Source organism: Nocardiopsis deserti (assembly GCF_008638355.1).
Classification (GTDB): Bacteria; Actinomycetota; Actinomycetes; order Streptosporangiales; family Streptosporangiaceae; genus Nocardiopsis; species Nocardiopsis alborubida.
The window spans coordinates 1-55202 of sequence record NZ_VWVS01000026.1; the positions used below are offsets into that span (position 1 = coordinate 1).

Genomic DNA, 55202 nt, shown 5'->3' on the forward strand with positions numbered 1-55202 from the left:
CCTGGACCTGCTGCCCGGGTGGCTGGGCCTGGACACCGGCGGCCTGGACGCCTCCCCCTGGCTCATCGCGCTCAACGTGGTGATCTTCCTCGGCGTCCCGCTGGTGGCGGGGTTCCTCACCCGCCGGATCGGTGAGCGGCGGATGGGCCGCGAGCGCTACGAGGCGAACTTCCTGCCCCGGATCGGCCCGTGGGCGCTCTACGGCCTGCTGTTCACCATCGTGCTGCTGTTCGCCCTCCAGGGGGACCGGATCACCAGCCAACCGCTGGACGTGGTGCGCATCGCGGTGCCGCTGCTGGCCTACTTCGCCATCATGTGGTTCGGCACCTTCGCCTTCGGCAAGGCGATCGGGATGGACTACGACCGCACCGCGACGCTGGCCTTCACGGCGGCGGGCAACAACTTCGAGCTGGCCATCGCGGTGGCCGTCGCCACGTTCGGGGTGGCCTCGGGTCAGGCCCTGGCCGGGGTCGTGGGCCCGCTGATCGAGGTGCCGGTGCTGGTGGGCCTGGTGTACGTGTCCCTGGCCTGGCGCAGGCGGTTCGCGCCGGCGCGGCGGTAGGGGCCGCCGGAGCGCGCGGGCCCGCCACTGACCGCGGGCCCGCACGGGCTCCGACCCTGTCCCGTCCGGTCGGGGCCGGACCCGTCACGGGTCACCTCGACCGGCCGGGCGGTCGCCGCACGACGTGATGCGCGTCCCGGCCGACTCCGCGCAGGGCGGCCGGGGAGAAGCGGGCGGGGGAGGGGGTCCGCCCGTCCCTGACGCGGGTGGCCAGGGCGGTCAGCGCGCCGAGCGCCGCCAGGGCTCCCAGTGCCGCGAACGCCGCCGGATAGCCGCCCAAGGGTCCGGCCAGGGCGGCGCCCGCCCAGGGCGCGACCGCGATGGCCAGCATGAGCGGGGTGTGCATGAGGCCGTTGAGGGTGGCGTAGTGCTCCGTTCCCCACCGGTCGGACACCGCGGTGGCCTGGAGGAGGGTGAGGATGCCGCGTGCCATGCCCGCCAGCACCGCGATGGCCATGACCAGGCCCAAGGGGCCCGGTACCAGTGCCAGGAGAAGGGTGGTCACCGCGCAGGCACCCAGCACGGCCACGGCGCGCGGTACCGGGCCGGTCCACCGTTCCAGGGGCGCGTAGACCAGGCGGCCGAGTACCTGCCCCACACCGCCCGCCCCCAGGGCCCAGGCCGCTTCCGTCGTGCCGAAGCCCTGTTCCTCCAGCAGGGGAACGGTGTTGACCACGACCGCGTAGACGGTGAAGGACCCCAGGGCCAGAGCCGTCGTCAGTGCCCAGAACGCCCGACCGAGCACGACGGCACGCGCGCTCTGCCCTCGGTCGCCCCGGTGTCCGACACCTCCTGGGCTCCGGTCTCGTGGCAGGACGAAGGCGTGCAGGGGCACCACCACGACCAGGAGCACGGCCGCGAGCACCAGGTAGGCGCCCCGCCATCCCCAGGCTCCTTCCAGGAGCGCGGTCATGGGAGCGAAGACGGTGCTGGCCAGCCCGGCGGCCAGGGTCAGCGCGGTCAGGGCCCGCACTTTCGCCTTCCCGTACCAGTGGGTCAGGGCGGCGAAGGCCGGAGGGTAGAACAGTCCGGCCATCGCGGCTCCGGCCACCAGCCAGGCGGCGGCGAAGACCCACGGGTTCGGGGCCAGGGCGATGGCCGCCACGGCGGGGGCCGCGAGCAGGGCCGCCGCCGTCATCGCCGGGCGCGGGCCCCGGGCCTGGAACCAGCGCCCCGCCGGGATGCCCGCCAGTCCCGCGACGACCTGGGAGGCGGAGAACAGTGCGGTCACCGTGGTCGGGGACCACCCGGTGTCGACGGTGATGCTCGGAGCCAGGACGGGGAAGGCGTAGAACAGCACCCCGTAGCTGGTGGTGACGGTGACGCACAGGGCTGCCAGGCCCCGGCGCGCACCGACCACGGCGGGTGCGGGCGCGCCGGAGACCTGACCGGACGCAGGTGTCACGAGACCCGGTCCGGTTCACCCAGCCCGACCTGCTGCGAAGACGCGTCGGAGCAGCAGCCGCTCCCGGTGGAAGCCGCCGCCTTCCGGGAGGACACGGTGCGGTCGTCGCCGGGGGAGGTCACCGGCGCCTCGGAGACGTCCGGGCCGCCGCGGCGACCACCCTGCTCAGCAGCGGACTCCACCGGGGCCTCGGGTGCGGGTCCGCAGCAGCCGTCGCTCTCGACCACCGCGTCCGGCGACTCGGACAGACCTCCGCCGCTGCAGATCCCCGTCTCGGGCAGGACCAGCTCCACCCGGGCGGCGGCCTCGCGGTCCCCGGCCAGGTGTGCGGCGATGCTGCGCACCTGCTCGTAGCCGGTCAGGGCCAGGAAGGTCGGGGCGCGCCCGTAGGACTTCATTCCCGCGAGGAAGAAGCCCTCCTCCGGGTGGGAGAGCTCCTGCGCTCCGTGGGGGTAGACGGTGCCGCAGGAGTGCTGGTTGGGGTCGATGAGCGGGGCCAGCTCCACCGGCGCCTGGAGGGCGGCGTCCAGGCCGAGGCGGATCTCGGACAGGAAGGACAGGTCGGGGCGGAACCCGGTCAGCGCCACGACCTCGTCCACGGGCTCCAAATCCCGGCCGTCCTCGTCGGCCAGCACGAGACGCCCGTCCCGCTCCGTCCGGACCTCGGCGGTACGGAACCCGGTCACCACCTCGACGTACCCGGCCCCAACGGCCTCGCGGGCGCGCTGGCCCAGGGCACCGCGCGCGGCCAGCTGGTCGGCCGCGCCCCCGCCGAAGGCGTCGCCGACCTCTCCGCGTCGCAGCACCCACACCGCCTTCGTTCCCGGGTGTTCCCCGGCCAGCGCGGCCAGGGCGACCAGGGCGGTCAGCGCCGAGTGCCCGCGCCCGACCACGGCCGTGGTGCGGCCCGCGTGGCGCGCGCGGACGACGGGGTCGGCCAGGTCGGGGACACGGTAGGTCAGGTGTGCGGACGCGGCCGTTTCTCCCAGCGCGGGCAGGCCGTCGCCTCCCACCGGGTTGGGTGAGACCCAGGTGCCGGAGGCGTCCACGACCGCGCGGGCCAGGACCCGCTCCTCACCAGCCGCGGTGCGCAGACGCACGGTGAAGGGCTGCTCCCCGCGCCCGGCGTCCACGACCCGGTCCCGGCCCAGGCGGCTCACCCCGGTCACCTCGGCACCGAAGCGGACCCGCTCGCCCAGGGCCTCGGCCAGGGGAACGAGGTAGGCGTCAACCCACTCGCGGCCGGTCGGGTAGCCCGCGTCGTCCGGGCGCCGCCAGCCGGTGGCGGTGAGCAGCCTCTCCGCGGCCGGGGCGACCAGGTCGCGCCACATCGAGAACAGGCGCACGTGGCCCCATGCGGACACGGCCGCCCCGGCGGAGTTCCCCTTCTCCAGGACCAGGACCGGAAGGTCGCGCGCGACCAGCTCCGCGGCTGCCGCCAATCCTGCGGGTCCGGCTCCGATCACCACGACGGGACGCTCGTCGCCCATGACACACCTCTTTCATCGACTGGTGTCTATGAATCGGAACTCTATCGGTGGCCATCGATGGACGCAACCATAGATGATGGTCGATAATGTGAGGCATGACCGTGACGCAGCCCGAGCACACCGCACCAGCACTGCCTCAGCCCGACGCCGAGACCTACGCCGCCTGGTTCGCCTGCCTGGCCGAACCCATGCGCGTCCAGCTCCTGCACGCCATCGCCACCACCCCCGGCTCGGTCAGCGTGGGACAGCTCGCCGAGATGGTGGAGGTCCGCCAGCCCACGGTCTCCCACCACCTGCGCAAACTCGCCGACGTCGGGTTCGTGACCCTGACCAAGGTGGGCACCTCGACCCGGGTGGCGGTCAACCCGGCCTGCTGCACGGGCCTGCCGCACGCCGCCGACGCCGTCATGGGGATGCTCAACGCGCGGCCGTGCTGCCCCACCGACCTGCCCGCCGACGTCACCACCCGCGCCATGACCGATGCCGACCTGGAGACGGTCCGGGATGTCTACGCCCAGGGCATCGCCACCGGCGACGCCACCTTCGAGACCGAGGTCCCCGGGGCGGGCGCGCTGAAGGACAGGTGGATAGCCGGGCACCGCTGGGTGGCCGAGGCGGGCGGCCGCGTCGTCGGCTGGGCCGCCGCCTCACCCGTCTCCGTCCGCGAGGTCTACGCCGGGGTGGCCGAGACCTCGGTCTACGTCGCCGAGGACGCGCGCGGCCGGGGCGTGGGCAAGGCGCTGCTGTACCGGCAGGTCACCGAGGCCGACGCCGCCGGACTGTGGACGCTCCAGACCTCGGTCTTCCCCGAGAACCGGGCCAGCCTGGCCCTGCACCACCAGGCGGGCTACCGCACCGTGGGTGTGCGCGAGCGCGTCGCCCGCCACCACGGGGTCTGGCGCGACACCGTCCTGCTGGAGCGTCGCCGCCCCGAGGAGGGCGCCGAGCCCGGCGAGGTTCCCTGCGCAGACGGTTCGGGCTGCCCACCCGCCTGACCTCCGGCAGCGCGGAGCGGCCCGCCGAGGGCAGCACCTCGGCCCGCAGACGCGGAAGCCGGCGGGGCCGCCTCGGGAAACCCCCCGATGGCGGAGAACCACCCGGAACTGGTGTTTTCGTTTCGGGAACGCGAAACCCAGGGGTGCGTTCCCGAAGGCGCGCAAGAGGCTCCCGTGAAAAGCGCGGGACAAGACCGTGAAAACGCGACTCTCCTGCCTCCGGAACGGTGTTCCGCGCCGCGGCGCGCGGACCCGGACACCTCGATCCTGCCCCTCCAGGCAAGGGATCCGGGCCTCGCACGCTCCACCCGCGTCGGCGGTCGCACGGAGGGGTTCACCAGCCGAATTTCCCTGACCACGTCTTATGGCGCGTTATCTCGTCCCCCGGTACCCTCCGTTCGTCGAGTTCGTGCCGTCGCTCCCACAGCGCACCCACCCCGCTGGTCGGACTCGCCCCCGTCCACAACGAATCCCGGGTTGCTCGTGGTTTCCAGAAAAGCTTTTCCGGCCTGGTTCGGGAACAGCGGAATGTCCCTCGGCCAGTGGGCGGCGTGCGGAGCGACCGGTCTGCTCATCGCGAGCAGCCTCACCGCATACGCGGGCTACCGCGACGCCCTTGGCATCGAGACCGAGCAGGTCGACACCGACGCCTGGGGTGAGCGCCCCGACCAGGTGGAGGGGGTCCACAACATCCTGCTGCTCGGCGGGGACAACGAGTCCCAGGGCAGACGCCCCGACGTCCTGGTCGTCGTCAACGTCAACGTGGACAGGGGCGCCGTGACCATGGTCAACCTGCCGCGCGACCTGGTCGTGGACATCCCCCCGTGTGAGCCGGTGGACGGGTCCTCCGGATGGTCCGGCGGTCCGCAGCAGCTCAACCACGCCGCGACCTACGGCGGTCTGGACTGTCTGGGCAACACCGTGGAGAAGACCACGGACATCCGCCTGGACCACATGGTGATGGTGGACTTCGCCGGGTTCGAGAACATCGTGGACACCCTCGGCGGTGTCGAACTGTGCATTCCCGAGCCGATCAACGACCCCAAGGCCCACCTGGAACTGGACGCGGGAGTGCAGACCCTCGGCGGCCGGGAGGCGCTCGGACTGGCCCGCTCCCGCGACAGCACCGAGTTCAAGGACGACATGGGGCGCATCCAGAGCCAGCAGCGGTTGATCGGCGCCATCCTGCGCGAGGTCACCAGTGGTGAGACCCTGTCCAGCCCCACCACCCTCTACGACTTCCTGGGATCGGTCACCGACAGCATGGTGACCGACGACGGGTTCACGGTGGACAAGATGGCGGAGCTGGCCATCGCCATGCGCGAGGTCGACCTGAGCCGGGTCACCATGGTCATGGTGCCGGTCGTGGACTCCCTGACCCACGAGTACAAGGTGGAACCCAAGGAACCCCAAGCCGGTGAGCTCTTCGCCGCGGTGGCCGCCGGTGAGGTGCTGCCCGGGGAGGAGGGCGACGACGGTGCGGCGGGGGCCGCGGAGGGAGACGGGCCCGCCGGCCCGGAGGAGCCCGCGGTGGAGCCCGCGGACGTGTCCGTGCGGGTGGTCAACGGCACGGGCGTGACCGGCCTGGCGGGCCGGGTCGGGTCGCTCCTCGGAGAGCGCGGGTTCGACGTCACCGGGGTCGGCGACCCCGCCGAGCGCGTTCCCGCCGTCACCACGGTCTACCACGGCCCCGACCAGCGGTCGCACGCCGAGGAGCTGGCCTCGGTACTCGCCAACGCCCGACTGGAGGAGGCTGCCGATTCGGGCGAGGAACTGGAACTGGTGATGGTGCCGCAGGACTGGGCCGGGTTCGCCGACTCCGACCCCGGTTCCGGCTCCCACTCCGGTGAGGACGGGGACGCGGGAGCGCTGGCCGGACTGGACACCGCGTCCGCGGCCGAGGACGGAGCCGTGTGCTGAGGGGCGGGTCGGTCCAGGCAGTGGTCATGGAGGACTCGATCTGGACCACGACATAGCTTCCGGACCACCTCCAAGCCGCGTCGCCAGGGACGGCACGAAACAGTGGCCGGTCATGGGCCGGTGGGCCGGTGGGCCGGTGGGCCGAGCCCGGCCGGTAGGACCGCGGTCCCCCGCGGTTTCGCGTCCACGCTGGTCGGCCTCCTGCTCCCGAAGCCACGGTGAGGGGCAAAACAGCCGGTCCTGCTCTCACGACGAAGGCGCGGACGTAGCGTGGTTGACATGACTGCTCATCTGTCCCACGGCGAACGACTTCTCGCGGTCAACGGCGTCGAGCTGTGTGTCGAGACCTTCGGAGACCACACGGACCCGGCGATCGTGCTGGTCGCCGGGGCCTCCGCCTCGATGCTGTGGTGGGACGCCGAACTGTGCGGACGGATCGCCGCCCGCGGCCGGTTCGTGGTCCGTTTCGACCACCGCGACACCGGCCGCTCGACCTGCTACCCGCAGGGTCGGCCGACGTACTCCTGCACCGACCTGGCCCAGGACGTGCTCGGCATCCAAGACGCCCTGGGCATCGAACGCGCCCATGTGGTCTGCCAGTCGATGTTCGGGCGGAGCGGCCTCATCCTCGGCGTGGACCACCCCCACCGGGTCGCGTCGCTGACGTTCGTCTCGAGCTCGACCGGGGCCGACGACCTGCCACCGCCCTCCAGGGACCTGGCCATGCCCGCCCCACCAGGTTCCTCCGACACGGCCGCGGTCGTGGAGTACGTGATCGCCGACGCGCGGGCCTGCGCCGGCGACTCGCCGTACTTCGACGAGGCCGCGGTCCGGACGCTGGTCGAACGCGACGTGGCGCGCGCCAGGAACTACGCGTCCACGCTGGTCAACCACTACGCCATCGACCTCGACGGACCGGCCCGCGGCGGCTTCGGCGACATCGCGGTGCCCACGCTCGTGGTCCACGGCGACCGAGACCCGCTCCTGCCGCCGGCGCATGGTGAGGCGCTGCGTGCGGCGATTCCCGGGGCCGAGCTGTTGGTCCTGCGGGGGGCGGGTCACGACCTGCCCGGGCCGGTGTGGGACGACTTCGTGTCGGCCCTGGTCCGGCACACGGGAGGCGGCCGTCCGTGAACCGGTTGCGGTCGGCGCTGTGGCTGCCGTTCTCCATGCCCGCGCGGTGATCCAACGGTCGCGGCATCACACAGCCCCCCGCGCAACGGCAAAGCGATCAGAGGATGGTCGGCGGATGGGCGGAAGCGTGTGCGGACACGCCGGGATGGGCGAGGATTCCGTGGCCTGGGTCCAACGCCCGTGCGCCCGTGCCCAACGGGCGGCCACCCACCGCGAGGTCGAGCGGGGTGGTCTGGAGATCCCCCGAAAGTCGGATCTGAGTTTTCCCGGCCTAGAAAAAATACTCCGGGCACAACACATTTCCTCTAGTCCCTGCACTACGCATTCCGGTGTCCTTCGGCACACTGCTTTTCCGGGACAAGGGGTTTCCTGTGTGATAGGTTCTAAGGAGTTGCAGTCGTGAACCCCGATGGATGCCATCTCTTCGGGCGATCACCGCGGTGACGGGGAAATCGTCATCTGCGGTTTTCTTCATACTCCGAACGAGAGGTATCCCTATGGCGACCGGTACGGTCAAGTGGTTCAACGGCGAAAAGGGCTTCGGCTTCATCGAGCAGGACGGCGGCGGCCCCGACGTCTTCGCCCACTACTCGAACATCCAGGCCACGGGCTACCGTGAGCTGGCCGAGGGCCAGTCCGTGGACTTCGACATCACCCAGGGCGCCAAGGGCCTTCAGGCCGACAACATCACCCTGGTCTAGGGGAGCCGACGCTCCTCCTGCGGCAGGGGCCCGCCCTCAGGGCGCTGGGCCCCTGCCGCTTTTTCTTTTTCTCCGCCGGGTTTTCCAGCCGTCGCCCCCCGAACGGCACCGGCGTCCACCGCGCCCCGGAGTCCTCCGGACGAGCGCGGACACCCGCATTACTTATCCGGCGTACTCCGGTTTCCCCCTGCGAGGCCGAAAGGCCTCCCGCCCGGCGAACGCCGCTGGCGAAAGGCCTCACATGAGTTATCCGTACCGCACCGACACCAGCCGTGGCCGCCCCTCCCCGGGATACGGCCGACAGCGCCCCCGCACGCCCGGCCGCCCCCGGTCCGGCGGCCCTTCCGGGGAGTTCGCCCTCCCGGTCACCGTCACCCCAGCGCTCCCACCGGTGGAGTCCTTCGAGGCGCTGGACATGCCCGCACCGTTGAAGCGGACCCTGACCCGCCAGGGGCTGACGGTTCCGTCCGAGATCCAGGCGGCCACCCTGCCGAACTCCCTGGCCGGACGCGACGTCCTGGGCCGCAGCCGGACCGGATCGGGCAAGACCCTGGCCTTCGGGCTGGCGCTGCTCGCCCAGCTCGACGGGCGCAAGGCCGAGCCCCGGCACCCCCTGGCCGTGGTGCTCGCCCCCACCCGTGAGCTGGCCCAACAGGTGACCGACGCACTGGCGCCCTACGCGCGGTCGGTGGGGGCGCGTACGGCGACCGTGGTGGGGGGCATGCCCGTCAGCCGTCAGGCCCGCGCCCTGCGTCAGGGCGTGGAGCTGGTCGTGGCCACCCCGGGCCGTCTGCGCGACCTGATGGAGCGCGGCGACTGCGTTCTGGACCAGGTGGACGTCACCGTCCTGGACGAGGCCGACCAGATGACCGACATGGGCTTCATGCCGCAGGTCACCGCGATCCTCCAGCAGGTTCCGGCCGACGGTCGACGCATGCTGTTCTCGGCCACCCTGGACCGCAACGTCGACACCCTGGTCCGCCGGTTCCTGAACGACCCGGTGGTCCACTCGGTCGACCTGTCCGAGGGCGCGGTCTCCACCATGGAGCACCACGTCATGCACGTGTCGCACGCCGACAAGCAGGACGTCGTGACCCGGATCGCGGCCCGCGACGGTCGGGTGATCATGTTCCTGGACACCAAGCGCGCCGTGGACCGGATGGCCGAGCACCTGCTGGCCAACGGGGTCCTCGCCGCGCCGCTGCACGGCGGGCGGTCCCAGCCCCAGCGCACCCGCACCCTCGACCAGTTCAAGAGGGGCGCCGTGACCGCGCTGGTGGCCACCAACGTCGCCGCGCGCGGCATCCACGTGGACGGGCTGGACCTGGTGGTCAACATCGACCCGCCCACGGACCACAAGGACTACCTGCACCGGGGCGGACGCACCGCCCGCGCGGGCGAGACGGGCAGCGTGGTCACGCTCGTGCTGCCCAGCCAGCGACGTGACATGACCCGACTGATGAGCCGGGCCCGGATCGACGCGCACACCGCGCGGGTGGACGCCGAGGACGTGGAGCTGACCAGGGTGACCGGAGCGCGTGAGCCCTCGGGCGTACCGGTCGCCGTGCCCGCCGGGGGCTCGCGAGAGCGGCGGCACCGCGGTGCCGCAGCACGCCGACCGCGCCGCTGACCCGACCACGACGGGGCCCGAGAGCAGGATGCTCTCGGGCCCCGTCGGGCTGGTTCTCCAAGTTGCGGGTGCTCGCCCACGCCCACGCCCACGCCCACGCCCAGGAAAAGGCTGGTCTCTGCCCCGAGGTCATGTGGGCCGCACTGGGCCCTGCCGCCACGACCGGTGTGTCCCGCGTTCCAGATGCGGGGCGTTGGCGCGGAGGCGATCCTGTCCGCGCGTTCGGCGCGCTCCTTGGCCCGCTCGTCGGCCTCTGCCTGTGACAGCCGGGGAGCCGTTTACCTGATGAGCGCACGGGCGTGGTCCCGGGTCTGCATGTAGGCCGGGAACACCATGATCCCGTACTCGTGGACGGCCGCGGCGCTGTCGATCATCTCGGCGATCTCGAACTTCCAGATCTCGCCTTCTGGGCCGGTGAGCTCCTTCCACAGGTGCTTCAGTTTGCCGGGGGCGAGGGCCTTGCCCAGCTCTTCCCGCCCTCCCGGAGCTGAGCGGAGGGGCTGACCAGCGCTCGCTCGAGGTCGGAGATCGCCGTCTTCGACGAGCTCACTGTTGAGCGCAGCGGGGAGGTCAGTGGAAACGCAGCCAACTTGCCGGTGGGCAAACTGTTGACGAGCACGGGGATGTCAGCGTGAGCACCATGCCCGCAGCTTTCGCTCCTCATGGAATCGACAGAAGAGAGCACTGCGATGTCTTCAACCCAGGACCACCGCACCGACTTGCCGGAATCCGAGTACGAGCGACCATTCCTGCGGCGGGCCGAGTCAACCGAAGCCGGTACATGCCAGAGCCTCCAATAAATCCGGCACGAGACAGGGTGGACGTCAAGGTGGTCTCGGCCGAGCTCGGCCACGCGACCACGCGCTTCACCCGGGACACCGACCAGACCGTGTTCCCCGACGTGGCCAGGGCCGCCGCCGAGGCCACCGCGGCCATGCTCAAACCCGCCACCAGCAGGGCGTAGACACCAGTGCACCACCGGCCCCCGCTCGGGTTAGCGGCACCATCGCCCGAGCGGGGGCCTTGCTGTGTGCCGAACCGAGAAGGTGCCGTCGGCGTGAGGTGGTGTTGGTGTGCTCGGTGGTGGCTCCGCTGGCACCAGCCTGCCTTCCCGAGCAGGGTCTGGGTGTGTGCAAGCGGTGGGCAGCCTCGGGTTCTGGTGGGGTGTACCAGCCACCGAGAACCCGTGTGGCTACGGTAGAGTTGGCTCCGGCGACGGCCAGGACCACGCTCCGAGTCGTATCGCGGGCCTCTAGCTCAATTGGCAGAGCAACGGACTTTTAATCCGTGGGTTCAGGGTTCGAGCCCCTGGGGGCCTACCCGCAAAAACCCAGGTCAGAGGCCCTTTCTGGGCTTCTCTGTCTGGGTTCTTCCCGTCTCCGGCGTCCGCCGATTGCTCCGAGCGTGCTCCGTTGTCTCGCCTGTGCCTCCCACCTCGACGAGCAGCCCGGAGCAACACCCCTGTTCGGTGCCTTCCAAACCCGGATGATCCGGGAGCTTTCGCCCCGCCCCTCCGGAAATCCGTTGGTCGGTGCCCAGTTCCCACGGACGCATAATCCGTTACTCCATCCCCGCAGGTCAGAGGTGTCACTGTGCGGAAGGGAGCGGAGGCGGAGGAGCCCCGGAAACAGTGGTTCCGGGGCTTGGCGGTGAGTGCGTGGTGGGTCAGGCCAGGCAGCCGGCCTTGACACCCTGGAGGAACCCTGCCCACTCCGGGGAGGCGAAACTCAGGTGACCCAGGAGGGGATTCTGCGAGTCGCGCACGTCGGTTCCCTGCGAGCCCTCGCGCGCCTCAACGCAGTTGGTGCCCCCGTTGCTGTAGCTGCTCTTGTGCCCGCCTGTGCCAGGCGGCACCGGTGACTTGTTCATCGCTCCAACCTCTTCTGCTCATCACGGAGCCGCGTCACCTCTGCCCGGAGCCTGGCGAGAGACTGCTCCGGGCTGCTGGCCACCCCCTGCAGGGCGGTATAGGCCATCCGGTAGTTGGCGACCTCCACCGTGTTGGTGATCACCTGTCCCTCACGGATGGACTCCGCGACGAGCACCTCCGGGATGTAATCCGTGGTGATCAGCTTCAAGGCTCCCGAATTGCCCGGGTGTCGCGGTTCCGAGGCCGGGACGAACTGGATGCTGACCCGCTCGCTGTCGGCCAGAGCCACCACGTGCTCCAGTTGCTCCAGCACAACCTCGGTAGAACCGTAGCGGCGGCTGAGGACGGACTCGTCCAGGACCGTCCAGATGCGGGGTGCCGGTGCGGAGGCGATCCTGTCCGCACGTTCCGCACGTTCCTTGGCCCGCTCGTCGGCCTCTGCCTGTGACAGCCAAGGTGCCGCGTACCTGATGAGCGCACGGGCGTGGTCCCGGGTCTGCATGTAGGCCGGGAACACCATGATCTCGTACTCGTGGACGGCCGCGGCGCTGTCGATCATCTCGGCGATCTCGAACTTCCAGATCTCGCCTTCTGGGCCGGTGAGCTCCTTCCACAGGTGCTTCAGTTTGCCGGGAGCCAGGGCCTTGTCCAGCTCATCGCGGAGCTGGGCGGAGGGGTTGCAGTCACAACGTGCTCTGTCGTGCCTGCGCCGACTGCGGCGCAGGCTGCGGCCTCACAGGGAACTGCCCGAGGTGGAGGAGTGCACGGCACGGGGCAGGGAGGTCATACCAGGGTGAGCGCCCGGTACAGGGCGACCACGGTGGAGGCGCCGACGACCTCTCCCCGGGCGATCATCTCCACTGCCTCATCCAGGGGCCACCAGCGGATCTCCTGGGCTTCGTTGATGTCTGGAGGGGCGTCGGTGAGATCGGCGCCTCGGGCCAGGTAGATGATCTGGGGCTGGTCCACCGAACCGATGGCGGGCTGGAAGGTCACCATGTGTTCCATCGAGCGGGGCCGCCACCCGGTCTCCTCCTCGACCTCGCGTGCCGCCGCGGCCTCGACGTCCTCGGCGCCGTCGACGTAGCCGCCGGGGAGTTCCCACACCCACCGGTCGATGATGAAGCGGTGTCGCCGCATCAGCAGGGCTTCGCGCTGGTCGTTGACCACGAGCGTCATCGCGGCGGGGGGCATGGTGACGACGTACTGGGTGAAGGACACCCCGTCCGGGAGGGTGACGTCGACGGTGGAGAGGCGGATGTGCCGGTTCTGGTCCACGAGCTTCTCGCCGTGAATCGTCCATTGGGTGCTCACACCGGCACCCTAGGACAGCGCCGCGCCGGTCTGACCGTCACTACCGTCCCTGTGCATGGCTGCCTGGCTGCGCGGAGTGGTCTAGCGATCCGGTGTGGTTCATCCCGTGATCACCTGGTTCTGACCTCCGATAACTGCTCTTTTACCGGTGCGGCCAGAAGCGACCCCGGGCTTCACTGGAGAACCCCGTTGCCCATTTCCGGCTCATCTTGTCCGTCCCCCGAGTAGAACGCCCACCCGGTACCTCCGTTCCAGTCGCGCAGGTCTCCCAGATGGTCGGCGGTCTCGCCGTCCACGTCCACCCACAGGTACGGGTGCTCGGAGGAGGGGTCACCGGAGACCAGCACCGCCACGCCCAGGGCCGGGTCGGTGTCGGCGGCCGCCGTCTCCTGCTCGCGCTCCTGGGCGGAGGGGGCGGTGAAGTAGGAGGAGGCGTGGCCGAATCCGGACACCGACCACAACGCGTCCGCCGTGTGGTGAAGGATGCCCCCCAGGAGGCGAACCGAGTAGGCCCAGTTCTCCCGAAGCCACGGCGAGAAGCAAGCTCAAAATCAGGAGCAGCCCAGGTGAGCGATGAGAAGAAACCGCCCCCCATTCTGAACTGGATAGCCTCCGAGGACTTCGAGACCGTTGTCCAGGCTGGCACTATCCATGGCGGCGTCCACGTCAACAGCGGCGGGGCGGACGACCCGAGCGCGTTGGAAGACCCAGTGATCGTGACCGTGCACCGAGAGGGCGGCGAGTGGCTGGCGGTGGACGCCGACCCGCCACGGCGGATGCCAGTCAGCGGCATGATGTACATCGTCACCCTGGAAGCTCGGACTACCCGGGCGGTCGTTCTCCGCGCCGCCCGGGTAGTCGTGCTGTCCCGTCGTCTGCCGCGGCCGGCGTACTCGCCTGACAGGAACAGGATCGGGGCACGCCCCTCGTCGCGGTACTTCGAGGCGGAGCTCACCCTGAAGGACCGTGTCCCTCTTTCCCCCTTCGATACCGACTCGCCGCAGCTGCGCCCTATCGGCCCAGACTTTCCGTTCACGATCAGCGCCACCGACATCGAGGTGTTCTTGTTCAGAGCGTCTGCCGGTCTTGAGGAGGTCTGCTGGCAGGTGGAGCTGGACTGGATCTGCGCGGGCCGACAGGGGACCGTCGTCATCAATGACAACGGGTACCCGTTCGAGACGTATCCGTCGGGTGTGTTCCTTGGCCCCGGCTCGTGGGCTCTGGAGGAGGACTGGTCCACCTACGGGAAAGGCCTGGAGCGGCGTCTCGGCCAGGAGGACAGGACCCCGCCTCCACCCCAGACCTGGTCCCAATCCACTGGAATCCAGGACGTCTACGACGCCGCGCTGGCCTTGGACGCTGACATGCGGGACCTCGACCCCGACGACCCGGCGGCGTGGTCGGCCTACCAGCAGCTCGCTATGTACGTGCGGACGCTCTTGGGTCAAGAACGTTTCCACAGCCACAGGTCGGAAGAGTTCCGCGCGCTACTCATCCGCGTCATCCGCTTCTTCTTCGCGTCCGGTCAAAGTGAATTGGGCCTGCGGATCATGGGCCCGGTGCATGACGACTGGAAAACGAACCTCGGCGAGGACAATCCGCACACGTTGATCCTGGCCGACAGGCTCGCCGGATGCCTGTACGGCATGGGCAAGTACGGGCAGGCACGGGATTTGTTCGAGAGCATCCTTCCAGGGGTGCGAAAGATCCTGGGGGCCAAGCATCCCGTCACAATTACAACCACCATTAATCTCGCCCTGGCTCTCGGTAACCTCGGCGAACTGGACGCCGCCGAGGAGTTGGCGGGACAAGCCCTGCGCATGAGTACTCAGGAACTCGGCAACGATCACCCGAACACCCGCAGAGCCTTGAACGTCGTCGCTTACCTCCCGGAACTACGCCAAGCCAAAGGAAAGTGAACCCGACGACGTCGAGGAGGACGAGACCCACCGGCGGGGGGTGAACCAAGTAAGCCCGAAAGGGGCAACGGCCCCGTTCGCCCGTGATGTGAGTCCGTATTGGGTCGCAGTTCGGTGAAACCGGGGGTCTGGAATGGCAGGAGTCGTTGATCGAGTGATCTGTATTCTCCGTATCTCCTACTGATTTAGTCACCGTGCGTCATGGTTTCCGGAGACGAAAAGGGCTGGGTTGCGCTCGCCTGCGTGTGCTCTGTCGCGGAGGTCTGCTGTCAGGGCTATGGGGCTTGCGATCCCTGCGGGCCCGGGGATGCCAGTGCCAGGTGGAACCGGGTGTAGGTAGGGAAATCCGCTACAGGAGTGAATCCGAGTCGGCTCAGCAAGGCGACGCTGGAGTCGTTGCCGTGGGTGACGCCGGCGAACATGTCCGTGGCGCCCAGGACAGTGGAGGAACTCTCGATGAGCGCGGCGCAGGCCGCGCTTGCCCGTCCTTGCCCGGTGGCGGTTTGGGCGAGCCAGTAGCCCAGGCTGTAGTGGGGTGGAGCAACGGCGATGATGCTGGCCTGGCCCACCAAGGTGTCGTGTAGCCGTATCCCGTAGGCGCGTTCCTTCTTGCCGGGGTGGGCCAGCGCCTCCTCGATCTCCCCTGCGGATGCCCTGACCTGGTCGGTGAAATCTCCATGGCGGGTCAGATGAGTGCGGTTGGCTCGCAGAAGAGCCTGGTAGTCGACCGAGTCAGCGGGGGTGAGCACACGCAGGGACACTCCGGGAATCCGGGTGGGCAGCGTTTTCGGCAGGGCATCGAGGGAGAAGTGAACCATGGCGGTCACGGTAGACAGACTGGGGCTCCCAGACCACGGGATATCACGTTGACCCCGCACGTCTGCTGGTGGGTGCTCATCCGCTGGGGGCGTAGCGGTTCCAGGTCCCACCGGTCTCGGCAACGATCTGGGTGGTGGTCTTGTCGTGAAACCCCAGCGCCTGGGCGATGACCGGAGCGGGGACTTGGAGCACGAGTTGGCGCAGCGCGGAGGTGCGCACCGCTGTTCCGGGGGCGCCGATGTCGCGGATCAGCTCTGCGAGGCTGTGGGGGTGCATGGGTCGCCCGGCCCGCCGTCCGGGAAAGAGCCAGGGCGCGTCCGGGTTGGTGGTGTTCATGTTGGTCCGCTGCTTCCCGGCCCGCAGTAGCAGGGCGGCGAATGGTTCGGGGACCGGGGTCGGTGGGTCGCCGAGATGGATGAGCGCCCGAACGCCCGGCAACAGGACATGTGACCAGCGAGTAACGGGCCACGTTGGATTTTCCGCGAAAGCTGCCAGGACCCCTACCGGTCAGCGGCCCGTCCCGGATTCGGGCGCCCCAGGCCGGCGATGAGGAGCCCGACCAGGCGGCGCGCATCGTAGCGCGCGTTGCCGCCTGCCCCGGCGCACAAGCCGCCCACACCGAGCATCAGCTCGTAGGCGTCCAGGTCCGAGCGGATCTCGTCCGCGTCGGCCGCGGCGTCGAGAAGCCGGGTGCACACGGGTACGAGCCGCTCCAGGAAGTAGGAGTGCAGGGGGTCGTAGCAGGGGTCGTCGGATTGCAGGACGGCGGCGAGTCCCTGCTTGGTGACCACGAAGTCGACGAAGTGGTCGATCCAGAGGCCCAGAGCGGTGTAGGGGGTTGCGCTGGACTCCAGCAGGGCCGGACCGGCGTCCGCGAGGAACTCCACTTGGTGCCGGTAGACGACGACGATGAGGTCCGCCCGCGTCGGGAAGTGCCGGTAGATCGTCGCCGTGCCGACGCCCGCCTTCGCCGCGATCTCGCGGATGGGCGCTTCGACCCCCGAAGCGGCGAAGACCGCGGCGGCCGCCTCCAGTAGTGCCTCCTCATTGCGCCGGGCGTCCGCCCGCTTGGGCCGCTGCGCATCCTGCGCCCGCTCGCTGCTGTTCACAACCGCACCGCCCCTGTACTGCCGCCGTTGTCAAGCGGGACATTGTCCCGTATATTCAATCCGGGACAACGTCCCACTTGTTCATCATGCCAGACCGGTGTGACGGCGCCAAGCCGGGTGCCCTTTCCGGTCCTTTCGGGGACCTGCCGCCAACAGTTGCGAGGAAGAACTCTCCATGACCGCATCAGCCACTGCCGCGCCGGACGCGGCCCCCAGCACACCCGCCCCGGTCGTCTCGGTGAAGCCGGTGACGCTGAAAGCGCCGGAGCGTGGTGCGGACCTGCGCGTGCGGGTGTCGGCGCCTGCGGCCGGGAGCGCCTTGCCGCTCATCGTCTTCTCACACGGCTTCGGGTCGTCGCTGGAGGCCTACGGGCCGCTGACCGACTTCTGGGCCGCGCACGGCTTCGCGGTGATCCAGCCGACCCACCTCGACTCGCGGACGGTCGGCCTGGCCCAGGGCGATCCCCGCGCACCGCGGCTCTGGCGCCTGCGCGTGGATGACATGAAGCGCATCCTCGACCATCTCGACCTGCTGGAAGCCGCCGTTCCCGGCCTGGCCGGGCGCCTAGACCGCGGCCGCATCGCTGCGGCTGGCCACTCCTTCGGCGGCCAGACCGCCGCAATCCTGCTGGGACTGCGTGTCACCGACCCCGAGACCGGGACCGCCGAAGACCTGTCCGACCCGCGGGTGACGGCGGGCGTCCTGGTGGCGACGGCGGGGGAGGGCGGCGACCACCTCACCCCCTACGCTGCCGAGAACCTCCCCTGGCTGCGGGAGGTGGACTTCTCCCACCTCACCCCGCCAGCCCTGGTGGTCGCCGGCGACGAGGATGAGCTGCCGGTGACCACCAGGGGGCCGGAGTGGACCACTGAGCCTTACACCCTCAGCCCAGGCGGCAAGAGCCTGCTCACCGTGTTCGGCGGGGAGCACTCCCTCGGCGGGATCGCCGGCTACGAGGCCAAGGAGACCACCGACGAGAACCCGGACCGCCTGTCCCTGGTCCAGCGGACCACCTGGGCCTACCTCCGCCACGCGCTCGGCGTCGAGGACGCCTCGTGGGGCTCAGTGCAGCGCTCCCTCGCGCAGAGCACCGCCCCGCTGGGCCGGATCGAGTCCAAGTGAGGCCGCGGCGCTGATCTGTTAACCCCCGTCTCGGATCACGACAAGATCAGGAGTGTCCCCGCGCCACGATGCGTCGCGCGGGGACACTCCCGTGCCCGCATCCGTCAAATGGGGTTGACGCACCCTCGATGAGAACAGTGACCGGAGCCCAGAACCAGGCGGTACCGGGACGGACCACGCCGGAGTGCTAGACCACTCCGCGCGGCTGGATTGGTCTACCTCCTGAACTGCGGAAACACCTCGCTTCTTGGACGGTGATCCGGCGTCCACCCAGTGTGCTCGGCACCGGGCTCGCTAGCGAGGGATCCCTATCCGGCTCGTCGCGTGCTCACCATGAGTCCTACACGAGCTCGGTCAACGTGACCGGGGCGGATGGTTCAGCACTGGTTGATTCCGGGAGGCGGGTCGGTCGTGGTGAAGACGTTGACGGCCGGGATGTTGCCCCATTCTCCAGTCTGATCGCCCTGGGTCCAGTACCAGATGCTGTTGCCGCCGGCGTGCCGCTCTCCAGGCCCCCAGCAGTCGAACCAACTGTGGCTGGTGTACAGATAGTCGCGGATCGGGCTGTCGGTGTCGCGGTGTGCGTACAGCGGGGAACCCGGCCGGTTGTCGCAGTAGAGGTCGGTGTTTTGGGTGTAGCAGCTGGCGGAGACCTGCACCCGGCCGGTCTCCGTGGCCTGGCTATCTGTTGGGGCAGCTGAGGCGGGAGAGGCCGCGCACAGCGTGCTGGCGAAGGCGGTGGCCGTGGCGAGTGATACCAGGATCTTCCGTGCCATGAGAATCCTTGTCCCTAGTGACGTTCATTTCTGTCAACTGGAGATAACTCTAGGTGAGAAACCTTCGATAGCACTGTCCGTGTCCAGTTGTGGACACTGTGTGAAATGATGTGGTCACCGAGTGTCCCACCTTGACCTGCCATAGATCGACCGCGAGTGCGCGGACGCCTTGGAGGCCGACCATCCCGAGCAAGGACTGACGTTTTTCAGTGCGCGACGCGAGCGTGCCCGGGGGTCGAGGGGGATCGCCACAGAACGTAGCGCCAGACCCCCACTGGAGGTCACGGCCCGGTCACGACAGCCCCCGCGCAACAGAGCGTTGCTCGGGGGCTTCTTCACGCCCGACTTCGTCAACCCCGGTTGTCTGATCGCCGATAAGGTTCACTTATCGAACATGGGTACCTGAACGACTGTCTGCTGTGAGGTCAGCTCGAGGTGCCAGCGGACTTGATCCGTGCCTCGCGGGGCGGAGGAAGTGCTCGGTGATTGCTCGGCTGTTCCGGGACGGGGTGACACGGGGTGGTCTCCGGTGGCACGTAGCGGGATGCCGCCGCCCGGATGAGCCGCCAAGAACCCCTGCATACCGGGACGTATTGCCCGCACACACGCGGACTTTTGATCCGTGGGTTCAGGGTTCGAGCCCCTGGGGGCCTACCCGCAAATTCCCAGTTCAGAGGCTCTTTTCGAGGTCCTCGCCCTGGGGTTTTCGTGTACCCGGGGCCGTCTGGCCGCTCCGTGTGCTCTTCGGCCCCGGCCGTGCCTCCACCTCGCCGGAGCCCACCGGAGCAACACGTCTGACATCGGTTCCTCGCGATCAGGCTTGGCGAGCGTAGGACGCAAGGCGATCGGCGAGCGCGGTGACGAGACCGCGCAGTTCATCGGGGCGCTCGATGACGAACGGCCGGTCGAGTGAGGCGAGTACTGGAGGCAACCAGTCGAGCCGCTCTACCCGCAGCTCGACGCGCAACCAGCGCTCGGGCTGCCCGTCCTTGCCTGCCGCGGGCTCGTGCTCCTCCAGGCTCGCGATACTGGCGGGCAGGCGGGAACGGACCTGCTCAACTGTCCCGTGGACCCGCAAGGTCACCTCATACCGGTACTCAGCCGTGGCGAACGCTGACAACACGCGCTGCGCCGGACCGGAATCCACGGGCGCTTCGAACGAGCCGGGCAGGGTCCGCGCGTCTGCGATGCGGTCGAGCCGAAAGGTTCGGTCCTCACCGATTCGGGCGTCCTTGCCCGTGACGTACCACCGGCCCGCATGGGCGACGATTCCATACGCGTGCAGCGTGCGTTCGCTGCGCCGTTCGTCGCGGTCGGTGTAGCGGATCGAGACCGGTCGGCAATGGCGTACCGCATCGGCGAGGGTGAGCAGGATCCCGGCGTCCGGAGCGTCGAACTCTCCGGGCTGTTCCGTGAAGGCGAGGGATTCCAGGAGTGTGTCGAGCCGGCGGGCGATGTGCTTGGGCAGCACCCGCCGGATCTTCGCCGATGCCGTCTCGTTTGCCGTGTGCTGCGTCGTCAGCCCTGCTCGGCGGCCGGCGACCAGGCCTAGCAGCACGGCCAGCGCCTCGTCGTCGCTGAGCATGAGCGGGGGCAAGCGGTACCCGGGGGCGAGCCGGTACCCGCCGTAGCGGCCACGCACTGATTCCACGGGCACATCCAGGTCGATCAGCTGGTCCACATACCGCCGCACGGTACGCCCTTCGACGCCGAGCCGGTCGGCTAGTTCGGCCACCGTTCGGGTTCCGCCCGACTGCAGCAGCTCCAGGAGTGTCAGTACGCGGGCAGTGGGTCGGGACATGGGCACAACCTAATGCGTTTACAGGACCGATTCTGTCCACTATTTCTCCTAGTCTGCGCGGTGTACGCCTCCAGTGCAACCGAGGAGATCCCCATGGAGTTCGTCTCAATCCGCATCATCACCAGCGACGTAGCACGCCTCGTCGAGTTCTATGAGCGAGCCACAGGGTCGCAGGCGACGTGGGCCACCGAAGACTTCGCCGAACTCAACACCGCGGGCGCCACCCTCGCGATCGCCAGCACCAGGACCGTCCCGCTGTTCGCTCCGGGCTCTGCCCGCCCGGCGGACAACCACAGCGTGATCACCGAGTTCCTCGTCGACGACGTGGACCGCGTTCATCAGAACCTGACCGGCTTCCTCACCGAATTCGTCACCGAGCCCACCACGATGCCCTGGGGCAACCGGTCGCTGCTGTTCCGTGACCCCGACGGCAACCTCGTTAACTTTTTCACCCCCGTCACCCCGGCGGCCATCGAAAAGTTCGCACGCTGACGCCACGCAAAGCCGTTCATGGGGAGCCCCGAGACCTCGGGGCTCCCAATGAACGCGGCCGTAGATTCCAGGAGCGCCATCAGCAGAGGACAGGGAGCGCAGAGGGTTCCTACAGGATTTAGCGGCAGATCCACACGAGAAATCATGGAAGGGTCACGACAACCTCCGCGCAACGATCCGTTGCGCGGAGGTTGCTTTGTACACGAGGCCGTCAACCTGGGGTGCCTGGCCGTCGGTAAGGTTCACTTACCGAACATAAGTGCCTGAGCGACTTTCTGCCGTGAGGCCGGTTCGCGTCACCAGCGGACTTCGTCCGTGCCTTCTGGCCATAGGAGATGCTCGGTGATTGCTCGGCTGTTCTGGGACGCCGTGGTACGGGGTGGCCTCCGGTGGCACGTAGGGGGACGCCGCCGCCCGGATGGGTCGGAACAAATATCCGCATAGCGGGGCATTCCGCCTCCGCGCACGCAGACTTTTGATCCGTGGGTCCAGGATCCGAGCCCCTGAGGGCCTACCCGCAGAACCCCAGGCCAAAGGCCACTCCCGAGGCACTCTCCCCGAGGGTTCTCGCGTACCCGGGGTCGTCTGGTCGCTCCATGTGCGCTCTCCGGCCTCGGCCGTGCCTCCACCTCTTGAGATGCTTCCCGGAGACGACACCCTCAGTGCGCCGTCGGGTTCGGCCACCGGGCGCCCCTCCGCCTCGATCCAGGCGTGCGGACGGACGGGGTCGGCGATCACGCCGTGGCACCAGCGCACGCCGCGTCCGAGGACGGCCAGGGCCGGTGCCGCGGCCACCGATTCTCCCAAGCAGGCGACCCGCACGGGCGAGAACGGCCCCAGAGCACGCACCGCGTGGACGACTCCGGCGGCTTCGGCCGGGTCGGCACCCCACTCCTGCACCCGCAGCCTGGGCTGGACTCCGACGACGCGATCACTGCCGCCGGGTCGATCACTTCTTTCGGCTGCTTCGGCACCGCCGGGAAAGCCGCCGCTTCGGCCCTTTACGACGGAGTGTCCGTCTGCTGACGTGCCGGGGCCGAGAAGGCGGCGAACGCGGTGTCCAGCAGGTTGCCGAGGTCCTCTCGGCCGTCGCTCGCGCTCCACTGTCCGAGGACGATCCACAGGATTTCGAGCGCCGCCGCCACGCGCACTTCGGCGACGACCGATGACCCGTCGGCCGAGGAGGTCGTCTTCTGCAGTCGGGCGACGACCTCTGGTCGCCATGCAGCCTGCTTCTCGCGGAGGCGCGCACACAGGGCCGGGGTCTGCTCGATGAGGCCGAGGATCGTCACAAGCTCCTGGACGTCGCGCACGAGGAACCTCACGGCTGACTCCAGGGCGTTGCGCAACCTGCTCCAGTCGTTCTGGTTGGCCCGTTCGGCATCGAGTGCGTCGGCGATGACGCCACCGACAGGGTCGAAGACGAACAGGACCACGTCTTCCTTGGTGCCGAAGTAGCGCAGGAAGGTGCTCCGCGACACCCCGGCAGCTTCGGAGAGGTCGGTGAAGGTGACCTGGTCGAAGCCGGCGAGGCAGAAGCGGTTGAACGCGACGCGAGCCAGCTCTGCTCGCACCGCGTGGCGGCTGATCTCACGGGTACCGCTTGGCGCTGCGCTCATGGGGACGAGTGTACTCCGACACACTCGCTTGCTTCTTTGGTGCCAGGTTTCTAGTCTGACACCCAGTGTCATCCTCGATACTGGGACTCGCGACGCGGTCCCCAACTGGCGGCCTGGTCACAGTCCGTCCCTTGCACGCGTACATGGAGCCACCTCATGAGCTACGAGGACCTTCCCGCCCTGACGATCGACGTCTTGGACGGGGTCGCGACGGTGAAAATCGATCACCCGCCGCTCAACCTGATGGACGCGGTCCTCCTGTCGTCACTCCGGGCGTTCGTCGCGCGTGTGCGGGATGACGCCGACGTCCGCGTCATCGTCTTCGAGAGCGCTGACCCGGAGTTCTTCGTCGCGCACGGTGACATGGCCTACCTCACCGACCCTGACGCGCTGCCTGCAGCCACTCGCGCCGCGATCGCCGCCGCACCGGGCTCCACCGTCCCGGAAGGCCTGAACATCCTCCAGGCGATGAGCGAGGAGGTCCGCTCGCTGCCGCAGGTCACTATCGGCAAGCTCGCGGGCTTCGCGCGCGGCGCGGGCAACGAGTTCTTCATGTACCTGGACATGCGGTTCGCGGCGATCGGCAAGTCGGGTCAGGGGCAGCCGGAGTCCTTGATGGGGATCCTCCCCGGAGGCGGTGGCACGGTGAACATGACGCGACTGGCAGGAAGGGCCCGCGCGCTGGAGCTCATCCTCGGCGCAGAGCTCGTGGGCGCGGAACTCGCGGAACGGTACGGCCTGATCAACCGTGCCCTGCCCGCCGCCGAACTCGATCCCTTCGTGGACACCCTCGCCTGACGGATCGCCGGCCTCCGGGCGGAGGTGATCCCCATGACGAAGGCCGCGGTCGACGCGGTCGCGCAGCCGATTCCGCGTGCGGCCTACGCCGTTGAGAACGAGGGCCTGGCCGCTGCGTTCGGCGATGAGGTCACCGAGCTCGCCCACAAGCTGCTCGCCGCTGGTATCCAGACCCGCGAGGGCGAACGGGACCACGAGCGCATCGCCAACAGCATCTGAACGCCCAAGTTCTCGCCATCCGTGCGCAGAGGCTCCGTGAAGGGAGCTCTTCAGCCGTTGTCGGCACACGTGTTCTCGAGTGGTCGGGCCGACCGCCCCGGTTCGCCGGGCACTGTCGGGAACACGACCGGTTGAGGCGCCGGAATCGGCGGACAGGGGAGTGGACGGCGTAGGCAGCCGTAGATTCGGCACCGCTGTCGGCCGCGCGGACTGGCGCGGTTGGGAAGGCGGGCAGCCGAGCGGGCACGGGTCCCGTCGATCATGGAGTCGCTGGCACTCCGTGATCACCGAGGAGGCCTGTGCCCGCGCTTCCATCATGGCTGGCCGAGCCGCTCTGGGACCGACTCGCGGTCCTACTTCCCGAGCGGCCGGAATGCCACCCAGACCACTCACCTGGCTGTCACCACCGCAGCCGGTACATGCCGGACCTGGTCCGTGCCTCGCCAGCCTGCGATGAAACCGCCACGGAACAGGGGTGGTTCAGTTCCCGGAGCCGACGATGGCGGTGACGCGGATCTCCACGCGCATCGCGGCGAGACCGAGGACCGTGACGCCGGTCTCGGTCCAGATCGGCGCACGGCCGCCGAGGCGACGGCGGAACTGCTCGGCCATGACCCTGTTGTGGTCGTCGCCGATGGCCTCATCTCCCGGTGTGACCTTGTGGTAGGAGTTGACGTGGACGACGTCCTTCCAGGTCGCGCCGACCGTGGCGAGTGTGCGCTCCACGTTGTCGAAAGCCTGGATGATCTCGTCCTCCAGCGAGTCGGGGATGACCAGGTCGTCATCCACCCCGGCCTGGCCGGAGGTCTCGACCCGGTCGCCGACGCGGACGGCCCCGCTGTAGCCGAGGGCCTCGTGCAACTTCTCGCCCTGGCCCGGAGCGATGCCGAAGGTGACGGTGCTCATGATGCCCCCTCTTCCTTTTCGCAGGGGTGGGTTTCCCCCTCAATGACTTCAAGCGTAAAGTGACAGTAGCAAGTAATGACTTCAAGCGTCAAGTGATGGCGGATTCGCTGGAAGGACGGGGGGCCATGAGCGGCACGGGAGAGTCCGTGAGCGGCACACACGAGCACGGAGGCGATGAGGAGCTGCGATGGCTCGACGAGCAGGAGAAGGCGGCGTGGACGGGCCTGGTCTCCCTCGTCCTGCTGCTGCCCGGCAAGCTGGAGTCACCGTTGCGGCAGGAGAACGGCCTCACCCTGTTCGAGTACCTCGTGCTCAGCCACCTCTCCGAGGCCCCGGGGCGCAGGCTGCGGATGGGGGAGCTCGCCTTTCTCGCCAGTGGTTCGCTCTCCCGTCTGTCCAACGTCGTCAAACGCTGTGAACAGCGCGGCTGGGTCGTACGGACACCCGACCCGGACGACGGCCGCTACACCCTCGCCGAACTCACCGACGTCGGCCTCGACCTCGTGCGCTCAGCGGCGCCCACGCACCTGCGCTCCGTGCGCAGCACCGTCCTCGACCCGCTCAACACGACCGACCTGAAGGCCCTCGCCCGCATCGCGGAAAAACTCGGCATCGTTCCCGACGGCCTCGGCTGACAGCCGCTCCCGTGCCACGACCCGGGACGGCCGGGCCCCTGGGGGCGGCGAGTCGGCCCGCCCGCACCGGTACGGCCCTGCCCGGCTCTGTCCGGTCCCCGGCCACCCGGGGACCGGGCAGGGCATCCGAACGCTACGACGGCGCCCCGGCCGTGACCGGCGCGGGCGCCGCGCGCCCGCCGCGCACCACCATGCCCGCGGGCACCGCGGCGAGGACGAAGAGCACCCCGGCCATCAGGACGTAGAGGTACACGCCGGTCGCCGTGCTCACCGGGGCGCCGTCGGCGACGATCCCGGGGACGCGGGTGGCCTTGAGGAGCTCGCCGCCGGCGAAGCTGAAGACGACCGAGCCGAGGGCGAACATGACCGACACCAGACCGGAGATCGTGCCCTGCTGCTCGGGCGGTGCCAGGCCGGTCGCCAGGTTGTAACCGGACGTTCCGATCGCACCGGCGGCCATGCCGACCAAGGCCCCGCAGACGGTCGCCAGCGGCAGCGCCGACACGCCCGCCAACATCATGAAGGTCGCCACCGCTCCGACGGCGATGGCGACGAGGAGGGGCCGTGCGGGGCCGAACCGCCCCGCGAGCCATCCGGCGAGGGTGCCGCCGACCATGATGCCGAGCGAGGGCGCGGCGAGCAGGACCGCCACCGCCCCTCCGTCACCCAACCCGTAGCCGAGCCCCAGCTCGGGGGGCACCTGGGCGACGATGCTCGTCAGTTGGAGCATGCTCCGGAAGGAGCCCGCGGCCAGGACCAGGGCCAGCAGCGTCAGCAGGACCGGTCGGCTGAGGGCCCGGATGTCGATGATGGGTTCGGTGACCCGCAGGGCCAGGACCGCCCAACCGGCCAACGCGGCGACACCGGCCGCCAGCAGCACGACCATTCCCGCGGACAGCCACCCGGCGTCTCCGCCGAGGCTGGCGTAGGCGAGCACGGAGCCGAGGCCGCCGCCCAGCAGGAGCGCCCCGCCCACGTCGATCCGGCCGGTGCCGCGGACCGGCGACTCCGGGATGAGGGAACGCACGCAGAGCGCGGCCACCGCGGCGAGCAGCGCCGCCACGACGAACACGCTCCGGTAACCGAACAGGTCGATGACCGGCACCATCAGGAACGGCTCGATGATCCCGACGATCGCCGAGCCCGACGTCACGAGCCCGATCACGGGCATGGCCACCCGCGGGGCGCAGATCTGGCGTGTGAGGGCCACCGTGATGAAGATCGCGGCCAGCGCGGCCCCCTGGAGGAAACGCCCCGCCAGGAAGATCCAGAGGTTGGGGGCGACGAGGCAGACCAGCGCGCCCGCGCACGCGGTCACCAGCGTGACGACGAGCAACCGGCGCTTGCCGAAGACGTCGGAGCTCTTCGCGAGCAGCGGCGACCAGATGGCCCCGGCCAGCATCGCGCTCGCGTTCAGCCACGCGGCCTGGTCGGTGTCGAAGTGCTCCAGCAGTTGGGGCAGGACCAGCAGGGGGGAGGCGATGGCCACGTCGGCCAGGACGTTGGCGAGGATGAGAACGGCGACCCAGAGGACGAGCCGCCCGCTCCATCGGTGCTCCTGAACCCCGGCAGCGGGCTCTTCCGGCGTGTCCTTCACATCTATCCTCTCCAGCACGTCAGGGGTCGGGAACTCTTCGTGTGGGGTTCAGCGCGTGCTGGTGTCCGCTGCAGGCAGGGCCTCGTTGCGGGCGGCGATGGCGGGCCAGCTGGTCGGCAGCATGCGGTCGCGGCCGCTGTGGACGCTGGCCTGGGCGAAGGTGACGTAGGGGCGCTGTCGGGCCTCGTACCGTTCGAACGCGGCGGTGTGGTCGCCGCCGCACCGGTCGAGTTCCTCGGCGAGGATGCGGGCGCCGGTGAGCGCGAGTGACGTACCCCGGCCGGAGAGGAAGGCCGGGCTGTACCCGGCGTCCCCGACGAGGGCGACGCGGCCGCGGTGCCAGCAGGGCAGGTGGATCTGGCTCGCGGAGTCGAAGAAGAAATCGGGGTCGGCACGGACCGCGTCGAGCAGCTCCGGGATCCTCCACGACCGGTGGTCGGCGAAGGCGTCGATGACGATCTTCTTCTGGGCGTCCAGGTCGTGGCGATCGTAGTCGAGCGGTTCCGAACGGAACTGGAAGACCGCGACGGCCCTGTCCTTGTACCAGAAGGTGCCCGCCAGCCTGCTGGGGACGTTGTGTATCGAGTTGACGCCCTCGGTCCGGGCCTCGCCGGGGAGGGCGGCGAGCGCGATGTAGACACCGAGGTGGTGGAGGTAGTCCTCCTCGGGTCCGAACACCAGCCTGCGTACCGCGGAGTGCTGGCCGTCGGCACCGAGCACGAGGTCGTACCGCCCGGTGCGTCCGGAGGCGAAGCGCACGCTGACACCGTCGCCGCTCTCGGCCAGCGCCTCGACCGAGTCCCCGAAACAGAGCGCCGCGGTGTCCGGGAGCGCGGCGGCGAGGATGCGCATCAAGTCCTCGCGAAGGATCTCGATGTCGTCGTCGGAGTCGCTTATCTGGGCTATGGGGATGCGGCCCACCGGCTCGCCCCCGCTGTCGACGAACCGGGTGGACTCGGTCATCCGCACCCGTTGCTCCTTGATCCTGGCGAGCAGCCCCATCCTCTCCACGGTTTCGACCGCGTCACCGCGGATGTCGATGGGTGTGCCCGCGAGCCGGAGGTGGTGGTCGTACTCGACGACGGTGACGTCATGGCCGCGGGTGCCGAGTTCACGTGCGACGGCGAGGCCGGCGATGCCGGCTCCGGAGACGAGGATGTTCACGGTGTGTGCTCCAGGTGCGTCTGGGCGGACGTGCCGGTCGGGTCGCTGGTGGCCCGCTGGTGGGCGGGGGAGGCGCCAAGCAGCGCGGTCGGCCCATGGGTCGCGGCCGCGGTGACCCGACACTTAAAGCAACTAACTGTTGCTTTAGTGAGCTTACTGGCGACCGGCTTGCACCGCAACGCCACGCCTGGCCACAATCGGCACCTGAGCAGAGAACGGGAGGTGAGCGTGGAGATGGCCGACGGGACCGCTGACCGGCCGCCAGCACGGCGCCCAGGCGGCCGCAACGCGCGGGTACGGGCGCAGGTCCTCGCCGCGACCGCCGAGCTCGTCGCGCGCGACGGCATCGTGGGCTTTCGCTACGAGGAGGTCGCCGAGCTCGCCGGCGTGCACAAGACCAGCGTCTACCGCAACTGGCCCGACCGCGAGGAGCTGGTCGTCGACGCCATGCTGCGCTACGCCGAGGACCTCGCGTCGGTCGCCGACACCGGCGACCTCCACCGGGACCTGTCGGACTTCCTGATGGGCCTTGCCGGTGGCCTGGAGACACCGTTCGGCCGGACGCTCGAACAGGCCATCCAGCCCACCCACCAGAGCCCCACCGTCCGGCAGGCGCTGGCCAGGATCCTCGACCAGCGCGTGGCCGCCATGCAACGGCGGGTGGACACCGCCGTCGACCGGGGCGAGCTGCCCCCGGTCGACAGTTCCTTCCTCGGCGAGATGATCTCCGGCCCGGTGCACCTCGTCGTCAACCGCGGCCTGCGCACGTTCACCCGCACGGACGCGGAGCGCGTCGTCGCCGTGGTGCTCGCCGGAATCCGGGCCACGGCACCGCACGGCTGAACCGCGCGACCGGCTCAGGATCTCCTGAGAAGACCAGAGCTCCGGGCCGCCGTTTCTGATGGCTTCCGGGAGCACGCCGGAGCTTCGGGGGTACTGTGCTGAGAACTTCGGATCGTGGGAGCGGCGATGTGGGCGGTACTGGGGATCTGCGGCAGCTTGCGCCGGAACTCCTACAACGCCGAACTGCTGCGCCTGGCTGGCCGGAGCAATCCCGACATCTCCGTGATCGGCGGCGACCTGGCCGGCCGTCTCCCCCTGTTCAACCCCGACCTGGACAACGACGAGGACCTACCGGAGGCCGTCACGAGGTTCCGGTCCTGCGCTGACCAGGCCGAAGGCGTGATCATCGCGACCCCCGAGTACGCGCACGGCCCCTCCGGAGCCACCAAGAACGCCATGGACTGGCTGGTCGGATCTGGGGGACTCGCAGGAAAGCCGACCCTCCTCATGAGCGCGTCACCGGGACAGGCGGGCGGTATGCGCGGCCACCTCGCGCTGATCCCCACGCTGACCCTGATGGGGAGTGTCCTGGTCGACTCGGTCACGGTCTCCGGGGCTCCCGCCCGGGTGGACCCCCATGGTGGGTTCCGCGATCCGGCGGTGCTCGAGCGGGTCCGGTTGGCCATGGGCGAGATGGCCACGGCGCTTTCCTACTCCCAGCAGAGGACGACGACGGGCCTGCTCCGGGAGTAACCCCGCTCTTTCACCGGCCTCGTGAGCACCAGGGCACCGCCACGTTCCCGGCCGGGCCCGCCCTGCTGGCCGCAGTCGCGGCCACGGGGTCGTTCCGGCTGCCGGGACCGGTGCCCGGCGCGTGCCCTGACCCGTACACGGCCTCGGCGGGCGACGCGGACCGATCCTGTGCGAGGTGTGGGGGCGGTGTGACTCCTGCGAAACGGGGAACCTCCTACTTCCCCCCTCCTGTCGAACACAGCAGATAACGGAGTGAAATCAGCGTGCGCATTCAGCAGACAGCCCCCCGCATCGCGGCGTCGGCGCTCATCGTGGCCCCCGTCCTCGCCCTGGGAGCTCCGGCACAGGCCGAGCAGGTGACCGGCTGCCTCGGTGAGGACGGCGCCACCGTCGAGGAGGCGCGGGTCGTCGAGGAGGTCCCGCAGGAGATCCTGCGCAGATCCGGGTTCGTCATGACCGTGGACCGCTTCACGCGGGAACTGTGCGCGGCGTCCGGCGTGGACGAGGCGGGCGCGGTCGTCGAGCGCCACGGGGACGCGCTCTGGCGCCAGGCGGTGGACCGGGTCCAGGGCAACGGGCACGTCGGGGGGAGCCTGAGCGCAGGGGACGACCGGCCGGTCTACTGGGCCCGGCTCGCCATGACCTCCGCCCTCAACCGCTGGGAACCGGGCTTCGAGCTGGGCGAGGCGGACCGCGCCGGTCTCGTGGCCGATATGGACCGCCGCTCCCGCGGCCACGACGACACGGACTTCGCCGAGGTCCCGGGGGAGCCCGAGGCCCTCCACATCGTCGTGACCGGCTTCGACCCGTTCCGCCTCGACAACGACATCCGCCAGGCCAACCCCTCCGGTGCGGCCGCCCTCGCCCTGGACGGGGCGGTGATCGAGACCGACGCCGGAGTCGCGGTCGTCGAGACCATGCTCTTCCCGGTGCGCTGGCGCGACTTCACCGACGGCATGGTCGAGGAGGCCCTCCTGCCGCACTACACCGGCGACCGGCCGGCCGACGCGGTCATCACCGTCAGCCAGGGCCGACCGGGCCAGTTCGACCTCGAGGCCCACAACGGCGCCTGGCGAGGCGGCGCCGCGGACAACGAGTCGGTCGGTCCGGAGGAGATGATCCCCGTCCCCGACGGCGTCCCCACCGTCACGCCGCAGCCGCAGTGGTCGGACTCCTCCCTGGACCGCCCCGCCATCGTCGGGGAGACCACCGACGCGCCGTTCCCCGTGGTCGACAACACCACGGTGACCGAGATCCCCGAGGGCGAGACCGAACCGGTGGTGAGCGTGGACGGGCCCACCCCCGGCTCCGAGGCGCGGGCCGGAGGCGGAGGCGACTACCTCTCCAACGAGATTGCCTACCGCAACACCCTGCTGCGCGACGCCACCGGCCTGGACATCCCCGCCGGCCACGTGCACACCCCGATCCTGGAGTTCGGCCCCGGCGACAGCGTCACCGACCCCGGGTTCGAGGAGGACCGCGCGGCGATCGTCGGTCAGGTCGAGGACATCGTCGCGGCCGCCGTCCGCGGGTGACGTCCGAGGGGCCGGGACCCCGTGGCGCGCTTCCACCGCATCGTCCGTGAGGCCCCGGCTGCCGCGCGGCCGGACACCGTGCTCTGGCAGAAGCCCCGTCGCGATCCGCGGGGCCCGTGCGGCAGCGGGGCGCTTCGGGCGCTCGTGTGGACACGCGGGCGAACGCGAGCTGGCAGGTGGCCTGCGCGGAACGGGTGTTGGCGTGGCCGGTCCGGTCAGGCCCCGGGCGCGGCGAGGAAGTCACGCACCAGTGCGTTCACCCGCTTGGGCGACTGCCGGTTGACCCAGTGGCCGTGGCCCTCCAGCATCTCGATGCGGGAGCGGGGGACCAGCCTCGCAGCGGCCACGGTGTGCCGGGGGCGCACACCGGCGTCCTCGTCCCCCTGGACGAACAGGGTGGGGCACCGGATCTCTCCCAGGCGGGGGCGCAGGTCCACGTTCATCCGCCACGGGCCGATGGAGGCGTTCTGCCAGTCGGAGGAGCCCGCGCCGTTGGCCCGGACCTCGGGCATGATCTCCTCGACGATGTCGTCGAAGTCGTCGACCGGACCGGCGAACAGACCGGTGCGCGCGAACCGGGCCACCCCCTCACGGCTGCGGAACAGCCACGTGGGCAGCGTGCGGTTGAGCAGACGGCTCCTGGCCGTCAGCCACAGCAGCTGGTGTACCAGGGGAGGGAACGAGATGACCCCGGCCGGAGCCAGGGCGACGAGCCGGTCCAGCCGGTCGGGGTGGTCGATGGCGTAGGCCAAGGCGAGCGCGCCGCCCTGCGACAGACCCACCAGGGAGGCCCGACCGACCCCGAAGTGGTCCAGGACCGCGGTGACGCATTCCAGCATCCGGGCGTGGTCGGCGGTGCCGTTCCAGGGCCTGCTGTGCCCCTGCTTGGGCCAGTCCAGGGCGAGGACCCTGTGGTCGGGGGCCAGGACGGGGATCAGGTGGCGCCAGCTCAGCAGGGCGTTGTCCAGGCCTGCTCCGCTCAGCAGCAGGACCGTGCTCGTGCCCTGCCCCGCGGTGATGACGCTCAGAGCGCCCTCCGGCTGTTCGACGCTGACGCGGGAGAAGGGGTCCGACGGCGGAGGGCTCATGGGCGCCGACCGTCCCTCTCCCGCTCGCTCCGCCACCGGGAGAAGAGCGACGGCAGTTCGGCCTCCAGGAATCCGTAGAGTTCGTGGACGTTGGCCAGGCGTTCGCGGCGCTCGTCCGGGGCCTCCCGGAGCATCCTGAGCCCGCGCTCGGTGACCTCGCGGAAGGCGGCCGTCTGGGCGTAGCGGCGCTCCAGCATCCGGCTCCAGCCGTCCGCGGCGACACGGAAGTACTCCTGGCGCTGTCCGCGCCTGCGCACTCCCTCGACCAGGCCGCTGGGGGTGAGCAGGCGCGTGGCGCTGCTGATGGAGCTGCGGCTGACCTGGAGGGTCTGTGCGAGCTGGGCGGCGCTCTGTTCCGGTGGGTCGCTGATCAGCAGCCAGCCGATGACCCGTCCGGCGATCAGGGGCAGGCCCTCGCGCTCGAAGAACACCGCGACCTCGTCGACGAAGGCCAGTTCGTCCTCTGTGGGTTCGCTCATGTGAAGACATTACAGTCGTTGCAGTAATGACTGCAATGAAGTGGCGTCGCGGGGAACCCGCCGCCACGGCGGCACGTGGCCTCCGCCGAAGGCGCGGAAGCGGACTGGGCCGGAGGCCCTCCCGCCCGTCCCGAGGCACCTGGGCGCCGGTCGGCCCGCGGCTTCCCGGCTGTTCCCCGATGCGGTCCGTCCGCCTCGGGCGCGTCGCCGCGTCCGCCTCGGAACGTGTTGGTGTACTCGACACCATCGGCGTCAACCGACGACAAGGAGTGACATGGCGTTCTCGGAGAAGCAGCAGGCGATCCTGCGCAAACCGGCCTTCGGACACGTGGCCACGCTCGGCCCGGACGGCTCCCCCCAGTCCAGCCCCGTGTGGATCGACTGGGACGGCGAGTTCCTCAGGTTCAGCCAGACCACGACGCGACAGAAGCTCCAGAACCTCAGGCGCGACGGCCGGATCTCGGTCTCGGCCACCGACCCCGACGACGCCTACATGTACGTGGAGGTCCGCGGTGTGGTCGACCGGGTGGAGGAGGACCAGGACAAGGCCTTCATCAACGAGATGGCGCAGAAGTACCTCGGAACGCCCTACCCGTGGGACGACCCCGACGAGGAGCGTGTCATCGTCTACGTCCGGCCGGAGCGCTTCGTCGGCCGCTAGGGCACGGGCGGCCCCGCCCCGGCGGGGCCGCGCGCTCCGGTGCGCGCGGTCTCCGTTCCCGGGGGATACTTGTGGGAAACTTTGCATGGACTGCAAGGATCAACCTTGTACGGGAGAGGACCATTGGGGCTTCGCGAACGCAAGAAGCAGGCCACGCGCCGTGCCCTCCAGGACGCGGCCGTCCGCCTCACGCTGGAGCGCGGCCTGGAGAACGTGACCGTGGAGGAGATCGCGGCAGAGGCCGACGTCTCCACCCGGACGTTCTTCAACTACTTCGCCACCAAGGAGGACGCCCTCCTCGGCGAGGTCCCGCGGTGCCCCGACGAGGACATGCGCAGGCAGTTCGCCGAGGGCGGCCCCACCGGTGACTTCGTCGAGGACCTCATCACCATGCTGATTGCGTTCCTGGTCAGCACCGACGACCTCGACACCCAGCGCGACGACATGCGCCTGCGCAAACAGCTCATGGACCGCGAGCCACAGCTCGTCCCCAGGATGCTCGCCCGCTTCCACACCGTGGAGATGGAGCTCGCCGCCGCCATCGCCGAGCGGACCGGGGTCCCCGCCGAGGACGACCGCTCGGTCGTGGTCGCGGCGGCGGCCATGGCGGTGATGCGCCACACGATGAGGCGCCTGCGCTTCTCGGAGAACGAGGAGGTGGCGGACGTCCGCGCCAGGCTCCGCACAGACTTCCGCTTCCTGGGCGAGCTCTACGGGCGGCCCGGCTCCGCTGACTGACCCGGGGACCGCTCAGGCCCTCCGTTTCCGGGCCCCGCGCCCGGAGCTCAGGGACCCGCCCCGGACCCCGGACCCCGGACCCCGGGGGTCGGGCCCCGGGGGTCGGGCCCTGACCCGGACTCCCGCTCTCCGCCCCGACCGCGGCACGGTCTTCGCGCCCGGTGTGCTCCACGCCTCAGCGCCTGGCCGGAACGCCGTGCGCCCCCGCCCGCGTCCAATCCCCGCGGGGCGCGTCAGCACCCCGTGCCCGGCCCCTCCGGGGGCTCGGGGGGATGTCAGGGGCCGCCCAGGGCTGTCCCGGATGGGAATCGTCGTCAGGAGGGGGCAGGGTGGAGACATGAACCAGAACTTCCAGAGCAAGCGCTTCCGACGCAGTGGAAGCGACCGCTACCTCGCCGGTGTCTGCGGGGGGATCGCCGAGTTCCTCAACGTCGACTCCACGCTGGTCCGCCTCGCCTTCGTGGTCCTGACGGTCCTCGGGTTCAGCGGCGTCTTCGTCTACATCCTGGCCTGGCTGATCATGCCGGCCGAGAACGAGAAGCGCTCCTTGCTGGAGCAGATCATCCGCAACTTCCAGGGAAAGCCGAGTCAGAGCTGATGTGGACCCTCAGAGCACAACCGGGTTGGAAGCGACGCGAGCTGCGCACCCCGCGGGAGGAGCGCGAGGTCGAGCAGACCTGCGAAGCCCCCGCGGAGTGCGGCAAGGAGCGCTAGGAACCCCGTGCGGCGGGGATCCTAGGCGCCGTCCCCGGTCGCGTTCATCTGGTCGATGGTCTCACCGGCCATCCGCGACCACGGGAGTGCCAGGAGCACCGCGCAGACCACGCCGATGGCACCGGCCGCGGCGATGACGACACCGGTGCCGAACTTCTCGGCGAAGAACCCGGCCACCAGGATGCCCACGCCCTGCGCGGCCTGGAGTCCGGCCGCGACCAGCCCGAAGGCCAGTCCGCGGCCCTCCTTGGGCACGCACAGCACGAACGCCGCGTTGGCCACGAACTGGTAGGAGCCCGCGACGCCGCAGAGTGCGAGAGCGGTCACCATCAGCCACAGCGGCGGGTCGGCCAGCCACAGCAGCAGCGGCGCCGAGGTGAGGACGGCCAGCGGGCCGAGCAGGCGCATGCGGGTGGGCGGCGGGATGAACCGGGTGAGGACGAACCCGCCGACGAAGGCGCCGATCGCCGAGCCCGCCATGATGAACCCGGCCGCGGCCGCTCCGGCACCGATCTCCTCGGCCATCGGGTTGGCGAGCCCGTAGGGGATGCCGTACAGGCCGGCGAGCCAGGCGAGCAGCGCCAGGGTGCGCAGCCTGCGGTCGGCGAAGACCAGCTTGGCCCCGTCGCGGGTCATCGCGGCGAACCCCGGGCGGTCCTCCTGCCCCCCGCGGGGCGCGGGACGCGCGGCCACACCCAGCAGCACGGTGAGCGCGGACAGCACGAAGAGGACGCCGGTCGACATCACGGCGATGTTGGGGCCGATGACGGCGACGATCAGGCCGCCGGCGACCAGTCCGGCGAGCATGCCCAGCTGCGAGGTGAGCTGGATGATGGCCGTGCTGGCGACGTAGCGCTCGCCCTGGATGATCTCGGCCATCATCGCGGCGCGGGCCGCGGCGAAGGGGACCGACGGCAGCACCGAGCAGAAGAGCAGGATCCAGACGGCCCAGATCGGCATGCCGGGGATACCGATGAGCACGATCACGGCCGCGCGCGCGAGGTCGCAGGCGATCATGACGCGGCGGCGGGGGAAGAGGTCGGCGAGCCCGGAGATGAGCGGGCTGATGATCGGGGGCAGGAAGGTCAGGGCCAGGGTGACGCCCGCGGCCAGCGCGGAGCCGGTGATCTGGAAGACGAGCACGCTGGTGGCGATGTTCAGCAGGTTCGTGCCGATCACCGAGAGCGCGTGGGCGAGCCAGACGGACCGGAACTCGGCGATCGCCATGACGTCGCGGTAGCTGCTCCGCCAGTCGTCGTTGTTGGGGGCGCTCGAAGACTCGTGGTCTCCGTTGTCAGGTGTGTTGTCGAGGCGCGGATTGGCCACCCGGCACTCCCTTACTGTTACAGGGTTGTAATCACGCTGTGTCGTGTCCCAATAACCAACAGTTCCGGAAGGTGAGCTTCGTCGCAAGCCGTTCTGGGGAATTCGTGTCTGATTCGTTGCTGTGGGTGAGGAATGCCAGGTGGATTCGTCCGTGTTGTCGAGCCGCCTTGGGTGGGTTGTTTTCGCTGCTCACGCCGTGTCTGCGCGGAGCCGCGCGCCTGCCCTGGAATGTTGCACATGAGCATAATGTCGATCAATATGTTCGGAGAGTGACGAAAAGCGTGATCCGAAGGAGACCGCGGTCCGGGGGCGAGGGACCGGAGGAGCGCCGGGTTCAGCCCCAGCCGAGCTCGGTCAGGCGGGAGTCGTCGATGCCGAAGTGGTGTGCGATCTCGTGCACCACGGTCACGAGCACCTCCTCCACCACCTGCTCGGGGGTCTCACAGAAGGCACAGATGTTGCGCCGGTAGATGAAGATCTGGTCGGGGAGCACGCCGAAGTAGGAGTCGCCCCGCTCGGTCAGGGGGATGCCCTCGTACAGGCCGAGCAGCCCCTCCGGCGACTCGTCCTCGACGGTGATCACCACGTTGTCCATGAGCTGCGCCAGCTCGGGCGGTATCTGGTCGAGGGCGTCGGCGACCAGTTCCTCGAAGTCCCTGCGCGTCAGTTCCACCACACCTGCCATTGTGCTGCCTCCCCGCGACGCGCCGGAAGCGACATAACACTCTCGAAGGGGAGGAAACACGGGAGCGCCTCCCCCGGAGGGGCATGATGGGGGTGTGTTGTCTTGGGAAGCGATCCGCGGATACGACCTTCGCGGAGCCCTCCGACGGCTCCGCGGCACCTTCGACCGGCTGCGCTCCGGCCGCGCGTGGCGGTGGGGGTGCGTCGTCGTCGCGGGTCTGGTCGGCGGCTGGCTGGGCCTGGCCCTGGGCGGCCAGGTGGTCACTCCCATCGGCCCCGCGGACGTCACGATGAGCCTGAGCCCCCAGTGGCGGGGTGAGACGGTCGTCGACGTGGCCCCGCTGGGGCAGCTGGCCTTCGACACCCACAGCGCCCCCATCAAGCTGGAGGCGAGGATCTCCAACATCCGGCTGTCCGCGGCCGAGGAGGTGTTCGCCGATCCCGAGGCGATCAACCGCATGGCCGCGGGGATCGGTTCCGACCTGCGCGCCGGTGTGATCGGCCTGCTGGTGCGCGCGGTGCTCGCCGCGGCCCTGGGGGCCGCCGTGATGGGGCTGCTGCTCTTCCGCAACGTGTGGCGGGCCCTGGCCAGCGCCCTGGTGTCGCTGGGCGTGCTCGTGGCCTCCGGAGCGGTGGCCGCCAACACCTTCAACCCCAGCGCCATCGCCGAGCCCCGCTACACCGGGCTGATCGCGGGCGCCCCGCAGGTGGTGGGCAGCGCGGAGGAGGTGGTGGGCAGGTTCAGCCAGTACCAGGAGCAGCTGGCGGGGCTGGTCGGCAACGTGGCGATGATCTACGAGGCCACTTCCACCCTCCCCGTGTACGAGAAGGACGAGTCGGTCATCACCGTGCTGCACGTGTCCGACATCCAGCTGAACCCGGCCTCGTGGAGCATCATCCGCACGCTCCGGGAGCAGTACGGGGCGGACATGGTCGTGGACTCGGGGGACCTCACCGACCGGGGGAGCGCGGCCGAGGACACGTTCGCCGACGAGATCGGCGAGCTGGACGTGCCGTACGTGTGGGTGCGCGGCCGACACGACTCGATGGGAACGCAGCGCGCGGTGGCGGCGCAGGAGAACGCCGTCGTGCTGGACGGCGAGGCCCGGGAGGTGGGCGGTCTGACCTTCTACGGGTCGGGTGACCCCCGGTACGTCCCGGACGCGACCCGGCTCAACCCCGACGCCTCCGAGGTGGCCGACCGGGGAGAGGAGGAGGCCGAGAAGGTGGTCGACTCCCGCGAGGACGTGGACGTGGTCGTCATGCACACGCGCACGCAGGCGGAGGCCTTCGACGGGGTGGTGCCGCTGGTGCTGACGGGCGACGACCACCTGAGGTCCACCGAGCTGACCGATCTGGGCACCCGCTTCCTCGTGCAGGGGTCCACCGGCGGGGCCGGTCTGCGTGGGCTGGATCACGGTCCCGGCCGCCCGACCCCCTACCAGGCGTCGGTGCTGTACTTCGACGCCGAGACCGGACGCCTCCAGGCCCGCGACGACATCGACCTGGGCGGCATCGGACTGACGTCGGCGCAGGTCGAGCGGCACATCGAGACCGACCCGCAGCGCCCGGTGGGGGAGCCCTCCGAGGAACCGGAGGAGGAGGCCAGCGAAGGGCAGCGGACTCCCTGACCCGCACGTCGTCGCAGGTGGAGGAGGCGGCGACCGGCTGGGCTTATCACTTTGGTGTTGGTTGCGAATCTCCCCTATGCTTGGTGTGTCACACGGGCCCCCATCGTCTAGCGGCCTAGGACGCCGCCCTTTCAAGGCGGTAGCGCGGGTTCGAATCCCGTTGGGGGTACGAGGCGGTTCGAGCACTACCGGACATCTGGCAGAATGAGAACCGCAGCAAGAGCACGGGGCCCGGAGCCCGGTGCGACAACTGAACAAGGTCCTGTGGAGCAGTTAGGAGTGCTCGCCACCCTGTCAAGGTGGAGGCCGCGGGTTCAAATCCCGTCAGGACCGCCGTCGCCGAGAGATCGGCGAGTGCGGCTAGGTAGCTCAGTTGGTACGAGCGTCCGCCTGAAAAGCGGAAGGTCGGCGGTTCGACCCCGCCCCTAGCCACCCACCCTGAGCAGTGCGAACGCCCGGAAGCCATGAGGCTCCGGGCGTTTCTCGTACCCCGTTGACAGCAACGTGACAGCAACCGGCTCAGCCGAGCGCGTCCCCGAGCTTCCCGAGCGCCCGCCGCTTGTCGTCGAGTGAGGCGTGCGCGTAGATGGTCATCGTCACCCCGATGTCGCTGTGGCCGACGATCTCCCGGACCACCTGCGGCGGCACCTCCAGGTTCAGCAGCAGCGTCACGCAGGTGTGCCGCAGGTCGTGGAAGCGCATCCCCTCCAGGCCCGCCGCGCGGCGCAGCGGTTCCCAGCTCCGGCGCAGGTTGTTCGGCTCCAGGGGAGTACCGCGTCGGGAGGGGAACACCAGCCCGTGTTCCTCCCAGTCGGGGAAGGCGTCCGAGCGCTCCGCGAACTGGCGTCGGCGGTGCGCCCTCAGCGCGTCCAGGCAGACACCGGGGAGGGGCACGGTCCGCGCCGAGTCCTCCGTCTTGGGCGGCACCAGGGCCAGCTTCCCGCCGACCCGTTGCAGGGTGTGGACCACCTCCAGGCGTCCGGCCTCCAGGTCCACGTCACACCAGCGCAGCCCGAGCAGTTCGCCCCGCCGCAGGCCGAGGCACAGCGCCAGGACGTACAGGGCGTGGAACCGGTCGTTCTCCGAAGCCTTGAGCAGACGCCGGGCCTGTGCCACGTCCAGGCCCCGGTTCACGGCGTAGCGGGGAGGCGAGACCTTGACCAGGGAGGCCACGTTGCGCGGGATCACCTCCTCACGGACCGCCGTTTGGAGCGCGTTGCGCAGCACGGCGTGGACGGACTGCACCATGCGCGCCGAGAGCCGGTGCCCACAGCATTCGGGCCGGGGGAGCGCGCAGCACCGGGGACGCTCCCGGGCGGCGTCGGTGCCGTTGCGGCAGCACTGGCACAGTTGCCGAATGTTCGTGACGAAGGTCCGCACGTCCCGCGCGGTGAGCTTGGCCAGCCGTTTCTTTCCCAGGCCGGGGACGAGGTAGCGGCGGATGACGCCTTCGTAGCCCTGCACGGTCTTGGGGCGGCGTTCGGCCCGCACCACGTGTTCCAGCCAGTAGGCCAGGTACTCGGCCACCGTCCAGTTCTCGGAGGCGACCGGGATACCCCGGTCGGAGTCGGCCAGAAGCCTGTTCAGCTTGGCCCGGGCGTCCGCCTGGTCGCGGCCGTAGCCCTGTACGCGCTTGTACGTGCCCCCGGTGGTCAGCGCGTATCCCGCGAAGGCCCAGCGGCCGTCCTTGCGCTGCCAGACGCTTCCCTCGCCGTTGGCACGCCTGCGAACCCTGCGGCGGCTGGTGTTGCCCTCAGAAGCGCTCACGCGGCGTCCTCCAGGGCTTCCAGGCACTCGGGGAACGCGGCGACGGGGACCAGGCGGCGACGCCCGATCTTGACGGTGCGGAGCGTGCGGGAGCGGATGAGGTTGTAGACCATCCAGCGGCTCACACGCAGACGCTCAGCGGCCTCTTCGACGGTCAGGAGGAGTTCGGTCATGGTCACGCTGCTTCCTGCTCAGGGGTTGCCGAGAGTTCGGGAGTTCGAGCGGCGTCGAGCTGTGCGCGGCGTTTGAGGGCTTCGCCCACCGCGCGGAGGAGGCGTTGCTCCCGAGGGGCCACGTCAGGGTCGGTGGGTCGGGCCAGTTCCCATTCGAAGGAGCCCGAGGAGACCGAGGACAGCACCAGGGGACGCGGGTTGGCCTCGTCGCCTTGGTCCTCGTTGATCCGGTCGCTATTAACGCCGTTAATTCCGAGAGCGTTGAGGACCCAGGCGAGCCGGTCCGCCTTGTGATCAGCGAGGGTCTTGCCCGACCACTTGCGCGAGACCAGGACGCGGCGTCCCGCGTAGCCCAGGTGTTCACGGCGATGAGCCTTGGAGCGGCAGAACCCGGGGCGCAGTCCGGCCTTGGGTTGGTCGGGTTGGATGCCGTAGCGCAGCCAGTTGGCGCACCGGGTCGAGCACGGCTCGAAGCGCAGCGCTTCCAACAGCCGGTCCACGTGCTGTTCCTGCCGGGTGGTCTCCACCTGGTGGCAGTCCGCGATGTCCTTGGTCAGGTACTTCGCCAGGTAGCGCACACACCGGGACGCGTCCTCCGAGCCCGCCACGACCCCTTTGGCATCGACCTGACGGCCGAACCGGACCACGTGGAAGGGTTCCGCATCGGGGTCGTCATCCAACTCGTCCAACGCCTCATCCCACGTGGGCAGGACTTCCCCGGTGGCCGGGTCGAGGTAGGTGTCGTTGCCCTCCTCCCAGAGGGGCAGGTGGTCGCCGTCGAAGCGGACCGTGTCAGCGTTGGGCCACCACACCTGGTGGTAGGTCGCAGCAGCGATCTGGCGCAGTTCGGCCCGAGGGATGGTGCCCCGGGTGGCCATGTGCAGGTGCGGGGCCAAGCGGCGTTGGGGTTCCACGGCCGCGAAGTACTGCACATCGAACCCCGCCACCCGCCGCAGGTTCTGCACGAACCGGTCCACCAGCTTGGAGAAGTGCAACGTGTCCCGAGCGGCACGACGGTAGTCGTAGGTCGAGGGGTCGACGGGGGTGCCGTCCGAGCGCACCCGCCCGTAGGAGTCCAACGTCAGGGTGATGAACAGCGAGGGTCGAAACACCTTGCCCGAGGCCGGATCGGTGAAGGCCCGACCGACCGTCTTCCTCGTCATGGGTCGCTTGGGCAGGTCCGGCACATCCTGACGCCGCTTGGTCGAACGCACCCGACGCGACCCCGACAAGGGCGAAGCGGAGCGGGTGACCGATCCGCGTAGGCCGGAGGCGGTGATCTCCTCGTCCAGGTCCGCGATCGCCGCATCCAGTGCCGAGAGCTGTTCCGGGTCAACGGCCCCGGTGGCGGCGAGGCGATCCCGTTCGGCGGTGACCAACGCGCGCTGTTCCACCCAGGAACGTTGTTCCTCAGACGGCGGATCAGGGGTCACCACGGGTTCGGTGGCCAGGTGCCAGCCCTCTTCGCACTGGGAGCGGCGAAGGCTGCGCTTCCTCTTGGCGCAGGCAGGACACCGCGATTCCAGCGTGGACCCACACGGAACATCGATGACCTCGGTGGCACCGGTGGCGATGTCGGTGCGTCGAAGGGACACGGGGCGGATGCACACGCCGTGGTCGGCGGCAACCTGTTCGGCCACCTCACGGGCCAGCGGTTGCGCAAGGCGTTCGGCCCGGGTGGACTTACCGGTGGGAGTGGGCATCAAGCGCCCCCTCGAACAGCCGAGACAGAGGTCAGATGAAACCGTGGTTGGTGCCGTTCCTGCTCGTAACGACCGTGCTCAGCCTGACCGCGTCGGTACTGTCGCTCAGCCACGGCCAAGTCATGCCGGGGCTGCTCTTCGTGTTCAACACCCTGTTCTTCACGGTGTTCTTGCTCGGGGCATGGCAGGAAGCGAAGAAGCGCCAACATCAGGCTGCCCCTCCACCCGAGGAAACGCCCGCCCCGTAGTTGTCCGCCATAGCGGTGATGTCCTCGTCCGAGACGTAGGCGGCCCGCACCCGCACCGGGGCCGGGGAGCCCTCCAGACGGACGTAGGCCACCCCAGGAAGGGCGGGGTCGATCAGGTGCGCCTTAGCACCCCGCTCCCGGGCACCCTCACCAAGAACCATGTCCACCTGGGACGCCTCGTCCAACCTCAGGGCGACCTTGTCAGGGAAGAGATTGCGGAGGTTCATGACCTCCTTGCGCGGGTCCTGCAACGCGGCCAGGACGGCGAAGCCGACCGAGCGGCCCTGTGAGGTGAGGGTGGCTATGGCGTTCTCAGCGCGGCGGCGCACGTCCCGGTCGGGGTGATAGGCGGTCAGGAACGCCACCTCGTCCAGGAGCACGACCACGAACGGGTCATCGGTGGTCGGGAGGTGGGAGCGCTGTTTGCCCGCGTAGCGTTCGGCCCGCTCCTGCATCGAGGCCACCGCGCGTTCGAGGAGCGCCACCGCGGTTTCGCCGGTGTCGGCGTAGGTCGTGCGCGGCCTGTCGAACTCGGCGAGGAAGGCCCGGACCAACTGCGGTCCGGTCAACGTGGACAGGTCGGGTCGGTTTTCGGACATACTGAGGACACCTCTTCACGAAGCTTGAGCAAGGGCTTGCAGGAGGGGTTTACAGGGGCGGCTAGGTGTTGGCGCACCAGGCCGCCCCGTCTCATGTCTTGTGGCGGGTCAGGCGGCTTCCTTGGCCGCCGGAGCGCGACGACCGCCAGCGGTGCCGCCGGGAGCCTTCACGCCACGGGCGCGCAGCGAGTACGCCACCCGGGGGCGACGGCCGTTGTCGTCGACGTAGGGCATGACCGCCATGGCCTCGAACTCGATCGGCCGGAACGGCAGCCCCGGGACCTCGTCCGGGAGGGTCGGGCACACCTCGGCGGCGACCTTGACCTTGACCGACTTGGCCTTGCCCCGTGCCTCGGGGTCGGCGTCGATCACGTCCACCGCCCACAGCGGCAACCCCGTGTCCTTGTCGAGCTGGGGCCGCTTGGTCTCGAAGTCGGTGATCGCCTCCACCCCGAGGGCGAAGGCACCGTGCGGGAACACCGTGCCGAAATCGACCGGCAACGCACCCTGGATAGCCATGCGGACTCCTCACCGCGCCTGTCGGCGCAAACGAAAGTGTGTGGTCGGTCGCGCCTCCCACAGCAGGAAGGACTGTGCGACCTACCACACACTAATCCGCACTTTTTGTTTTGTCTAGTACATGAAGTACTAGCTAGTACTCAGAGTGCGCCCACCCTTCGAGCCAGACCGGTCAGCGCTGTACCGGCTGGATCCTGGATCGCCAGCAGGTCACCGACGACCTGTCGCACGATCGGGTGTGAGTGGACCTGTTCGGGCGTGATCCGCTCGGCCTCCTCCAAGGTGGCCACGGCCGCGTCTACGTTGCGGCGTTGTAGCTGTGCGCGTGCCACGTCGATGAGGAAGCGGCCCCGGCGCTCCGGGGACAGGACGGACACGTCCACGCTGTCCGCAGCCCGCAGGGCCACGCCAGCGTCGCCCAGGTCCACCGCCACGGACACCTCGTGCAGGCCCACGTTCGCCGGACCGAACTCGGTGTTGAAGTCGTTGCGCTCTCCGCCGATGGCGTCCGCGATCCGCTTGGCCTCGGCCACGTGCCGGTAGGCGACCGTGGCGTTGTTGCGGCGTGCGGCGGCGACCGCCCGTTGCAGGGTCAGCGCGCCGTAGACGGACATCGCTTCGGGGTTACCCGCCTCCACCAGGCCGCCCAGGGCCTCACAGGCGGTCTGCGCGGTGGCCTCCACCTGGTCGTAGTGGCGTGCCCCCTGGAAGGTCAGGCACAGGCGGAACTCACCCGCCGCCATGAGGAGCGGATCCTCCGCCCGTTCGGCCGCCGTGATGGCGCGGTCGGCGGCGATCCACGCCGCTTCGTACTCGCCCAGGCGGGACAGCGTGGAGGAGCAGGCCCGGTAGGCGGCGTTGAGGAGACGGAACAGCTCCAGGCGTTCGCCGTTGGGGACCGAGCGCGCGGCCGACTCCAGGTCGGGGATCAGCGATTCCAGGACCTCGGTCAGCTCCATGTAGGCACTGGCGTGCGTCAGCTCCCAGGCATGGTCCACCCGCTGACGAAGGCTGTCCATGTCGACCGACGCGGGGTTGCGCCGCAGCAGCGCGGCCAGGGCGTGCGACCCGCTGAGGATGAGGCGCAGGCGGCTACTGCCCGGAGGTTCCTCGTTGGAGGCGGCGACGATGGGCGCCTCGGCGGCCAGTTCGGAGACGGGGATCTCCAGGACCGCGGCCAGCTTTTCGAGGACCACCATCCGGTCGACCTTGCGCACCCCGCGTTCGACCTGGGACACCCAGGTCTCGGAGCGTCCCACGAGTCCGGCGAACTCCCGTTGGGAGAGTCCGCGCTGTCGGCGGTGCTTGGCCACCTTGCGGCCCAGCGCCTTCTGGTAGTCGGTGCTCACTCCTGCACGCCCTTGGCGTCCACCAGGTCCAGGAAGTCCACGTCCACCGAGGCCAGGAACGCGCCGCGAGCGTCGAGGAAGCGCTTCACGTGCGGCTGCTCCTCGTGCGCCTCGAAGGCGGCGCGGTCGGCGTACAGCTCGTAGAAGATCCGCTCCAGCGGCTTGCCCTCCACCGTGTGGACCGCGTACACGAGCGTGCCCGGCTCACTCCGGCGGATGTGCGGAAGCGTCTCCGCCACCAGGGCGTCGAAGCCGTCGGCGGCGGCCTCGTCCTTGAGCGTGAACCGCACAGACAGTCCGAACATGGGGCACTCTCCCTCACTTCGACTACAAGACCCGTACTTATTGTGCGCGCAAACCAGTGCGCTACACACGCATTCAATGTACGGTAGCCGTACTAATAGTACTAGTCATGCAGCTCAGTGTCTGCCCCATGCGCTCAGAGCACGAGGTGAAACCCCATGTCCCTCCACGCAGACAGGCCCAACCGAACGGTGAGCGTCCACCACGGGTGGTTCTACGGCCGTCCCGACCAGATAGCCGCCGTGCGTGCGTTCGTCGCTGAGCGTCTGGCGGACTGCTCGGTGGTGGACGACGCGGTACTACTCACGAGCGAGTTGGCGACCAACGCCGTCCAGCACACGCCGTCCAACCTCCCGGGGGCGGGGTTCGGCGTCCTCATCGAGCACGAACACGGTCGCAGCGTGCGCGTCACCGTGCACGACGGCGGTTCGTATTTCGACGCCCCGTATGTGGCGCAGCCCGAACCCGACGCCGAACACGGTCGCGGTCTGTTCCTCGTTGACGCCCTCGCTGACTCATGGGGCAGCCATGCAACCCTGTCCGGTCGCAAGACCTGGTTCGTGAAGAAACTGGCTTCCCGACCCTGATCCTAGAAGCCTTCGTGCAATGATTCAGGTCTTCTTTGGCTTAAGTCCGTGAACCAAGTTATACCACTTTTCCAAAGAGGATTCCATGTGTTTATAATCCACGTTTGCTTCGCGGAGGGCATCGTCGAAAACGATAGCCAGTTCCGGCATATCTTTCTTGAATGTGCCCATGACCTCGCTGGCTAGTATTCTATTTGCGGTATCGAGGGCAAATCCTCGGGCGGTTTTTATTGGTTCTGGGGCAGTAGTTGATGTCTGCATTTCAGAGAGTACCTCACGCGCCTTGATCCACTGATTTCCTTCTCTCGCGTGCGCCATTTCCCCTAAGGCTGAATTAAAAGATGAAATCCTTTTGAGTCCTGACTTTTCTATCCAATCTTTTGGTGTCGTTTTCTTGTTTCTCTCCAGGGAAGCGGCTTTTTCTGGCTTGCGGTTCCATGTGCGAATTCTCGCTGCCTGTTCCGTTACAACCCTGAGCATTCCCATGGCTCTATCGTCATCATCTAGCCAAAGCCAGTAGGAGGATCGCAAGGAACTGGCTGCGGCTGACGCAGCATTCTTAATTTCCTGTTCTGTGGTCCAATGGGAAAGAAGTGAAGCAAATTCGCTTGTGATAATCATGCGAAACTGCCTATCGGCAAGCGAATCGGGGTTAAATTCTTCACCGAAAAATTTCTTCTCATCTTCAAAGCCATGTCTTGCCCAAATTAAAGCTCGGAACCTTCTTTCTGTAAAGCATATGTCTACCATCTCATTATCACGAAAAAGCCTCCCGTAGGGCCTTTCTCCGCGAGAGATCGACGCTAGGAGCCCGCTGGCGTACGTGTAAGGCGCAACCACTTTAGGGTCGTAGCAGGTTTCATATGTCAGTGGCCAAAGGGCCGAAATTGGGAAACCGTTTTCTCCGGCCGGGGTGGAGTCGTCGAACTCCAGCATCTTTCTCGATGTTTCAGATTCAGGCAAAAGTTCATGTACCCGTGCTCTAATTCTCGAAAGGACCAGTGCGACTCCCGAAGCTATTAGATCTGCGTAGTTTTCAGATTCTGAAGGAGTCTTGCCTGAAAGGGTTAAGCCCATTTCCCAATGTATTAATTCATTGTATCTTCCGCGGGCATGCAAGAGCTCTGATAGTTCTGCATATATCGATCCGGCGGGGTATTTATGGTCACCCTGCGTGTTTTCTATTTTCGCACTCTCTCGATCTCCGATGGTGTTCTCATTTTCATAATCATCACCCTTTGGGAGTCCGATGGTTGGCTGCGTCGTGCCTTCATGGAAAGTTTCAGCGAATGCTCCTTCGTGCCAGACTCTATCCATGAAATGGATATTAGACTCCCCCTTTTCTCTTTCTGTTCCTCTGGTTGATGCAAGATCATTTGTCCAGCGTTCAATCTGTGTTCGAAGTATTAGGGCGGCGGCGATGAATTGGCCGCTCGATAGGTGCCTCAATACCGCGAAGCAACTGTCAGTTGCCCAGAGTAGGTGCTCTTCCCAGCTGCCTAGATAGTCTGCTGGCATTTGCCGTGGATTTCTGTTTAGTGTGATCAGTGCTCCATCGATCATCACTGCTGCCAACAATTTTGACCGGACCGGCTTGGTGATTTGACTGGGCAGGTCTTTTGTTCTGTTTATCCTGGCATTGTGTCGTGCAATTAACGCTTCGCATACTCTTCTTGGCCCCCGCTCGTGTGCCTTTATGTACTCGGATTTATTCAAGCCGATTGAATTTCCTCTTGCCTCTGCCTTTTGGGCGTTCCTCCAGCTGAACTTGTCGAAGCCGCGGAGTTTTTCCGAGTCTTCTTTTCTGGACTTTCTGTTTCTATTTCCCTTGCCCAATTCAATCCTGTTCTTTTTGCTGATTTGATCTGTATGGAATCAAGGCGACGGCGCAAGCGCCGTCGTGGCAGCCTCCGGCCGCCGCTCGGGCTGCGGGCTGCCGCCCGGTCCCGAGCGCGGCCGATGGCCGACCTGGTTGGCATCTTGACGTGGGCAGCCCACGAACGGTTGCCGTTCTGGAGAAATCGCCTTCTGACGTGCTCAGATCCCGAGGCACCCGATAGCGGAGTGCGACTGTCTGGAGTGACCGACCCCGGCGCTATCGGGCACCTCGGCCCGGAACCGTGGTTGCCGAAGTCCCGTGGCCGGGGGAGCGGGGGCAGGCGGAGGAGCGCACGCGCGGCACTGCTGTGGCGGACCGCCTTCCCCTACGTCGAGGCAGGCCGAAGACACCTCGAAGTGACAGCAGCGGTGACAGCAACGACAGCAACCGGGGATGGACTCACCCGGTCCCGAGCGGATATCCACCCCGCAGGCCAGCACGGCCACTCCACCTTTACCCCGCCTGAAAAGCGGAAGGTCGGCGGTTCGACCCCGCCCCTAGCCACTCACCCTGAGCAGTGCGAACGCCCGGAAGGCCTCATGGCCCCGGGCGTTTTCGGTGTTCGCTGCTAGGGGGCGTCCATCAGGCGGTTCTCCCAGGCCCAGGCGGCGACCTCGACGCGGTTGCGCAGGCCAAGGCGGGCCTGGACGGCGGACACGTGGCCCTTGACCGTGCTCAGGGAGATGAACAGCTCGTCGGCGATCTCCTGGTTGGTGCGGCCGCGGGCGATGGCGAGCACGACCTCGGTCTCGCGGGCGGACAGCGGATGCGGTCGGCCGCCTCCGGGCGGGGTGGCCGCGGCGGTGAGACGGCGCAGGAGCCGCAGGGTGATCGACGGTGAGATCAGGGCGTCCCCGGCGTGTGCCGAGCGGACGGCCTCCACGAGCAGGCTCGGGCCCGCGTCCTTGAGCACGAACCCCACGGCGCCGCCGCGCAGCGCCCCGTAGACGTACTCGTCGAGGTCGAACGTGGTCACCACGACCACCCGCAGTGGATCGGCCACCCCCGGACCGGCCAGGGCGCGGGTGACCTCCAGGCCGTCCAGGCGCGGCATGCGGATGTCCACCAGGCACACGTCGGGGCGTAGCCTTCGGGCGAGCTCCACGGCCTCGGCTCCGTCGGCCGCCTCGGCGACCACGGTGAGGTCGGGCTGGCTCTCCAGGATCCGGCGCAGACCGCCTCGGATCATCGCCTGGTCGTCGGCCACCAGGACCCGGATGGTCATCGGTCCCCCCGATCGGGAGCGGGGAGGACTGCGAGCACGGACCAGCCGCCCCCGCGGGCCGGGCCCGCGCGCAGTGTGCCCCCGAGGGCCTCGACCCGCTCGCGCATCCCGACCAACCCGTACCCGTCCCGTCGACGGTGGCGGGACGGGTACGGGGCGTCGTCGGTGACCTCCACGGTGAGGTCCCGTCCGTCCCGGGCCACCCGGACAGTGACCGAGTCCGCGCCCGCGGCGTGGCGCGCGACGTTGGTCAGCGACTCCTGGACCACCCGGTAGACGGTGGCGGCGACCTCGGGCGGCCACGCCTCCCCGTCCTCCCGCAGGCGCAGCTCCACGGCGGGGCCGCCGCGTTCGCGGAACCGCTCGACGAGCGCGGTGAGCCGTTCGGGGCCCGGCGCGGTGAACGCCGCCCCGTCGGTGTCGCGCAGCAGGCCGACGACGCTGCGCACGGCGGTCAGCGCCTCGGTCCCCGCGCCCTCGATGGCGGCGAAGGAGGCCCTCGCCCGGTCGGGCTGTCCGATGGCGTCGAGCTGCCCGGCCTGCGCCTCGATCACGATGCCGGTGATGTGGTGGGCGACGACGTCGTGCAGCTCCCTGGCCAGCTCCAGCCGTTCGTCGCGGCGCACCCTCTCGGAGATCCTTCGGCGGCGGGCCGCCAGGAGCCGCGGCACCAGGCCGCCCGAGACGCCGCCCAGCCACGTGAGCGAGTTCAGGATCACCACGGGCATGCCGGAGGAGGATCCCAGCTGGGTGAGCAGGCTGACGCCGATCACCGCGAGCCCTCCGGCCGCCACCGCGCAGGCCGACCGTGCCGGGAGTTCCCTGACGGCGGATCCGGTGAGCACCGCCAGCGCGAGGGCCATGGCCGGGCCGGGCTCGGAGGGCAGGCCGAACGCCCAGGCGGCCAGCGTCGAGACCACGGCCACGGTCAGCCCCGCGGTCGCGGCCACCGCCCGGCCCCGGTAGCGCACCAGGGCGAGCACGCTCACCACCGCACCCGCGGCGGCGTCGAACCACCAGTAACCGCCTCCCCAGGTCGACGCGAGCCTGGCCGCCTGGAAGGCGAGCGCCAGCGCGAAGACCGCGGCGAGGCCGAGGTCCGCCACCCAACCGAGTCGCCTCCACCACACAGGACGCCCGGGCCACACCAACCACCCCGGCCGCGCCGGTCGCCCCGGCGCACCGGATGACCCGAGTCGGCCTTCCCCGCTGTTCACACCATTCAGCCTAGAGAGGCCTCCCTACCACCGAACCGGCCGAAAGTACCGTTGCAGGCGTCGCGAACCCTTCTTTCGCCCCGTGACCGGGGCCGCGCCACCCCTCAGGCTTGGATCTCATGACAGACAACGTTTCCCCTGCGGGGCACGGAGCCGAGGCCCCGCCCGGCCGGGCTCGCATCGTGGCGCTCGACGTGCTGCGGGGGTTGGCCCTGTGCGCGATCCTGGTGGCCAACGTCCAGTTGATGGCCAACGCCGCCACCGCCGTGGCGGAGCGGCCCGTGAGTGACGTGCCGGCCTGGGTCGGGCTCCCGGTCTTCTCCCTGCTGTTCGGCATCGGGTTCTCGCTGCTGCTGGACTCCGCCGTGGACCGCGCCCCGCGCCCGCGACTGGTCCTGCTGCGTCGGCTCGTGGCGCTGCTCGCGATCGGCCTCGGGCACATGCTGCTGTGGCGGGGCGACATCCTGACCGACTACGCCGTCGTCGGCCTGCTGGTGCTGCTGCCCTCGACCTGGCTGCCGCGGTGGGCCGTGGCCGCTCTCGCCGCCGCACTCGTCCCGACGGCACTCGTCGGCCCCGGGGGTGGGCCCCTGCTGATCGCCGGTCTGTTCCTGGCGGGTTCGGCACTGGTGCGGTACGGGATGGTCCAGCGGATCGAGCGATCCACCCGGGGGCCGCTCCTGGCGGGCCTGGTCTTCGCGGCGGGGGCGGCCCTCGCCCTGTGGGCGCAGGCCGACGCGCCCACCGGTCCGGGTGCCATGCAGCCGCCGCCCCCGGCGTTCATGCTGGCGGAGCTGCTGCTCACCGGGGTGTACGTGTGCGTCCTGCTGATTCTGCTCAGAACGCCGCTGAGACCGCTGCTCGTGGTCGCCTTCGCGCCGCTGGGGAGGATGGCGCTGACCAACTACCTGACCGCCACGCTCCTGGTTCGGGCTGGCACCCACGTCCTCGGCCTGCCGATCGGCCAGTCCGTGGAGACGGCGTTCCTGACCGTGGGAGCCATTCTCGCGATCCAGTTGCTGTTCTCCACCCTGTGGCTGCGCCGGTACCGCCAAGGGCCGGTCGAGTGGCTGTGGCGCTGGGCGACCTGGGCGCACCGGTCACCGCTGCGCGCCGAGGTCCGGGATCCGCGGAGAGCGCAACCCCGGTCCGCGTCCCGGCCGCCGGGCGCGTGAACCGCCGTGGGGACGGCGGACGGGCGGACCGTCCCGGGCGCCGTGCCACCAACCCCCGGGCCGCTCCGGGTGGCGGGGTGACGCCGACCACGGCGTGCGCGGGGCTCCTCGGGTAGTGTCCGGACCCGTGAGCCACGTGACCGCAGCTGACGGAACCCGCATCTGGTACGACGTCCTCGGGCAGGGCGATCCCCTCCTACTCTTCAACGGACAGTCCCTCGACCACGAGATGTGGGACGGGGTGCACACCGACCTGGCCCGGCACCACAGGGTCGTGCGGATGGACTTCCGGGGGACCGGCGGCAGTGACGCGCCCCTGGAGGAGCCCTACACCTTCGATCTGTTCGTGGACGACGCCCTCACCGTCCTGGACACCCTGGGGATCTCCCGTACGCACGTCTACGGGTTCTCCATGGGCGGGAAGGTCGCCCAGACCTTCGCGGCCACCGCACCCGGGCGTCTCGGTGCGCTCGTGCTGGGTTCCACGGCGCCGGGAGGGAGCAACGAGGTCGAACGCCCGAGGTCGGCCACCCTCGCGCTGCGCCGGGCGGGTACGGCCGAGGGGCGCGACATGATCGCCGAACTCTTCTACGGCCCCGAGTGGGCCGCCGCCCACCCTGACACGGTCACCCGAGTCCTGCCGCGCGGACCGCTGCGCGCCCAGCGCCTGCACTTCGGTGCGAGTTCGGGCTACGACGGCTGGGATCTGCTGCCCTCCGTCCAGGCGCCGACCCTGGTCGTGCACGGTGAGGACGACGTCCTCACCCCGGTCGGCAACGCCGCCCTCCTGGCGGAGCGCGTCCCCGGCGCCCGGCTGCTGGTCCTGCCCGGCATGCGCCACGGCTACCTGCACGAGGACGCGGCCAAGGCCACGCACGAGGTGCTGGACTTCCTGGCGGAGCACCCGCTTCCCGAACAGAGCTGACCGGCAGGACTGGCCAAGAGGGCTGACCGGCAGAGCTGGCCGGCAGGATCGACCAACATGACCGACCGGCAGGACCGGAGGTGGGGCCCGGGCCCCGGACGCGACCGGTCCCGCCGACCGGTTCCCCGGCCGTGCGCTACGGCGCGGGCGGCCCCGGAGGGAAGTCGCTGCGCAGCCTGTCCAGCATGCGGCGGTCGCGCTTGGTCGGCCTCCCGGCTCCCCGGTCGCGCCTGATGACGGGCGTGGTCGCCTGCGGCGGAGGCGTCGGCGTCCTGTCGGTGTAGCAGCGGGCGGCGATCGGCGCGCTCACGCGCTTCTCGATGACATGGCCCACATCGACCGTGCGCGTGGTCCCGTGCAGCCGGACGCGCACCTCGTCGCCGACCTTGACCGTGGTGGCGGGCTTGGCCGGGCGGTCGTTGACGCGCACGTGCCCGCCGCGGCAGGCCTGGGCGGCGTCCGAGCGCGTCTTGGCGAGGCGTACGGCCCACATCCAGCGGTCGACCCGGGTGCTCTCCGGGCCCGACGGCAGGGGCGCCGAGAACTCGTTCACGCCGGTTCCTTCCACTCTCCTGGGACGTTTCCCGCCACTCTAGGCGGCCACCGGTACGAAGTACTCCGAAGTCGCGCTAGAGTTGTTCATGCAGCGAGGTCCTGTGGAGCAGTTAGGAGTGCTCGCCACCCTGTCAAGGTGGAGGCCGCGGGTTCAAATCCCGTCAGGACCGCATGGTGAAGGCCCGGTGTCGTTTTCAGACACCGGGCCTTCGGCGTTCTGCGGCCGACACGGACACAGAAGGGCATGAGGGACCTTGGGTTACCGGTACGCCGTCGAGCGGACCGACCACTCGGCCCTGGCGAGCGGGCACGTGCTGCGGTCCGCACCGGGTTTTCCGGGTTTTCCGGTGCGGCTGGCCAGTGAGCTGTTCCAGCGCGCGATGGTGCACACCGGAGGGGAGGCCGTCCGCCTGTGGGACCCGTGCTGCGGCAGCGGGTACCTGGCGACGGTGCTGGGCCTGCTGCACCGGGACCTCCTCACCGGCGTCCGCGCCACCGACGTGGACGCCGAAGCGGTCGCCCTGGCCGCGCGCAACCTGCGGCTGCTGACGGCCGAGGGGCTCGCCGAACGCGAGGAGGAGCTGCGCCGCTCCGCCCGGGACTTCGGCCGCGTGGCCTTCGTGGAGCGCGCCGAGGCGGCCCGCGACCTGGCGGCGGGGCTGGCCGCGCAGGGCGGTGACCTGCCCCACGAGGCGGCCGTGGCCGACGTGTTCTCCCTGGAGGAGGGCGTGGACGCGGACCTGGTGGTGACGGACGTGCCCTACGGCGAGATGACCCGGTGGGAGGGGAACGTTCCCGGCGGCGCCGGGGAGCCGATGAGGGGGCTGCTGGCCTCCCTGGGGCGCGTGCTGCCCGATCACGCCGTCGTGGTGGTGACCGCCCGCACGCGGCGGGTCGTCCTGCCCGAGGGCGTGCGCGCGCTGGAGCGGGTGAAGGTGGGCAACCGGGCCGCGGTGCTGGTGCGCGCCCGCGACATCGCGCCCTAGTCGTACTGGCCGGAACCGTTGCTGGTGTGACACGAGGGCCCGGCGAACCTCTGTGGCCACCCAGGCAGCCGGGCCGCGGTCTCCTGTCGCGGCGCTTCGTCCACAGGCTGTGGACGACCGCTCGCACTGGCCCGCTCCGCACGTGGTCTCCGCTTCCCGGCCCCGTGTACGGTTCCCCGGAGCGGCACGGGGCCGCTGCCCCGGCGATCGGACCCGCCCCCGGCCGTCTCACCCCCGCACGTGGGCGAAGGCCCTCCACGCGTACAGGGCCACCGCCAGGGCGACCGCCGCCAGCAGTACGAAGCCCAGCGTGTAGGCGCCCGTCGCCTGGTACACCGCACCCATGAGCAGCGGCGGGAAGTAGCCGCCCAGCCCGCCGGCCGCACCCACCAGGCCCGTGACCGTGCCGACCCTCGACGGCTCCACCAGCTTGGCCACCAGTGCGAACACGGCTCCGGTGCCCAGTCCCAGCGACAGCGCGATCAGGACGAACGCCGCACCGGCGGGGAACTCCGCGGGCGGGTGCAGGGCCAGTACGACCGCGAACACGCAGGTGCCGACGAACGAGACCAGGCACACCCGCACGGGGCCGATCCGGTCCGACAGGACGCCGCCGACCGGCCGGGCGGCCACGGCGGCCACCGCGAACCCGGCGGTGCGCAGCCCCGCGGCGGTCTGCGCGTAGTCGTAGGCCAGCGTCAGCAGTGTCGGCAGGTAGGTCGAGAAGGCCACGAAGCCGCCGAAGGCGACCGCGTACAGCAGCGACGCCTGCCAGGTCGCCCGCAGCCGCACCGCCTCCCCCATGCGCGGCAGCGCGGGCTCCGTGCGCGGCCGCCACTCCGGCGAGTCCCGGCACATCAGCCACATCACCACGCCCATGGCCGCCAGCGCCGCGCACAGCAGCAGGTGGGTGGTGAACAACCCCACCGCGTCCACCAGCCAGGGGGTGAGGAAGGACGACAGGGCGGTGCCGCCCATCCCCGCGCCGAACACGCCCGTCGCGAACCCGCGCCGGTTCGCCGGGTACCAGGCGTTCACGAACGGGATGCCGACCGCGAACGACGTGCCGGCGACGCCCAGGACGAAGCCCCACAGCAGCAGCATCCCGTAGGAGTCCCCCGACACCCCCACCAGGAACGTCGGCACGATGCTCGCGAAGCACAGGACCGTGAACATCAGCCGCCCGCCGTAGCGGTCGGTCAGCGCGCCCACGGGGATGCGCCCCAGAGCCCCCACCAGCACCGGGAAGGCCACCAGGACCGAGGTCTGCGTGGGCGTCAGCCCCAGGTTCTCGGTGTAGGTGCGCGACAGGGGGCCGATGAGGTTCCACGCCCAGAAGGTGAGCGTGAACGCCGCCGTGGCCAGCGCCAGGTTGCCGCCCGCCGTGCCGCGGCGCGACACCCTTCTCCCCGATTCCGTACGCATCCGCGCACCCCTTCCTCTGCCGTTCCATGCGATTGTCACCCGATCCGGTGTGGGATGCGCCTTTTTCACGCCGGAGAAGGCATATTTGTTGGCGGAATGCAGTGGGTTCTGGCCCGGCGTCCCCGCTGGGGGCCAAGGAACGGTAAATGGGGTGTTGTCCGTATGGCGGCGGAAAGC

The 55202-nt window shown here is 69.4% G+C and carries 56 protein-coding genes, 5 tRNA genes and 3 pseudogenes (1 of these 64 running past the window's edge); 32 read left to right on the forward strand and 32 right to left on the reverse strand.

Annotated elements, in window-relative coordinates:
* On the forward strand, positions 1-562 hold a 562-nt coding region (locus FYW99_RS28410), incomplete at its 5' end, for an arsenic resistance protein (RefSeq protein WP_394350385.1).
* 91 nt (positions 563-653) lie between these two features.
* On the opposite strand, the gene FYW99_RS28415 is transcribed toward FYW99_RS28410, so the two are convergent.
* The gene (locus tag FYW99_RS28415; RefSeq protein WP_150255084.1) at positions 654-1967 is read right to left on the reverse strand and encodes an MFS transporter; all 1314 of its coding nucleotides are present in this window, start codon (positions 1965-1967) and stop codon (positions 654-656) included.
* Positions 1964-3457 (reverse strand): NAD(P)-binding domain-containing protein, encoded by a 1494-nt coding sequence (locus tag FYW99_RS28420; RefSeq protein ID WP_150255085.1) that lies wholly within the window; start codon positions 3455-3457, stop codon positions 1964-1966. The genes FYW99_RS28415 and FYW99_RS28420 overlap by 4 nt, the downstream gene beginning before the upstream one ends.
* 95 nt (positions 3458-3552) lie before the next feature.
* Here FYW99_RS28420 and FYW99_RS28425 point away from each other — a divergent pair, with 95 nt between their 5' ends.
* The 7 genes and pseudogenes from FYW99_RS28425 to FYW99_RS28450 all read left to right on the forward strand — a co-directional run bounded on the left by FYW99_RS28425 (position 3553) and on the right by FYW99_RS28450 (position 11156).
* Positions 3553-4452 carry a helix-turn-helix domain-containing GNAT family N-acetyltransferase gene (locus FYW99_RS28425; protein ID WP_150255086.1) on the forward strand — a complete coding sequence of 300 codons (900 nt, stop codon included), beginning with the start codon at positions 3553-3555 and terminating at the stop codon, positions 4450-4452.
* A 528-nt stretch (positions 4453-4980) separates the two neighbouring features.
* Complete coding sequence (locus FYW99_RS28430) at positions 4981-6372, forward strand: LCP family protein (RefSeq protein WP_150255087.1); 1392 nt, start codon at positions 4981-4983, stop codon at positions 6370-6372.
* Between the two features lie 279 nt (positions 6373-6651).
* Positions 6652-7506 (forward strand): alpha/beta fold hydrolase, encoded by an 855-nt coding sequence (locus tag FYW99_RS28435; protein ID WP_150255088.1) that lies wholly within the window; start codon positions 6652-6654, stop codon positions 7504-7506.
* Positions 7507-8003: 497 nt separating this feature from the next.
* The gene (locus FYW99_RS28440; protein ID WP_150255089.1) at positions 8004-8207 is read left to right on the forward strand and encodes a cold-shock protein; all 204 of its coding nucleotides are present in this window, start codon (positions 8004-8006) and stop codon (positions 8205-8207) included.
* 241 nt (positions 8208-8448) lie between these two features.
* Positions 8449-9837 carry a DEAD/DEAH box helicase gene (locus FYW99_RS28445; protein ID WP_150255090.1) on the forward strand — a complete coding sequence of 463 codons (1389 nt, stop codon included), beginning with the start codon at positions 8449-8451 and terminating at the stop codon, positions 9835-9837.
* Positions 9838-10654: 817 nt separating this feature from the next.
* Positions 10655-10801: pseudogene (locus tag FYW99_RS32010) on the forward strand (site-specific integrase); the annotation flags it as partial.
* 282 nt (positions 10802-11083) lie between these two features.
* Positions 11084-11156 (forward strand) — tRNA-Lys (locus FYW99_RS28450).
* A 346-nt stretch (positions 11157-11502) separates the two neighbouring features.
* Here the strand turns inward: FYW99_RS28450 and FYW99_RS28455 are convergent.
* The 4 genes from FYW99_RS28455 to FYW99_RS28470 form a co-directional block, all read right to left on the reverse strand.
* Positions 11503-11706 (reverse strand): DUF397 domain-containing protein, encoded by a 204-nt coding sequence (locus FYW99_RS28455; RefSeq protein ID WP_190394847.1) that lies wholly within the window; start codon positions 11704-11706, stop codon positions 11503-11505.
* Positions 11703-12266 carry a DUF5753 domain-containing protein gene (locus tag FYW99_RS28460; protein ID WP_150255091.1) on the reverse strand — a complete coding sequence of 188 codons (564 nt, stop codon included), beginning with the start codon at positions 12264-12266 and terminating at the stop codon, positions 11703-11705. The genes FYW99_RS28455 and FYW99_RS28460 overlap by 4 nt, the downstream gene beginning before the upstream one ends.
* Positions 12267-12490: 224 nt before the next feature.
* Complete coding sequence (locus FYW99_RS28465) at positions 12491-13021, reverse strand: NUDIX hydrolase (RefSeq protein WP_150255092.1); 531 nt, start codon at positions 13019-13021, stop codon at positions 12491-12493.
* A gap of 173 nt (positions 13022-13194) precedes the next feature.
* The gene (locus FYW99_RS28470; RefSeq protein ID WP_150255093.1) at positions 13195-13473 is read right to left on the reverse strand and encodes a hypothetical protein; all 279 of its coding nucleotides are present in this window, start codon (positions 13471-13473) and stop codon (positions 13195-13197) included.
* 114 nt (positions 13474-13587) lie between these two features.
* On the opposite strand from FYW99_RS28470, the gene FYW99_RS28475 reads away from it, so the two are divergent.
* On the forward strand, positions 13588-14940 hold the full coding sequence (locus FYW99_RS28475) for a tetratricopeptide repeat protein (protein WP_150255094.1): 1353 nt from the start codon (positions 13588-13590) through the stop codon (positions 14938-14940).
* Positions 14941-15215: 275 nt separating this feature from the next.
* On the opposite strand, the gene FYW99_RS28480 is transcribed toward FYW99_RS28475, so the two are convergent.
* The 3 genes from FYW99_RS28480 to FYW99_RS28490 all read right to left on the reverse strand — a co-directional run bounded on the left by FYW99_RS28480 (position 15216) and on the right by FYW99_RS28490 (position 16868).
* Positions 15216-15758 (reverse strand): GNAT family N-acetyltransferase, encoded by a 543-nt coding sequence (locus FYW99_RS28480; protein WP_150255164.1) that lies wholly within the window; start codon positions 15756-15758, stop codon positions 15216-15218.
* Between the two features lie 76 nt (positions 15759-15834).
* Positions 15835-16095, reverse strand: a complete 261-nt coding sequence (locus FYW99_RS28485; RefSeq protein ID WP_150255095.1) for a hypothetical protein — start codon at positions 16093-16095, stop codon at positions 15835-15837.
* A gap of 164 nt (positions 16096-16259) precedes the next feature.
* Complete coding sequence (locus FYW99_RS28490) at positions 16260-16868, reverse strand: TetR/AcrR family transcriptional regulator (protein ID WP_150255096.1); 609 nt, start codon at positions 16866-16868, stop codon at positions 16260-16262.
* A 175-nt stretch (positions 16869-17043) separates the two neighbouring features.
* Between FYW99_RS28490 and FYW99_RS28495 the strand changes: the two genes are divergently transcribed.
* On the forward strand, positions 17044-17991 hold the full coding sequence (locus FYW99_RS28495; RefSeq protein ID WP_150255097.1) for an alpha/beta hydrolase family protein: 948 nt from the start codon (positions 17044-17046) through the stop codon (positions 17989-17991).
* Positions 17992-18368: 377 nt separating this feature from the next.
* On the opposite strand, the gene FYW99_RS28500 is transcribed toward FYW99_RS28495, so the two are convergent.
* Both FYW99_RS28500 and FYW99_RS28505 read right to left on the reverse strand, forming a co-directional pair.
* The gene (locus FYW99_RS28500; RefSeq protein ID WP_150255098.1) at positions 18369-18767 is read right to left on the reverse strand and encodes a hypothetical protein; all 399 of its coding nucleotides are present in this window, start codon (positions 18765-18767) and stop codon (positions 18369-18371) included.
* An 814-nt stretch (positions 18768-19581) separates the two neighbouring features.
* Entirely contained in the window at positions 19582-20568 is a 987-nt protein-coding gene (locus tag FYW99_RS28505) for a helix-turn-helix transcriptional regulator (RefSeq protein WP_150255099.1), read from the reverse strand.
* 93 nt (positions 20569-20661) lie between these two features.
* On the opposite strand from FYW99_RS28505, the gene FYW99_RS28510 reads away from it, so the two are divergent.
* Entirely contained in the window at positions 20662-21060 is a 399-nt protein-coding gene (locus tag FYW99_RS28510) for a VOC family protein (RefSeq protein WP_150255100.1), read from the forward strand.
* Between the two features lie 246 nt (positions 21061-21306).
* Here the strand turns inward: FYW99_RS28510 and FYW99_RS33130 are convergent, their stop codons facing one another.
* Both FYW99_RS33130 and FYW99_RS32640 read right to left on the reverse strand, forming a co-directional pair.
* On the reverse strand, positions 21307-22164 hold the full coding sequence (locus tag FYW99_RS33130) for a lasso peptide biosynthesis B2 protein (RefSeq protein ID WP_223839714.1): 858 nt from the start codon (positions 22162-22164) through the stop codon (positions 21307-21309).
* Entirely contained in the window at positions 22062-22679 is a 618-nt protein-coding gene (locus tag FYW99_RS32640; protein WP_223839717.1) for a TetR family transcriptional regulator, read from the reverse strand. The genes FYW99_RS33130 and FYW99_RS32640 overlap by 103 nt, the downstream gene beginning before the upstream one ends.
* A gap of 156 nt (positions 22680-22835) precedes the next feature.
* Here FYW99_RS32640 and FYW99_RS28525 point away from each other — a divergent pair, with 156 nt between their 5' ends.
* From FYW99_RS28525 to FYW99_RS32650, 3 genes and pseudogenes are all read left to right on the forward strand, one after another.
* The gene (locus FYW99_RS28525) at positions 22836-23477 is read left to right on the forward strand and encodes an enoyl-CoA hydratase/isomerase family protein (protein ID WP_223839721.1); all 642 of its coding nucleotides are present in this window, start codon (positions 22836-22838) and stop codon (positions 23475-23477) included.
* 24 nt (positions 23478-23501) lie between these two features.
* On the forward strand, positions 23502-23696 hold the full coding sequence (locus FYW99_RS32645; protein ID WP_223839725.1) for a hypothetical protein: 195 nt from the start codon (positions 23502-23504) through the stop codon (positions 23694-23696).
* A gap of 299 nt (positions 23697-23995) precedes the next feature.
* Positions 23996-24100, forward strand: a pseudogene (locus FYW99_RS32650) (IS5/IS1182 family transposase); the annotation flags it as partial.
* A 76-nt stretch (positions 24101-24176) separates the two neighbouring features.
* On the opposite strand, the gene FYW99_RS28535 reads toward FYW99_RS32650, so the two are convergent.
* Positions 24177-24602 (reverse strand): Rid family hydrolase, encoded by a 426-nt coding sequence (locus FYW99_RS28535; protein WP_150255102.1) that lies wholly within the window; start codon positions 24600-24602, stop codon positions 24177-24179.
* Positions 24603-24727: 125 nt separating this feature from the next.
* Here FYW99_RS28535 and FYW99_RS28540 point away from each other — a divergent pair, with 125 nt between their 5' ends.
* Positions 24728-25237 carry a MarR family winged helix-turn-helix transcriptional regulator gene (locus tag FYW99_RS28540; RefSeq protein ID WP_150255103.1) on the forward strand — a complete coding sequence of 170 codons (510 nt, stop codon included), beginning with the start codon at positions 24728-24730 and terminating at the stop codon, positions 25235-25237.
* A gap of 133 nt (positions 25238-25370) precedes the next feature.
* On the opposite strand, the gene FYW99_RS28545 is transcribed toward FYW99_RS28540, so the two are convergent.
* A complete protein-coding gene (locus FYW99_RS28545) occupies positions 25371-26834 on the reverse strand; it encodes an MFS transporter (RefSeq protein ID WP_150255104.1) in 1464 nt (487 codons plus the stop codon).
* A 48-nt stretch (positions 26835-26882) separates the two neighbouring features.
* Complete coding sequence (locus FYW99_RS28550) at positions 26883-27998, reverse strand: FAD-dependent monooxygenase (RefSeq protein WP_150255105.1); 1116 nt, start codon at positions 27996-27998, stop codon at positions 26883-26885.
* A gap of 222 nt (positions 27999-28220) precedes the next feature.
* Here FYW99_RS28550 and FYW99_RS28560 point away from each other — a divergent pair, with 222 nt between their 5' ends.
* From FYW99_RS28560 to FYW99_RS28570, 3 genes are all read left to right on the forward strand, one after another.
* The gene (locus FYW99_RS28560; RefSeq protein WP_223839735.1) at positions 28221-28841 is read left to right on the forward strand and encodes a TetR/AcrR family transcriptional regulator; all 621 of its coding nucleotides are present in this window, start codon (positions 28221-28223) and stop codon (positions 28839-28841) included.
* A 126-nt stretch (positions 28842-28967) separates the two neighbouring features.
* Entirely contained in the window at positions 28968-29534 is a 567-nt protein-coding gene (locus FYW99_RS28565; RefSeq protein WP_150255172.1) for an NADPH-dependent FMN reductase, read from the forward strand.
* Between the two features lie 263 nt (positions 29535-29797).
* The gene (locus FYW99_RS28570) at positions 29798-31069 is read left to right on the forward strand and encodes a pyroglutamyl peptidase (protein WP_150255107.1); all 1272 of its coding nucleotides are present in this window, start codon (positions 29798-29800) and stop codon (positions 31067-31069) included.
* A gap of 215 nt (positions 31070-31284) precedes the next feature.
* Here FYW99_RS28570 and FYW99_RS28575 read toward each other — a convergent pair whose 3' ends face one another.
* Both FYW99_RS28575 and FYW99_RS28580 read right to left on the reverse strand, forming a co-directional pair.
* On the reverse strand, positions 31285-32157 hold the full coding sequence (locus FYW99_RS28575; RefSeq protein WP_150255108.1) for an alpha/beta fold hydrolase: 873 nt from the start codon (positions 32155-32157) through the stop codon (positions 31285-31287).
* The gene (locus FYW99_RS28580; protein WP_150255109.1) at positions 32154-32636 is read right to left on the reverse strand and encodes a GbsR/MarR family transcriptional regulator; all 483 of its coding nucleotides are present in this window, start codon (positions 32634-32636) and stop codon (positions 32154-32156) included. Before FYW99_RS28580 ends, FYW99_RS28575 begins: the two co-directional genes overlap by 4 nt.
* A gap of 274 nt (positions 32637-32910) precedes the next feature.
* On the opposite strand from FYW99_RS28580, the gene FYW99_RS28585 reads away from it, so the two are divergent.
* The 3 genes from FYW99_RS28585 to FYW99_RS28595 all read left to right on the forward strand — a co-directional run bounded on the left by FYW99_RS28585 (position 32911) and on the right by FYW99_RS28595 (position 34633).
* The gene (locus FYW99_RS28585) at positions 32911-33297 is read left to right on the forward strand and encodes a PPOX class F420-dependent oxidoreductase (RefSeq protein ID WP_150255110.1); all 387 of its coding nucleotides are present in this window, start codon (positions 32911-32913) and stop codon (positions 33295-33297) included.
* A gap of 123 nt (positions 33298-33420) precedes the next feature.
* On the forward strand, positions 33421-34035 hold the full coding sequence (locus FYW99_RS28590) for a TetR/AcrR family transcriptional regulator (protein WP_150255111.1): 615 nt from the start codon (positions 33421-33423) through the stop codon (positions 34033-34035).
* A gap of 337 nt (positions 34036-34372) precedes the next feature.
* The gene (locus FYW99_RS28595; RefSeq protein WP_017563836.1) at positions 34373-34633 is read left to right on the forward strand and encodes a PspC domain-containing protein; all 261 of its coding nucleotides are present in this window, start codon (positions 34373-34375) and stop codon (positions 34631-34633) included.
* Between the two features lie 137 nt (positions 34634-34770).
* On the opposite strand, the gene FYW99_RS28600 is transcribed toward FYW99_RS28595, so the two are convergent.
* Both FYW99_RS28600 and FYW99_RS28605 read right to left on the reverse strand, forming a co-directional pair.
* Entirely contained in the window at positions 34771-36075 is a 1305-nt protein-coding gene (locus FYW99_RS28600; protein WP_150255112.1) for an MFS transporter, read from the reverse strand.
* A 334-nt stretch (positions 36076-36409) separates the two neighbouring features.
* Positions 36410-36760, reverse strand: a complete 351-nt coding sequence (locus FYW99_RS28605) for a metallopeptidase family protein (RefSeq protein ID WP_013155455.1) — start codon at positions 36758-36760, stop codon at positions 36410-36412.
* A gap of 97 nt (positions 36761-36857) precedes the next feature.
* Here FYW99_RS28605 and FYW99_RS28610 point away from each other — a divergent pair, with 97 nt between their 5' ends.
* The 4 genes from FYW99_RS28610 (at position 36858) to FYW99_RS28625 (ending at position 38822) form a co-directional block, all read left to right on the forward strand.
* On the forward strand, positions 36858-38390 hold the full coding sequence (locus tag FYW99_RS28610) for a metallophosphoesterase family protein (RefSeq protein ID WP_150255174.1): 1533 nt from the start codon (positions 36858-36860) through the stop codon (positions 38388-38390).
* A gap of 96 nt (positions 38391-38486) precedes the next feature.
* Positions 38487-38559: transfer RNA gene (locus tag FYW99_RS28615), tRNA-Glu, on the forward strand.
* An 89-nt stretch (positions 38560-38648) separates the two neighbouring features.
* A tRNA-Asp gene (locus tag FYW99_RS28620) sits at positions 38649-38723 on the forward strand.
* 25 nt (positions 38724-38748) lie between these two features.
* Positions 38749-38822: transfer RNA gene (locus FYW99_RS28625), tRNA-Phe, on the forward strand.
* Positions 38823-38909: 87 nt separating this feature from the next.
* Here the strand turns inward: FYW99_RS28625 and FYW99_RS28630 are convergent.
* From FYW99_RS28630 to FYW99_RS28640, 3 genes are read right to left on the reverse strand one after another with little or no spacing between them, the layout of a single operon-like run.
* Positions 38910-40157 (reverse strand): tyrosine-type recombinase/integrase, encoded by a 1248-nt coding sequence (locus FYW99_RS28630; RefSeq protein WP_150255113.1) that lies wholly within the window; start codon positions 40155-40157, stop codon positions 38910-38912.
* Positions 40154-40330 (reverse strand): helix-turn-helix domain-containing protein, encoded by a 177-nt coding sequence (locus FYW99_RS28635; RefSeq protein WP_190394848.1) that lies wholly within the window; start codon positions 40328-40330, stop codon positions 40154-40156. The genes FYW99_RS28630 and FYW99_RS28635 overlap by 4 nt, the downstream gene beginning before the upstream one ends.
* Before the next feature lie 2 nt (positions 40331-40332).
* A complete protein-coding gene (locus tag FYW99_RS28640; RefSeq protein WP_150255115.1) occupies positions 40333-42033 on the reverse strand; it encodes a replication initiator in 1701 nt (566 codons plus the stop codon).
* Between the two features lie 50 nt (positions 42034-42083).
* Between FYW99_RS28640 and FYW99_RS28645 the strand changes: the two genes are divergently transcribed.
* Entirely contained in the window at positions 42084-42281 is a 198-nt protein-coding gene (locus FYW99_RS28645) for a hypothetical protein (protein ID WP_150255116.1), read from the forward strand.
* Here FYW99_RS28645 and FYW99_RS28650 read toward each other — a convergent pair.
* The 4 genes and pseudogenes from FYW99_RS28650 to FYW99_RS28665 all read right to left on the reverse strand — a co-directional run.
* Positions 42242-42790, reverse strand: a pseudogene (locus tag FYW99_RS28650) (cell division protein FtsK); the annotation flags it as partial. The gene FYW99_RS28645 and the pseudogene FYW99_RS28650 overlap by 40 nt on opposite strands.
* Positions 42791-42988: 198 nt before the next feature.
* Positions 42989-43399 carry a plasmid replication, integration and excision activator gene (locus tag FYW99_RS28655; RefSeq protein ID WP_150255117.1) on the reverse strand — a complete coding sequence of 137 codons (411 nt, stop codon included), beginning with the start codon at positions 43397-43399 and terminating at the stop codon, positions 42989-42991.
* A gap of 140 nt (positions 43400-43539) precedes the next feature.
* Positions 43540-44748, reverse strand: coding sequence for a helix-turn-helix domain-containing protein (locus FYW99_RS28660; protein ID WP_150255118.1), 1209 nt, complete (start codon positions 44746-44748; stop codon positions 43540-43542).
* Positions 44745-45053, reverse strand: a complete 309-nt coding sequence (locus FYW99_RS28665; RefSeq protein ID WP_094805021.1) for a putative quinol monooxygenase — start codon at positions 45051-45053, stop codon at positions 44745-44747. The genes FYW99_RS28660 and FYW99_RS28665 overlap by 4 nt, the downstream gene beginning before the upstream one ends.
* A 156-nt stretch (positions 45054-45209) precedes the next feature.
* Here FYW99_RS28665 and FYW99_RS28670 point away from each other — a divergent pair, with 156 nt between their 5' ends.
* A complete protein-coding gene (locus tag FYW99_RS28670; protein ID WP_150255119.1) occupies positions 45210-45638 on the forward strand; it encodes an ATP-binding protein in 429 nt (142 codons plus the stop codon).
* Positions 45639-45662: 24 nt separating this feature from the next.
* Here the strand turns inward: FYW99_RS28670 and FYW99_RS28675 are convergent, their stop codons facing one another.
* The 3 genes from FYW99_RS28675 to FYW99_RS28685 all read right to left on the reverse strand — a co-directional run bounded on the left by FYW99_RS28675 (position 45663) and on the right by FYW99_RS28685 (position 49848).
* The gene (locus FYW99_RS28675; RefSeq protein WP_150255120.1) at positions 45663-47474 is read right to left on the reverse strand and encodes a hypothetical protein; all 1812 of its coding nucleotides are present in this window, start codon (positions 47472-47474) and stop codon (positions 45663-45665) included.
* A 611-nt stretch (positions 47475-48085) separates the two neighbouring features.
* Positions 48086-48742, reverse strand: coding sequence for a response regulator (locus FYW99_RS28680; RefSeq protein WP_150255121.1), 657 nt, complete (start codon positions 48740-48742; stop codon positions 48086-48088).
* A complete protein-coding gene (locus FYW99_RS28685) occupies positions 48739-49848 on the reverse strand; it encodes a sensor histidine kinase (RefSeq protein ID WP_150255122.1) in 1110 nt (369 codons plus the stop codon). The genes FYW99_RS28680 and FYW99_RS28685 overlap by 4 nt, the downstream gene beginning before the upstream one ends.
* Before the next feature lie 230 nt (positions 49849-50078).
* On the opposite strand from FYW99_RS28685, the gene FYW99_RS28690 reads away from it, so the two are divergent.
* Positions 50079-51134, forward strand: a complete 1056-nt coding sequence (locus tag FYW99_RS28690) for a DUF418 domain-containing protein (RefSeq protein WP_223839737.1) — start codon at positions 50079-50081, stop codon at positions 51132-51134.
* A gap of 115 nt (positions 51135-51249) precedes the next feature.
* Complete coding sequence (locus FYW99_RS28695) at positions 51250-52059, forward strand: alpha/beta fold hydrolase (RefSeq protein ID WP_190394849.1); 810 nt, start codon at positions 51250-51252, stop codon at positions 52057-52059.
* Between the two features lie 136 nt (positions 52060-52195).
* Here FYW99_RS28695 and FYW99_RS28700 read toward each other — a convergent pair whose 3' ends face one another.
* A complete protein-coding gene (locus FYW99_RS28700) occupies positions 52196-52612 on the reverse strand; it encodes an RNA-binding S4 domain-containing protein (RefSeq protein ID WP_150255124.1) in 417 nt (138 codons plus the stop codon).
* A 97-nt stretch (positions 52613-52709) separates the two neighbouring features.
* Here FYW99_RS28700 and FYW99_RS28705 point away from each other — a divergent pair.
* Both FYW99_RS28705 and FYW99_RS28710 read left to right on the forward strand, forming a co-directional pair.
* Positions 52710-52784: transfer RNA gene (locus FYW99_RS28705), tRNA-Asp, on the forward strand.
* Between the two features lie 84 nt (positions 52785-52868).
* Positions 52869-53600 carry an rRNA methyltransferase gene (locus tag FYW99_RS28710; RefSeq protein WP_150255126.1) on the forward strand — a complete coding sequence of 244 codons (732 nt, stop codon included), beginning with the start codon at positions 52869-52871 and terminating at the stop codon, positions 53598-53600.
* A gap of 228 nt (positions 53601-53828) precedes the next feature.
* Here FYW99_RS28710 and FYW99_RS28715 read toward each other — a convergent pair whose 3' ends face one another.
* Complete coding sequence (locus FYW99_RS28715) at positions 53829-55025, reverse strand: MFS transporter (RefSeq protein WP_150255128.1); 1197 nt, start codon at positions 55023-55025, stop codon at positions 53829-53831.
* 162 nt (positions 55026-55187) lie between these two features.
* Here FYW99_RS28715 and FYW99_RS28720 point away from each other — a divergent pair, with 162 nt between their 5' ends.
* Positions 55188-55202: the 5' portion of a nitrate reductase subunit alpha gene (locus FYW99_RS28720; RefSeq protein ID WP_150255131.1), read on the forward strand. 3663 nt of this gene lie beyond the right edge of the window; the window shows 15 of its 3678 coding nt (coding positions 1-15); its start codon is at positions 55188-55190; its stop codon lies beyond the right edge, outside the window.

What these genes read in the sequence shown, in the direction of transcription:
- FYW99_RS28420 (WP_150255085.1), bottom strand. Translation starts at nt 3,457, where the DNA reads ATGGGCGACGAGCGTCCCGTCGTGGTGATCGGAGCCGGACCCGCAGGA.
- FYW99_RS28425 (WP_150255086.1), top strand. Translation starts at nt 3,553, where the DNA reads ATGACCGTGACGCAGCCCGAGCACACCGCACCAGCACTGCCTCAGCCC.
- FYW99_RS28430 (WP_150255087.1), top strand. Translation starts at nt 4,981, where the DNA reads ATGTCCCTCGGCCAGTGGGCGGCGTGCGGAGCGACCGGTCTGCTCATC.
- FYW99_RS28435 (WP_150255088.1), top strand. Translation starts at nt 6,652, where the DNA reads ATGACTGCTCATCTGTCCCACGGCGAACGACTTCTCGCGGTCAACGGC.
- FYW99_RS28440 (WP_150255089.1), top strand. Translation starts at nt 8,004, where the DNA reads ATGGCGACCGGTACGGTCAAGTGGTTCAACGGCGAAAAGGGCTTCGGC.
- FYW99_RS28445 (WP_150255090.1), top strand. Translation starts at nt 8,449, where the DNA reads ATGAGTTATCCGTACCGCACCGACACCAGCCGTGGCCGCCCCTCCCCG.
- FYW99_RS28455 (WP_190394847.1), bottom strand. Translation starts at nt 11,706, where the DNA reads ATGAACAAGTCACCGGTGCCGCCTGGCACAGGCGGGCACAAGAGCAGC.
- FYW99_RS28460 (WP_150255091.1), bottom strand. Translation starts at nt 12,266, where the DNA reads ATGATCGACAGCGCCGCGGCCGTCCACGAGTACGAGATCATGGTGTTC.
- FYW99_RS28480 (WP_150255164.1), bottom strand. Translation starts at nt 15,758, where the DNA reads ATGGTTCACTTCTCCCTCGATGCCCTGCCGAAAACGCTGCCCACCCGG.
- FYW99_RS28485 (WP_150255095.1), bottom strand. Translation starts at nt 16,095, where the DNA reads ATGAACACCACCAACCCGGACGCGCCCTGGCTCTTTCCCGGACGGCGG.
- FYW99_RS28495 (WP_150255097.1), top strand. Translation starts at nt 17,044, where the DNA reads ATGACCGCATCAGCCACTGCCGCGCCGGACGCGGCCCCCAGCACACCC.
- FYW99_RS28500 (WP_150255098.1), bottom strand. Translation starts at nt 18,767, where the DNA reads ATGGCACGGAAGATCCTGGTATCACTCGCCACGGCCACCGCCTTCGCC.
- FYW99_RS28505 (WP_150255099.1), bottom strand. Translation starts at nt 20,568, where the DNA reads ATGTCCCGACCCACTGCCCGCGTACTGACACTCCTGGAGCTGCTGCAG.
- FYW99_RS28510 (WP_150255100.1), top strand. Translation starts at nt 20,662, where the DNA reads ATGGAGTTCGTCTCAATCCGCATCATCACCAGCGACGTAGCACGCCTC.
- FYW99_RS32640 (WP_223839717.1), bottom strand. Translation starts at nt 22,679, where the DNA reads ATGAGCGCAGCGCCAAGCGGTACCCGTGAGATCAGCCGCCACGCGGTG.
- FYW99_RS28525 (WP_223839721.1), top strand. Translation starts at nt 22,836, where the DNA reads ATGAGCTACGAGGACCTTCCCGCCCTGACGATCGACGTCTTGGACGGG.
- FYW99_RS28535 (WP_150255102.1), bottom strand. Translation starts at nt 24,602, where the DNA reads ATGAGCACCGTCACCTTCGGCATCGCTCCGGGCCAGGGCGAGAAGTTG.
- FYW99_RS28540 (WP_150255103.1), top strand. Translation starts at nt 24,728, where the DNA reads ATGAGCGGCACGGGAGAGTCCGTGAGCGGCACACACGAGCACGGAGGC.
- FYW99_RS28565 (WP_150255172.1), top strand. Translation starts at nt 28,968, where the DNA reads ATGTGGGCGGTACTGGGGATCTGCGGCAGCTTGCGCCGGAACTCCTAC.
- FYW99_RS28575 (WP_150255108.1), bottom strand. Translation starts at nt 32,157, where the DNA reads ATGAGCCCTCCGCCGTCGGACCCCTTCTCCCGCGTCAGCGTCGAACAG.
- FYW99_RS28580 (WP_150255109.1), bottom strand. Translation starts at nt 32,636, where the DNA reads ATGAGCGAACCCACAGAGGACGAACTGGCCTTCGTCGACGAGGTCGCG.
- FYW99_RS28585 (WP_150255110.1), top strand. Translation starts at nt 32,911, where the DNA reads ATGGCGTTCTCGGAGAAGCAGCAGGCGATCCTGCGCAAACCGGCCTTC.
- FYW99_RS28595 (WP_017563836.1), top strand. Translation starts at nt 34,373, where the DNA reads ATGAACCAGAACTTCCAGAGCAAGCGCTTCCGACGCAGTGGAAGCGAC.
- FYW99_RS28605 (WP_013155455.1), bottom strand. Translation starts at nt 36,760, where the DNA reads ATGGCAGGTGTGGTGGAACTGACGCGCAGGGACTTCGAGGAACTGGTC.
- FYW99_RS28635 (WP_190394848.1), bottom strand. Translation starts at nt 40,330, where the DNA reads ATGACCGAACTCCTCCTGACCGTCGAAGAGGCCGCTGAGCGTCTGCGT.
- FYW99_RS28640 (WP_150255115.1), bottom strand. Translation starts at nt 42,033, where the DNA reads ATGCCCACTCCCACCGGTAAGTCCACCCGGGCCGAACGCCTTGCGCAA.
- FYW99_RS28655 (WP_150255117.1), bottom strand. Translation starts at nt 43,399, where the DNA reads ATGGCTATCCAGGGTGCGTTGCCGGTCGATTTCGGCACGGTGTTCCCG.
- FYW99_RS28665 (WP_094805021.1), bottom strand. Translation starts at nt 45,053, where the DNA reads ATGTTCGGACTGTCTGTGCGGTTCACGCTCAAGGACGAGGCCGCCGCC.
- FYW99_RS28670 (WP_150255119.1), top strand. Translation starts at nt 45,210, where the DNA reads ATGTCCCTCCACGCAGACAGGCCCAACCGAACGGTGAGCGTCCACCAC.
- FYW99_RS28680 (WP_150255121.1), bottom strand. Translation starts at nt 48,742, where the DNA reads ATGACCATCCGGGTCCTGGTGGCCGACGACCAGGCGATGATCCGAGGC.
- FYW99_RS28690 (WP_223839737.1), top strand. Translation starts at nt 50,079, where the DNA reads ATGACAGACAACGTTTCCCCTGCGGGGCACGGAGCCGAGGCCCCGCCC.
- FYW99_RS28715 (WP_150255128.1), bottom strand. Translation starts at nt 55,025, where the DNA reads ATGCGTACGGAATCGGGGAGAAGGGTGTCGCGCCGCGGCACGGCGGGC.